Consider the following 56,758-nt stretch of genomic DNA (forward strand, 5'->3'; position numbering starts at 1 on the left):
AGCTACGCCCGCGCTGCCATTCGGTGAGGCGGTGTTTAGGGTTTTCCCAAACGGGCCGCAAGAGGAAATTTTCAGAACCTCGCAAGTATCTGTGGATAAGCATTATTCTGCCGCTGTAAGGAAATCTGCGAGGCGGTCTTTCAGGGCGGCAAGATCCTTGGTCTCGCATTCCCAGATTGTCAGCACCTGCCAGCCCGCCGCCTGCAGCGCGGTCAGATGTTCGGCGTCGCGCTCCGCATTCCGGTGCAGCTTCGGCTCCCAATAGTCGCGGCGCGAGGCCGGGATGCGCCCGGCGCGGCAGTCATGCAGATGCCAGAAACAGCCATGCACAAAGATCACCTTGCGGCGCGGCCCGAACACCAGGTCGGGCTTGCCCGGCAGGTCCTTGCGGTGCAGGCGGTAGCGGTAGCCCATGCCATGCACCATCCGCCGCACCAGCATTTCCGGCTTGGTGTGCTTGGCGCGGATCTTGGCCATATTGGCGCTGCGCCGTTCCGGTGTCAGGGTGTCGGCCATTCCACGTGGTGCCTGGATTGTTCCACCATGCGGGCATGGTAGCTGTTTTCAATCCGGCAGGAAATGAAGGCGCTGGCCGGGCAGGGCGGCAGCCCCAGCGCTTTGATCAGCTGGGCATCCTTCTGGCCTTCCAGCAGCACGATCCGCTCGCGCGCCAGCATGTCGCGGGTGCCATGGCCGCCGTCGGCGCGGATGCGGCGCATGAAATCCTTCTGCTGCGCCACCGCCTCAACCACGTCGCGGGGAACCGGGCGGCCCTGGATCAGCCGGAACAGCCGCGCCATACGCTCGTTGCCGGTCTCGCCCGCAAAGATCTGCTCCACCGCCGCCTCATCCGCGGTGCGCCAGAAATTGGCGGGGTAGGGCTGGTCCTTCAGCAGCCACAGGATATGGCGGAACCCCTCGGCTGAAATGCTGCGCTTGGCATCCTTGTTCTGGCCTTGGGTCAGGTATTCCGGCCGGGCGATGATCAGCCCCAGATAGCAGCGCGCCCGCACTTCATCCGCTGCGACCAGCAGGCAGGCGCAATCAATCGCCTCGGTGGGGATCATCCAGTTGCCGCCCATCGTGTGCTTGATGTCGACATCCTGGCCCAGGATTTCTGTGTCCAGCCGCCCCTTGCGCAGCTTCAGCAGCGCCCGCAGCTCGATCTCGACCCGGGTGCCGATATAGGTCTTTTCGGTCTTCTCCAGCTCTTCATAAGCGCGCCGCCCGGTCTTGGGCGTCATGATCACATCGTCGATGCATTGGCGCAGCATCTGCGGCACATCGTATTCCAGCGCCAGCGCTCCGCCGGCACGGGTGGTGATCTCCTCCGCCAGCGGAAAGAGGACGCCAAAATCCGGATGGCCGGGGAGCACAAGGCTGTCGGGAAGTTTCTGTTTCATGAATGTCCACGCCCGGCCGCAAGGCCGGGCAGCGCCCGTCCCGCCCCCCATGGGACGGGCGCGACGCTTCCACCGCGCCGGGCCGGGCGCTGCCCTTGGCTCTGAGATAAGAGAGAGGCTTTATGCCCGCACAGCATGCAGCTTCGGCTTGGCAATCGCCGCCTTCAACTCACGCGCCACCGCCTCTGCCACCGGCGGCGGGAAGGCGTTGCCGACCTGGCGGTAGGCATTGGTCTTGGCGCCGGTGAAATGCCATGCGTCCGGGAAGCCCTGAATGCGCGCCACCATCCGCACCGTTAGGCGCGGCATGTCGTTGTGGAACGGATCCGGGGCTTCATTTGCGATGGTGCGCCCCTCAACCCCCAGCGCCGCCCAGGCGCGCCGCGCGCGGGTCGGCCCCAAATCGGGCCCCCCGTGTTTCTTGGAGCCGCCGACGATGGTCGGCGCAATCTCATCCGCCTTGGCGGCCCAATCATCCGCCCCGCGCCAGCCGCGCTCCTTCATCAGGTCGATCAGGGTTGCACCAACGGTCGGCGGGTTGTGCGGCAGCGGTTCGGGCCAGTTGAACTGGCCGGCAAATTCCTTGCGCAGGGCAACGATCGCCACCCGCGGCCGCAGTTGCGGCACACCGAAATCGGAGGCATTCAGCAGGCGCCAGTCGGTTTCATAGCCCAGCTTCGACAGCTGCTTTTTCAGCTTCTCGCGGTAGTCATGGAACACCGCATCCAGAAAGCCGCGCACGTTCTCGATCATCACCGCGCGGGGGCGGGTCGAATCCACAATCTCGATCGCATCATCGAACAGGTTGCGCTCGTCCTTCTCGCCCAGCTGCTTGCCGGCGACGGAAAACGGCGGGCAGGGCAGCCCGCCGGCCAACAGGTCGATGCCCTTGTAGTCGCCCGCGACGTCCTTGAACTTGCGCACGTCCTCTTCCAGCACGTTCCACGCGGGGCGGTTGTGGCGCAGGGTCGCGCAGCAGTGCTTGTCGATCTCAACCAGCGCCGTGTGGTCAAAGCCCGCCGCCTCGAGACCGAGGGCCTGGCCGCCCGCACCTGCGCATAGTTCTACCGATGTCAGCATTCTGCTCTGCCTGTCCGTTTCTGTTCTTGCTCTGTTCCTATGCGGTAAAGCGATTCCGCACAAGGTTTTCTGCACCCGGCCAGACTATGCGGAAATGCTGAAAAGCGAAAGGCCGCCCCGAAGGCGGCCTGTCCGTTTTCCCGATGGAGCGGGCGATGAGATTCGAACTCACGACCCTTACCTTGGCAAGGTAATGCTCTACCCCTGAGCTACGCCCGCGCTGCCATCCGGTGAGCGGTGAAATAGGGTCTCCACCCGCCCGCTGCAAGTGGAAAATCGGCGGCGGGTGAAAAAAATCTGCCCGGGCCGCGACGGAAAGGCAGAGGATGTGCGTTTGACAGTCAAACAAGAGGAACTTCAGGGGAGATTGAGCCCGTGCCTTGCAAGGATTACCTGCGGATCGCCAGCCTGGGTGTTGCGATTGCCCTGGGTCTGCTGGTGCACAGCGGTGAGCACCGCAGCGCACCGCAAGCGGACAGCTGGGCCGGCCCGATTGAGCAGCTCAAGCCGGTTCCAGTCGAAACCAGGACACTTCCGGCAACCGCTGTGTTGAACGCCTGATCCTGAAACGCTCGTTTCGTGATGCCGGTCCGGTGATTGAAAAGCCCGTAAGGCGGGCTTTCTCCGCCAGCGGCCTGTTTACCAGTCCTGAGGCACAGGGGTTGCTGACAGGACTTGTTCAAGCTGCGCCCGGCTGTCTGCATCCAGATGCGGTATCATCACCCGTGTGGTGAAGTTGCCGTACAGTTTCCCGTCAAGGAACACGCTCCAGTCGCGCAGGTTTGCCCGGTCAAATTCAACGGTGTCGCCGAAATGCTTGCCCGGCAGGTCATTCGGTTCATTCGCCAGCTTGCCGGTCATGCCGCCGCCGCTGGCAACGGTGAATTGGTCCACCCAGATGTTTCTCATGGCCATAGCTGGTCTCCAGCGCCACTTTGACCAATGCCCCGTCAGCTGCATTGCCCTGGCTGTCCAGAACATGGCTGAGAAAGGCATCCATCGAGCTTAGCGCCGAGCCGATGGCGGCGTTCATTTCCGTGTCCTCAGTCTCGAACTGGATGACGGGGTCCCCGGCAAATGCTGCGGCAGGGGAAAGTGCAACGAAAGCGGCGAAAATCAGAGGCCTGATCCTTTGAAACTCCACAAAAGAAAAAGCTGCGGCCAAGGGCTGGCCGCAGCTTCAACTTTAGCGCTTTCCGGCCGGCTTATTCCAGCTCGACCAGCAGATCCTTGGCGTCGATCTGGCCGCCGGCCTGAACGTGCACGGCCTTCACAACCGCGTCGCGCTCTGCGTGGATGCCGGTTTCCATCTTCATCGCTTCGATGGTCAGCAGCATGTCGCCTTCGTGCACCTGCTGGCCCACCTGCACCGCGACAGAGGCCACAACACCCGGCATCGGCGCGCCGACGTGGTTCGGGTTGCCTGCTTCCGCCTTGGCGCGGACTTCGGTCGAGGCCTTGACCAGACGGTTCGGCACCCGGATCACGCGGGGCTGGCCGTTCAGCTCGAAGAAGACCTTCACTTCGCCCTTCTCGTCGGTCTCGGAAATCGCCTGCAGGCGGATTTCCAGGGTCTTGCCCGGATCGATCTCGGCGGTGATCTCCTCACCTGGCTCCATGCCATAGAAGAAAGTCTTGGTTGGCAGGGTGCGCACCGGGCCGTACTGGCGGTGGCGGCCCATGTAGTCGAGGAACACCTTCGGATACATCAGGTAGCCGTTCAGGTCCTCGTCATCGACCTTGAAGCCTTCCAGCTCCTTCGACAGCTCCGCGCGGACCGCTTCCAGATTCACCGGCTCCAGATGCTTGCCCGGGCGTTCGGTGTTGGGCGCTTCGCCCTTCAGAACCTTGGACACGATACCTTCCGGGAAGCCGCCCGGGGGCTGGCCCAAGTTGCCGCGCATCATGTCGACCACCGAGTCGGGGAAGGCCACGTCGGTTTCCGGGTTTTCGACCTCATCGCGGGTCAGGCCCTGGGAGACCATCATCAGCGCCATGTCGCCAACCACCTTGGACGAGGGGGTCACTTTCACGATATCGCCGAACATCTGGTTCACGTCGGCATAGGTCTGCGCCACGTCAGCCCATTTCTCTTCCAGCCCCAGGCTGCGCGCCTGCGCCTTCAGGTTGGTGAACTGGCCGCCCGGCATCTCGTGCAGGTAGACCTCGGAGGCCGGGGCCTGCAGGCCGCTTTCGAACGCCGCATACTGCGCCCGCACCTGTTCCCAGTAGCCGGAGATCTCGCGCACCTTGGCGATATCGATGCCGGTGTCGCGGTCGGTGTTGCGCAGCGCCTCGACGATGGAGCCCAGGCAGGGCTGCGAGGTGCCGCCGGAGAAGGCGTCCATCGCCGCATCCACCGCATCCACGCCGGCATCCGCCGCAGCCAGGATGGTGGCACCGGCCACACCGGAGGTGTCGTGGGTGTGGAAGTGGACCGGCAGGCCGACCTCTTCCTTCAGCGCCTTGACCAACTGGCGGGCAGCGGCAGGCTTCAACAGGCCTGCCATGTCCTTCAGGCCCAGGATGTGGGCGCCGGCGGCTTCCAGCTCTTTCGCCATGCCGACATAGTACTTGAGGTCGTACTTGGCGCGGTTCGGGTCCAGGATATCGCCGGTATAGCAGATGGTGCCTTCGCAGACCTTGCCGCTCTCGACCACTGCGTCCATGGCAACGCGCATGTTCTCGACCCAGTTCAGCGAGTCGAATACGCGGAACACGTCGACGCCGGTGGTTGCCGCCTGGCGCACGAACTCCTGCACCACATTGTCCGGATAGTTGGTGTAGCCGACGCCGTTGGAGGCGCGCAGCAGCATCTGGGTCATCAGGTTCGGCATCCGCTCGCGCAGGTCGCGCAGGCGCTGCCAGGGGCATTCCTGCAAAAAGCGGTAGGCCACATCAAAGGTCGCACCGCCCCAGCACTCGACCGAGAATAGCTGACTCAGGTTCTGCGCATAGGCCGGCGCCACCTTGATCATGTCGATCGAGCGCATCCGGGTCGCCAGCAGGGACTGGTGGCCGTCGCGCATGGTGGTGTCGGTCAGCAAGAGCTGGCGCTGCGACTTCATCCAATCGGCCACCGCCTGGGCGCCCTTCTGCTCCAGCAGGTTGCGGGTGCCATAGGGCAGGTTGCCCACTTCCGCCTTCGGTGCGCGCGGCTCCTTCAGGTCGGCGGCGGGGGCGGCCCGGCCTTCGGTCTCCGGGTGGCCGTTCACGGTGATGTCCGCGATATAGGTCAGCACCTTGGTGCCGCGGTCGCGGCGCTTCTTGAACTGGAACAGGTCCGGTGTCTCGTCGATGAACTTGGTGGTGTATTCATTCGACAGGAAGGTCGGGTGCTTCAGCAGGTTTTCGACAAACGCGATGTTGGTGGAAACACCGCGGACCCGGAATTCGCGCAGCGCGCGGTCCATGCGGGCAATCGCCTTTTCCGGGGTCGGCGCCCAGGCGGTCACCTTGGTCAGCAGCGAGTCATAGTAGCGGGTGATCACGCCGCCCGCGTATGCGGTGCCGCCGTCCAGGCGGATGCCCATGCCGGTGGCGGAACGGTAGGCGGTGATGCGGCCGTAGTCCGGGATGAAATTGTTCAGCGGATCTTCGGTGGTGACGCGGGTCTGCAGCGCGTGGCCGTTCAGGCGGATATCGTCCTGGCTGGCCTTGCCGGTGGCCTCGGCAATGGTCTTGCCTTCGGCGATCAGGATCTGCGCCTGCACGATGTCGATGCCGGTGACCTCTTCGGTCACGGTATGCTCCACCTGCACCCGCGGGTTCACTTCGATGAAGTAGAACTTGCCGTCGTTCATATCCATCAGGAATTCGACGGTGCCCGCGCATTCATAGTTCACGTGCTGGCAGATCTTGCGGCCCAGGTCGCACAGTTCCGCGCGCTGTTCTTCGCTCAGGTACGGGGCAGGGGCGCGCTCAACCACTTTCTGGTTGCGGCGCTGAACCGAGCAGTCCCGTTCGTACAGGTGATAGATCTCGCCGTGCTTGTCGCCCAGGATCTGCACCTCGACGTGGCGGGCGCGGGTGATCATCTTCTCCAGATAGCCCTCGCCGTTGCCGAATGCGGCTTCCGCCTCGCGGCGGCCTTCCAGCACTTTCTCTTCCAGCTCCTTCTCGGCATGGATCGGACGCATGCCGCGGCCGCCGCCGCCCCAGGAGGCTTTCAGCATCAGCGGGTAGCCGATCTCGGCCGCTTCCTTGCGGATCGCGTCCATGTCGTCGCCCAGCACCTCGGTTGCCGGAATCACCGGCACGCCGGCGGCAATTGCCACCTTGCGGGCAGAGGCCTTGTCGCCAAGGGCGCGCATGGTTTCGGCCTTGGGGCCGATGAAGGTGATGCCATTGCGGGCGCAAGCGTCCACGAAATCCGGGTTCTCGGACAGCAGGCCGTACCCGGGGTGGATCGCATCGGCGCCGCTTTCCTTGGCCACCCGGATGATCTCGTCGATCGACAGGTAAGCCGCAACCGGGCCCATGCCTTCGCCGATGCGGTAGGCCTCGTCCGCCTTGAACCGGTGCAGGCCGAGCTTGTCTTCCTCGGCATAGACGGCGACGGTGCGCTTGCCCATCTCGTTGGCTGCGCGCATCACGCGGATCGCGATCTCGCCACGGTTGGCAATCAGGATTTTTTTGAAGTCGGTCATTTCACCCTCGGGGTCCGTGCAAGTTGGTGCAGTGTTAGGCGGATATTAGCGGCTGGTATAGACGTAGTTCTGGGTATTTCCGGCATGATTGCGCTCTCAAGCGGCCTGTTTTTCCATTCCTGATCCGCGTTTTGCCCATTCCGGCTGTCAGGCGGGTCCAGCCGCCCAATCTGCTAACATTTACAGATTCCGCCAAAATTTTGCATCTGCAGCATGGTTTTGTAACTATTTTTTCCGCGCCGCAGCGAAAATATGACGTTGCGGATGCGTCATTTTGGCGCAATTTTCCCGGTTTTGCACGAAATGCGCCGGCCGGCAGTGCAGTCAGGCCAATTTCCGCAGCTGCAGGCTGCGCGCCTCCGTCAGGCTGGACAGGCCCAGCTGGCCCATATTGGCTTCCAGATCCTTGGTCAGAATGCTGATCAGATGCGCCGGACCGGCCTCTCCCAAGGCGGCCAGCGCATAGTGGAAGGCGCGCCCCAGCATGATGAAATCCGCCCCCAGCGCCAGCGCCCGCAGGATGTCCAGCCCGCCCTCGATGCCGCTGTCGAAAATGACAGGAACGGTAACGGCCTCGCGCACCTCCGGCAGCAGGCTGATGGCGGGCGGGCAGCCGTCGAACTGTCGGCCGCCGTGGTTGGACAGCCAGATCGCGTCGGCGCCCGCCTCTTGCAGCCGCCGCGCATCTTCGGCCCGCTGCACGCCCTTGATGATGAACGGCCCGTCCCAGTTGCGCCGCAACCAGTCGACATAGGCCCAGTCGGGCGAGGTCCGCAGCAGATAGCCGATATGCGCGGTTGGCGGCAGGTTAGCCTGATCGCCGCTGATGTATTTATCCAGCGTCCGCATGTGCGGCATCCCGGCCCGGGCCATTCCCAGTGCCCAGGCGGGCCGCAGCGCGATCTGTGCCAAGAGCCGCGGGGTCAGCCGGGGCGGCTGCGTCAGGCCGGAGCGGGTCTGCCGTTCCCGGCGCGAGGCGACCGGCACATCCACCGTCAGCACCAGGGTGCGGAACCCCGCATCCCGCGCCCGCGCCAGCAGGTCGCTGCGGATGCCCTCATCCTTGGGCGGGTAGAGCTGAAACCAAGCATCCTTGCCCAGATGCGGCGCCAGATCCTCCGGCATCTGGCTGGCCACGGTGGACAGGCAATAGGGGATGCCCGCGGCGGCGGCGCTGCGGGCCAGGATGCCCTCGGCATCGGGCCAGATCAGGCCGGACATGCCGACGGGCGCCACGCCAAAAGGGCAGGCGTATGCGGCCCCCAGAAGCTCAATCGACAGATCCGTCTCCAGCGGCCCGTGCAGCACCGACGGCAGCATGCCGATCCTGTCCAGCCCGGTGCGGTTCTGCGCCTTGGCGGCCTCAGTGCCGGTGCCGCTGTCCAGATACTCCCAGACGAACTTCGGCAGCCGCTGTCTGGCGCGGTCTTTCAGATCGCTAAGGCCCGGGTAATTCTGATGCAAATCCATGCAGCTATTGGTACGCGGCCGTCAGGAGAGTGCAAGAAAAAGCGCCGGAACCGGCCAGCGGCCCCGGCTTCTTGCGGCGCCTAGGCCGCTGCGTCCTTGTCCTGAGCGCTGCCGGCGGCGGCGATCTGTGCCGGCGGATTGCGCGGTGCCGCCGCCGTTCCCTCGGCAACGCAGACCTGGTTGCGCCCCTTGGCCTTGGCCTCGTACAGCGCCTCGTCGGAGGCGCGCAGCAGATCCTGCGGCATGGTGCCATGCGCTGGGTAATGGGCAACGCCCAGCGAGATGGATATCCGCGGCAGCGCCTTTTCGCCGTAGCGCACCACCACGTCCTCGACGGCCTGCCGCAGCAGCTCCGCCTTGGTGACGGCATCCTCCGGGTGCACGCCCGGCAGCAGCAGCGCAAATTCCTCGCCGCCGGGACGGCAAGCCACCTCTTCGCCGTCACAGGCCTGCTCCAGCGCCGTGCCCACGGCCCGCAGCACCATGTCGCCTGCATCATGGCCGTGATTGTCATTGAATTTCTTGAAGTGGTCGACGTCGATGGACACCACGCTCAGCGGCCGTCCGCGGCTCTGGCTGGCACCCACGAATTTGCGCAGGCACTCGGTCATGTGGCGGCGGTTGAACAGGCCGGTCAGCGGGTCGCGCACGGACTGGTCGTGCAGCTGGTCGCGCATCCGCACGTTGGCAATCGCCATGCTGATCTGCTCCGCGCACATCTGCGCCAGCTGCTTGCAGCCGGAGAAATCACCGGCCCGGCTCGGCCGCGACCGCAGGTGCATCAGGCCGACGGTCTCGCCATGCGCCAGGATCGGGAAGCAGAAATAGGGCCGACCGTCATGCGGTTCCGCGTGGGCGCAGGTGAACTCCACTTCCGAGGCGCCGAACTCATAGGTCCGGCCGCGGCGCAGCCCCCAGCATTCGCCCGGCTGGATGTGGTCCTTGTGGCTGCCGCCGTTCCAGCTGGCACAGCCGTCCAGCACGTCGCGCGAATTGGAAAACACATAGATGCTGCCCTCGGAATCCGGCAGCAGATGGCTCATGAACTCGGACACCATGTCAAACAGCTCACCCAGCGAGCGGCAGGACTGCAGCCATTCGTTCAGCTCGCCCAACAGCTTCACTTCCCGCGCCAGCTGCAGCTGGTTTGCCATGATCTCCTGATCCTTGGCAGACCGCTCCTCAACCTGGCGCAGGCTGCGGCGGTTGGATTTGAAAACAACCGCCGACACGATGGCCATCGCCGTCACTGTCACCAGCGAAATCAGCGCCAGAGACATGCGGACACGGGAAATGAAGGTGTTCCGCACATCGGTAATGTCCGAGTAGAACTCGATCGCCCCGATGAAAATGCCATCGTGCATGACCGGGGAATAGACTTCGGCCACCTCGCGGTTCGGGATGGAGCCGTCGGGATTGACAGCGGTCATCAGCCCGTCCACCTCGGTCGCGGGCTTTTCTTCATGCTTGTAGTAGACGACGCCCTGCGAGACGGCGGTCTGGAAATACTCCTTGGTGTTCCGCTGGCCGATTTCCTCGGCGCGGGTGGACCAGAAAATAGTCCCGTCCGACTCGAACAGTTTCAGCCGGTACACGTCCGAGGTTTTCGGCACCAGGTTCAGATATTCCCGGTCGTGCTCATCCAGTTCGCCGAGCACAAAAGCGTCCTTGCTGTTTGAAAGGTGCAGCAGAACCGCCCGCCGCCAGGTGTCGGCTTGCTTGCGCAGGTCCGCTTCCAGCATCCGGTCCACGATGGGCGAAGGGACGGAATAAACGGCCCAGGCCGACAGCGCAGCCGCTGCCAGCATCAAGGGCAGCAGCAGCAGGGTCTTGAGCTTGGAAAGAAGCTTTCCGGCGGGCCGGTGTGTCATGATGGTCCCCAGTCAAACGGCGTTTGCGTTAATATTGCGCAGCAGGCTTTACAGAACATGAATTTCCCGCCTCCGCTTGTGCTGAATAGGCAAAATGCACGCTAAAAGGTGCCTTGACGGTGCCGCTGATTTTCCTGCGATCCAGGCGAACAGACTGTGAACGTCCTCTTTCCGCCGGACCTGAATCACGCTAGGATCACGGCCATGAGCAGTTTTGACGAAATGGACGCCTTTGAGGGCGCATCGCTGTCGTCCCGCGCCATGGCGGCGCGGCCGATGCCCTATCTGGACACGCTGAACCCGGCCCAGCGGGAGGCGGTGGAATGCCTGGACGGACCGGTCCTGATGCTGGCCGGCGCCGGCACCGGCAAGACCAAGGCGCTGACCACCCGCATCGTGCATCTCCTCAGCACGGGCCGCGCGCGCCCGAACGAGATCCTGTCGGTGACTTTCACCAACAAGGCCGCGCGTGAGATGAAAGAACGGGTCGGCGGCATGCTCGGCCAGGCGGTCGAGGGGATGCCCTGGCTCGGCACCTTCCACTCGATCTGCGTCAAGCTCTTGCGCCGCCATGCGGAACTTATTTGCCTTTCGGAGAAGGCGGTTTCCCACCCAGCGTCGGGTGGTTCAGAAACAAATGCGAGTGGCTTGGATGCTTATGATCATGGTCCTGTGCCAATGCCGCCGCAGCCGGAACCTGTCAGGGGAAATGCCGTTGGGCATGGCGTTCATCTGAAATCCAACTTCACCATTCTGGATACCGATGATCAGATCCGGCTCTTGAAACAGCTGATCCAGGCGGCAGGCATCGACGACAAGCGCTGGCCTGCGCGGATGCTGGCAAACATCATCGACGATTGGAAAAACCGCGCTCTGACACCTGAGAAGGTGCCGGTTGCAGACGCCAGCGCCTACAATCATCGGGGCGTGGAGCTTTACGCTCAGTACCAGCGTCGACTGATCGAGTTGAACGCGGTCGATTTCGGCGACCTGCTCCTGCACATGGTGACGATCTTCCAGAACCACCCGGACGTGCTGGAGCAGTACCAGCGCTGGTTCCGCTACATCATGGTGGACGAATACCAGGATACCAACGTTGCCCAGTACCTCTGGCTGCGGCTGCTGGCCGGCGCGCACAAGAACGTCTGCTGCGTTGGCGACGACGACCAGTCGATCTACGGCTGGCGCGGCGCCGAGGTTGGCAATATCCTGCGGTTCGAGAAGGACTTTCCCGGCGCCATGGTGGTGCGGCTGGAGCAGAACTACCGCTCCACCGGCCATATCCTTGCCGCCGCGTCCAACGTGATCCGCGGCAATGCCGGCCGTCTGGGCAAGGAGCTGTGGACCGATGCCGGCGACGGCGAGAAGGTCCGCCTGATCGGCCATTGGGACGGCGAGGAAGAGGCCCGCTGGATCGGCGAAGAGATTGAATCGATGCAGCGCGGCACCCGTGGACAGTCGCCCATCGGCCTCAACAGCATGGCCATCCTGGTCCGCGCCTCCCACCAGATGCGCGCGTTCGAGGACCGCTTCCTGACCATCGGCCTGCCGTACCGGGTGATCGGCGGCCCGCGGTTCTATGAGCGGATGGAGATCCGCGATGCCATGGCTTATTTCCGCGTCGTGGTCTCCCCCGACGACGACCTGGCGTTCGAACGCATCGTCAACACCCCCAAGCGCGGCCTTGGCGACAAGGCGCAGCAGACCATTCAGACCATCGCGCGCGAGAACGGCGTCTCTCTGGTCGAGGGCGCCCGGCTGGCGGTCGAGAGCGGCCAGATCAAGGGCAAGGGCGGCGGCGCCCTGCGTGAACTGGTCGAGGGCATTGCCCGCTGGGGCCGGATGGCCGGCGACGCGGACATCACCCATATGGAGCTGGCCGAGATCATCCTGGATGAGTCGGGCTACACCGCCATGTGGCAGAACGACAAGAACCCGGACTCGCCCGGCCGTCTGGAAAACCTCAAGGAACTGGTGAAGGCGCTGGAAAGCTTCGAGAACCTGCAGGGCTTCCTCGAACACGTCAGCCTGGTGATGGACAACGACAAGCAGGACGCGGACGAGAAGGTCTCGATCATGACCCTGCACGCCGCCAAGGGCTTGGAGTTCCCCGCCGTTTTTCTGCCGGGCTGGGAGGACGGGCTGTTCCCCTCGCAGCGCTCGATGGACGAAAGCGGCCTCAAGGGGCTCGAAGAGGAACGCCGCCTGGCCTATGTCGGCATCACAAGGGCAGAGGAAATCTGCACCATCTCCTTTGCCGGCAACCGCCGGGTGTTCGGCCAGTGGCAGTCGCAGCTGCCCTCGCGCTTCATTGACGAGCTGCCCGAAGAGCACGTCGAGGTGCTGACCCCGCCGGGCCTATACGGCGGCGGCTATGGCGCCGCAGCACCGGGCGCGGGGCAGGTGCGGTCCACCATCGAAGAAAAGGTGGCGCAGGCCGACGGCTACAACTCTCCCGGCTGGAAACGGATGCAGGCCCGCGCGGGCCAGTACGGCATGTCCCAGCCCAAGGAGAGCAAGCATCAGGTGATCGATCTCACCGCCACCTCCAGCTTTACCCTGGGGGAGCGGGTGTTCCACCAGAAGTTCGGCTATGGCGCCATCACCGGCATCGAGGGCGACAAGCTGGAAATTGATTTCGAGAAGGCGGGCCCCAAGAAGGTGGTGGCCAAATTCGTCACCGCCACAGACGACGTGCCGTTCTGACCGGCGGCGGGGACTGCCCCGCCGCGATCACCGCAGCGCAATCATCGCAATGCCGATGGCAATCAGCACCGCCCAGCCGAGGCGGCTAAGGCCGCGCGGCTCCTTCAGCACCAGCGCCGCCAGGATCACCGACACCGGGATCGACACCTGCCGCACCGCGCTTACCGCCGCCGCCTCGGCGCCCAGCTGAAACACCCTCAGGATCAAGAGGTACGACAGGTAGGACGACAGCCCGGCAAACAGGATGCGCCAGGGGTTCTGCGCCCAGCCCCGCACCACGCCCAGCAGGGGCGCCGACTGCCCCCGGTCCTCCCAGGCGCGCAAGGCCCCCATGGCCGCCGTCACCAGGATATAGGTCCAGAACAGGAACGGCGCGCTGGTGGTGCCCTGCATCGCCGCCGCATCGGAAATCGAATAGGCAGCCGACCCCAGCATCGCCGCCGCCGCCATGGCAAAGGCGCGCGGATCATCCAGCAAGCGCCCCTTGCCCTTCTGGATCATCAGCCCGGCCCAGATGATCAGCCCCATCCCCAGCAGCGCCGCCCCGGTATAGCTGCGGTCCAGCACCAGCCAGCTGAAGGCGGCAATCGCCAGGGGCGAGGAGCGCACGATCGGGTAATAGGCCGACAGGTTTCCCCGCCGCAGCGCCGACAGGGTGCCGTAGTAGTAAACCGTCAGCCCCAGCGCCGAGACCAGAACCAGCGGCCAGATCCCGGCGGGCAGGGCAGGGGTCTGCCCGGCCAGCGCCATGTGCAGGCCTGCAAACACCACCCACGACAGGCACACCCCGGTATAGCAGGACACCGGATGCGCCACGCCCTTCAGCGTCAGGTCCCGCAGCGGGTGGGTGACCGCCGACAGCAGCACCAGCAGGATCCACAGCAGTTCCACTTAGGAGGCAGCCCCCTGGCCCGGCCGGTCCAGATAGGCGTCGAAATGCACCGTCACCTGATCGCCGCTCACCTGCACCACGCCATAGGCCAAGGGCTCGACGCTGTATTCGCTGCCGGCCCGCTCAGGCACCAGCGGGATCTGGTGGTTGGTGCTGGGCAATGACGTGAAGCTGTAGCCGCGCCAGTTCACATAGGTCATCCGGTGCACATGGCCGAAGAAGATGTGGCGGATGTTCCGCCCTTTCTGCAGTGCTGCGTGAAAGCCTTCCGGATCGCGCAGCTTGATGTCGTCGACATAAGGCAGCCCGATATCAAATGGCGGGTGGTGCAGGAACAGGAACACCGGCGCCTCTCCCGCGGCCTCCAGCTCCGCCTCCAGCCAGGCCAGCCGGTCCCCGCACAGCTCCCCGTCATGCACGTCCGGCCCGCCGGTGAGGGTGTCGAGGAACAGGAACCTGGCGCCGCCGGCTGCGTGGCTGTGCTGCACGAACCCGCCGCCGTCGCGCGGATGATCGGCAAAGACGCTCAGGAAATTCTCCCGCACGTCATGATTCCCCAGCATCAGGAAGGCCGGCAGCGGGAGCGCCGCCAGCTGCTCCTGCAGCCAGCTATAGGCCGCGGGATCGCCCTCGTCGGCCAGATCGCCGGAGATCACGCAGAACGCGGCGTCCTGGTGCCATTCGGCAATATCCGCCAGCACCCGCTGCAGATTCGCCGCCGGATCGCCGCCGTTCAGCGGCACGCCGGGCGCCATCAGGTGAATATCGGTGATGTGGATGAACTTCATGACGCGGTCCCGCAAATGCCTGTTGCCATTGCTGGCACTAGACCCCGCGGCGCGCGCTTTGGATAGCGTAAAAACGTCAGCCTCCCGGTCCGGGCGCGGCAATACCCGCCCCCGGAATCAAGAAACGGCGGCGCCCAGGGAGGAGGAGGGGCACCGCCGTTCTGTCAAACACCGGGAGTTAGGGAGGAGGAGTTCCCGGTGATCCAAACCCGGCTTTTGAGGCCGGTATAGGGTGCGGTGGCATCAGGGAGGAGGAGGATGCCACCGCCAAAGACAGGTCCCTCAAGGGAGGAGGAGGAAGGACCTGATCTCTATCAGTTGTTCTCGTAAGCCGCCTGATAGGCGACGCGCTTGATTTCGGACCGGTTCAGGCCCAGGTCTGCCAGGTCGCGGCCGGACAGCGCCGACAGCTCGTTGACGGTCTTGCGGTACAGGCGGTAGCGGACGAACTTGACCAGCAGGGCATCCAGGAAGCCAACCGGGGATGCGACGCTCACCGCGGAGATCTGTTGTGCTGCTGCCATCGTTCTGTTCCTTCGTCTATCGTCTCGTCGTGTGCCGCTGTGGCGTTTCTTGAATGACAATTTAAGGATATGCCGCAGATGCACAATCCCGTGCCTCGTCAATGCTGCTATGCGGCATGTGCATGGGTGACGCTAGGTAGGCCTTTGTAATTGGACAAGATTTTCAGCGGTTCGTTATGCGGCTGTATAATTTCCGGGCACTGCGCTGCGGCCTGCGCATGGCTGGCGGGGCGGCAGCTTGACAGGCCCGGGCCTTTTGCTGCGGCAAACGCGCTGGCCGGGTTCCAAGCGCGGCGGCGCACACATATATATGGGCCGGATTTGACGCAGGAGAGCAGCCATGGGTGTCACGCAACAGCAGATTCACGCAGTATTGGAACGGCTGGCCCTGCCGGACGGCGGCACCCTGGTCTCGCGCGACATGCTGCGGGCGCTGCGCATCGAGGGCAGCAAGGTGAGCTTCGTGATCGAGGCGCCGAGCCCCGAGATCGCCAAGCTGATGGAGCCCTTGCGCAAGGCCGCCGAGGCGGCGGTGCTGTCGCTGGAGGGAGTCGAAACCGTCTCCGCCGCGCTGACCGCCCACGCCCCCCAGCAGCCCGCCCCCAGCCTCAAGGTTGGCGGCCACCCGAAACCGCAGGCCGGGCCGCTGAAACCGGCGGGCGTCAAGCGCATCCTGGCGGTTGCCTCCGGCAAGGGCGGGGTGGGCAAATCCACCGTGTCGTCGAACCTCGCCGTGGCGCTGGCCAAACAAGGCCGCAAGGTGGGCCTTTTGGATGCCGACATCTACGGCCCCTCCCAGCCCCGGATGATGGGCGCCACCGGACGGCCGGCCAGCCCCGACGGCAAGACCATCGAGCCGCTGCACGCCCACGGCGTCACCCTGATGTCGATCGGCTTCATGCTGGAAGAGGGCAAGGCGGTGGTCTGGCGCGGCCCGATGCTGATGGGCGCGCTCCAGCAGATGCTGGGGCAGGTGAACTGGGGCGAGCTGGACGTGCTGATCGTCGACCTGCCGCCCGGCACCGGCGACGTGCAGCTGACGCTCTGCACCAAGGCGGAGCTTTCGGGCGCCATCGTGGTCTCCACCCCGCAGGACGTGGCGCTGCTCGATGCGCGCAAGGCCATGGACATGTTCAAGACGCTGAAGACCCCGGTGCTGGGGCTGATCGAGAACATGTCCTTCTTCACCTGCCCGGACTGCGGCGGCGAGCATCACATCTTCGGCCACGGCGGCGTTGCGGCTGAGGCGGAGGCGCTGGGCCTGCCGCTGCTGGGCGCGCTGCCGATTGACTTGGAAACCCGGCTGGCCGGCGACAGCGGCACGCCGGTTGCTGCGGGGGAGGGGGCGATGGCCCGGGCCTATGCCCGGATCGCCGAAGGGCTGATCGGCGGAGGCATGGCCTGAGACGCGCAGCCGCCCCGCTACTAAAAGTGTCCTGAAAGGCCCGCCGCTCTGGCGGGCCTTTTGCCTGACTGGGGGCAACGGGATGCTGCCGCTTTGGGGTGCGGCGGCAGTGCGCGGCGGCCTTCGGCCCTGTCCCGCGCTGCAATTTGGGCGCCGGTGGGATTGCCTGCCAGAAATGGGACTGCATGGCACCTGCCGCATCCCGCGGGATTTTGCGGGACGGCCGGGAATGCATGGGACGGCTGGGAATTCACGGGACCGGCGGGAATTCATGGGCGGCATGGGAAATCATGGCCCTTTTCCCGTCATTGCCCTCTTGCGGTTGCGAATCACTTGGTGCTGAAACGCTTCCGCGGGGCAATTCCGGTACTGCCGCAGGTCGAAAGCTGAGAACGTAAGGGGAACCCTTTGGAATTCCGGAGCCGCTGCAGCGGAATCGCGGGAAACTATGGGAAAAAAATTGCGGCTGCAACTCATCTCTATATCTAGTGTTTGCGCTGGATTCACTCACAACAAGTTCCGAAATTGGCTCTAAATCCACCGCGAATCCCAGTCAAATCCGTGGAATCATTGTCAAGGCTTCGGCGGTTTCCCGCAAAAAACAGTTGCAGGGCCATCAATTCCCATAGTATCCCTAATTCATCAGATGAGACGAGGGACGGGGCGCCAAACGACCCCAAAACCAAAATCAAAACAAGCAGGTTTCATACAGGCCTTCGCTTTCATCAAACAAGAGATCCGGCGCGCGGGCGAGCAGACATCCCCCCAGGTGGCGCGTGCAGTCGGACATCCCGCAAAGCGGGCCAAGGCGGCGGGTTGATCAGTGGCAGCAGATCAACCCGCCCCTTTTCATTCTGGGGGACGGATCAACGCGAGGGACGCGCGAAAAGGGAACGGTAACTTGGGCCGCAGGTTCAGAGGCGAAAGCCACCACAAGGTGGACAGCAAGGGGCGGGTGTCAATCCCGGCCTCTTTTCGCCGTGTGCTGGAGGCCGCCGACCCGAACTGGCAGCCCGGCCAGAACCCGGAACTGGTGATCGTCTACGGCGACCAGCGCCGCAATTTCCTGGAATGCTATACTATAGAGGCGATCGAGGAGGTCGACGCCAAGATCGACCAGCTCCCGCGCGGCTCGATGCAGCGCAAGATGCTGCAGCGCATGTTCCACGGCCAGTCGTTCCCGACCAACGTGGATGAGACCGGCCGCCTGGTGCTGCCGGCCAAGCTGCGCCAGAAAATCGACCTTGAGGCAGAGGCCTTTTTCATCGCCGCAGGCGACACCTTCCAGATATGGAAGCCGGAAACCTACGAGGCAGAGGAACTGGCCCAGGCCGAAAAATGGATGGAGGACCTGCCCGAGGACTTCGATCCGATGGAATTCCTAGATGGCGCCGGGGGCGCTTGAGACATGACCCAGGACCAAACAGCTGCCAATGGTCCCCACATTCCCGTCCTTCTGCGCCCGCTGCTGCAGGCCGTGGCGCCGGTCACGGGCCGCTGGCTTGACGGCACTTTCGGCGCGGGCGGCTACACCCGCGGCCTGCTGGAAGCCGGCGCCGAGCAGGTCATCGGCGTGGACCGCGACCCGCTGGCCTTTGAACTCGCCAAAACCTGGGCGGGGGAGTACGGCGACCGCCTGATCCTGCAGCCCGGCGTCTTTTCCCGCATGGATGAATACGCCCAGGACCTCGACGGCGTGGTGCTGGACCTTGGCGTCTCCTCGATGCAGCTGGATCTTGCCGAACGCGGCTTCTCCTTTATGAAGGACGGCCCGCTGGATATGCGGATGTCCCAGTCCGGCCCCTCTGCTGCCGACCTGATTGCGGAACTGACCGAGGCGCAGATCGCCGACATTCTGTTCCACTACGGCGAGGAGCGCGCCAGCCGCCGCATCGCCAAAGCCATTGTAAAAGAACGCACAATCGAGCCGATCACCACCACCCTGCGCCTTGCGGGCATCATCGAGAGCTGCCTGCCGCGCCCCAAGCCCGGCCAGTCGCATCCCGCGACCCGCAGCTTCCAGGGCCTGCGCATCGCAGTGAACGCCGAATATGACGAGCTGTTCGAGGGCCTTCTGGCCGCCGAGCGCGCGCTGAAGCCCGGCGGCCTCCTGGCGGTTGTCACCTTCCACTCGGTCGAGGATCGCATGGTCAAACGCTTCTTCCAGCACCGCGCGGGCAAGACCGGCCGCGCCAACCGCTATGCGCCGGAGCAACAGGAAACCCCCGCCCAGTTCGAGCTGGTCACCCGCAAGGCGGTGGGGCCGGACGAGCAGGAGCTGGCCGAAAACCCGCGCTCCCGGTCCGCCCGCCTGCGGGTCGGGCGCCGCACCGATGCCGCACCCGGGCCGATCTCGGCCAAGGAGCTTGGAATGCCGCAGCTGAAAGAGGCGCGCAAATGAAGACTTTGCTGTATGCCGCAACCTGCCTGGCCGTCTTCGGCCTCGCCTTCTGGGCCTACCGCGAAAACTACGCCACCCAGCAGGTGCTGAAGGATACCCGCGCGCTGCAGCGCGAGATCGGCGCCGCCCAGGTGCGCCTCAGCGTGCTGCGCGCCGAATGGGCCTACCTCAACCGCCCGCAGCGGCTGCGCGATCTGGCCGACATCAACTTCGACCGCCTCGGCCTCTTGCCGCTGCGCCCGGATCAGTTCGGCCGCGTGGATGAGGTCTCCTACCCGGCGCCGCCGGAGCTGGAGATCGAAAACGAGATCGAAGTCTCCGGCCTGAACGCAGGGAGCCAGCCATGATCCGCACGCCGCTCCGCCCGCTGGCCCGCATCCTGCACGCCCGTGCCTCTGGCGAGAACCCGGACGTGATCGAAAAGGAAAACATCAGCCTGCGCCATCAGGAGATGCAGGTGCAGGCCCGCCAGCGTGCCGAGGGGCGGCTCTTGGTGCTGGGGTTGTTCTTTGTCTGCGCCTTCGGGGCGATCATCGCCCGCATGGGCATGACCGCGGTATCGGAACCGGCAGAACCCATTGCCAGCGTCCCCGGCGCCGCCATCGCCGCGCAGCGCGCCGATATCGTCGACCGCAACGGCAGCCTGCTGGCCACCAATTTCGAAACCCATTCCCTCTACGCCCAGCCGCCGCAGATGATTGATCCTGTCGGCGCCGCGGAAAAGCTGGTGGAGATCTTCCCCGATCTCGACCGCGAGCGGCTGATCAAGGATTTCACAGGAAAGCGCAAGTTTCTGTGGGTAAAGAAGAAAATCAGCCCGGAGCAGCTCCAGGCGGTGCATGACATCGGCGATCCCGGCCTGATGTTCGGCCCGCGCGAGATGCGCCTGTACCCCAATGGCCGCCTCGCCGCCCATGTCCTGGGCGGCGCCGGATTCGGCAAGGAAGGCGTGAACGCCGCCGAGGTGATCGGCGTCGCCGGTGTCGAACGCCAGTTCGACGATTACCTGCGCGATCCGGCCAATGCAGGCAAACCGCTGCAGCTGTCCCTCGACCTCACCGTGCAGGCGGCGGCAGAGCAGGTGCTTTATGGCGGCATGAAGCTGATGAACGCCAAGGGCGCCACCTCGATCCTGATGGATGCCCACACCGGCGAGGTGATCTCGGTGGTGTCCTTCCCGGATTTTGACCCCAACGACCGGCCGCGGCCGCCGACCTCCGGCTTTGATCCCTCCGACAGCCCGCTGTTCAACCGCTCGGTGCAGGGGGTCTATGAGCTCGGCTCCACCTTCAAGATTTTCACCGCCGCCCAGGCGATGGAACTGGGACTGGTCGGCGCCGACACCGTGATCGACACCCGCGGGCCGCTGCGCTGGGGCCGCTTCGCGATCCGCGATTTCCGCAACTACGGCAACGAGATGTCGGTGACCAAGATCATAGTCAAATCCTCCAACATCGGCACCGCGCGGCTGGCGCAGCAGATCGGGGTGGAGCGGCAGAAAAGCTTCCTCAGCGATCTTGGCATGCTGGAGCCGACCCCGTTTGAAATTTCCGAGGCCAAGGGCGGCAAGCCGCTTTTGCCCGGCAACTGGTCGGAGCTGTCGGCGATGACCATTTCCTACGGCCACGGCATTTCCACCACGCCGATGCATCTGGCGGCGGGCTATGCAGCGATTGCCAACGGCGGCCGCTACGTGGCGCCGACGATTCTGAAACAGGCCGCGCCGCAGCTGGGCGAACGGGTGATGAGCACCGCAACCGCCGCCGCCGCGCGCAAGATGTTGCGCAAGGTGGTGAGCGAAGGCACCGCGTCTTTTGCCGAGGTCGAGGGCTACCAGGTCGGCGGCAAGACCGGCACCGCGGACAAGCCCAAACCCCGCGGCGGCTATTACGAGGATAAGGTGATTGCCACTTTTGCCTCTATTTTCCCGGCACATGACCCGAAATACGTGCTGATCGTGACGCTGGACGAACCATCCATCATTGCCCACGGCGAGGAGCGCCGCACCGCAGGCTGGACTGCCACCCCGGTGGCGGCGGAGATGATCGGCCGCGTCGCGCCGCTCCTGGGCCTGCGTCCGCAAGTTGAACCCGCAGAGGTGACTGGTATAACCCTCACCTCGAACTAACCAAGGGTAGAGGGCCGCCATGAGCAGCAGCAGACCAGACCAGCCCCTGAGCCAATTGGGGCTGACCGCCCGCGGCGGCGCCGACCCGCAGATCCGCGGCCTGGCGGTGGACAGCCGCGAGGTGCGCGAGGGGTTCCTTTTTGCAGCGCTGCCGGGCAGCCAGGTGCATGGCGCCAAGTTCATCCCCGCCGCGCTGGAAAAAGGCGCCGCTGCGATCCTGACCGACGCTGCGGGCGCGGGCATCGCCGCCAAGGTGCTGGACGAAAGCCATGCCGCGCTGGTGGTGGTCGAGGACCCGCGCCAGACGCTGGCCTACGCCGCCGCCCTGTGGTTCGGCGGCCAGCCGCAGACCGTGGTGGCCGTGACCGGCACCAACGGCAAGACCTCGGTCGCCACTTTCGTGCGCCAAATCTGGACCGAGCTGGGCCATGAGGCCGTCAACATGGGCACCACCGGCATCGAGGGCGCCTGGAGCTACCCGCTGGCCCATACCACGCCGGAGCCGATCACCCTGCACCGCGCCCTGGCTGAGGCCGCCGCGGCGGGTGTGACACATGCGGCGATGGAGGCGTCCTCGCACGGGCTCGACCAGCGGCGCCTGGACGGGGTGCAGCTGGCTGCCGCCGGCTTCACCAACTTCACCCAGGACCATCTGGACTATCATGAGACATTCGACGCCTATTTCACCGCCAAGGCGGGCCTGTTCCGCCGGGTGCTGCCGGAGGAGGGCGTCGCCGTCATCAACATGAACGACCCCCGCGGCGCCGAGATGCGCGCGGTCGCCGCCGCCCGCGGGCAGGAGGTGATTTCTGTGGGCCGCGGCCTGGGCGATCTGAACCTGATGGGGATGCGCTATGACGGCACCGGGCAGGACGTGCGCTTCTCCTGGCATGACAAGCCCTATCAGGTGCGCTTGAACCTCATTGGCGGCTTCCAGGCGGAAAACGTGCTCTTGGCCTGCGGGCTGGTGATTGCCGGCGGCGAGGACCCGGAGCGGGTGTTTGAAACCCTGCCGCATCTGACCACCGTGCGCGGCCGGATGCAGCTGGCGGCGTCGCGCGACAATGGCTCTGCCGTGTTTGTCGATTACGCCCATACACCGGATGCGGTTGCCAGCGCCATCAAGGCATTGCGCCCGCATGTGCTGGGCCGGCTGATTGCCATCGTCGGCGCCGGCGGCGACCGCGACACCACCAAGCGGCCGCTGATGGGGCAGGCGGCGCACGAGAACGCCGATGTGGTGATCGTCACCGACGACAACCCCCGCAGCGAGGATCCGGCCATCATCCGCGCCGCGGTGAAGGGCGGCGCGCCGGACTGTATCGAGATCGGCGACCGGGCTGAGGCGATCCTGCGCGGCGCTGACATGCTGCAGGCGGGCGATGCGCTGATCGTCTGCGGCAAGGGCCATGAGACCGGCCAGACCGTGGGCGACACGGTGCTGCCGTTTGACGATGTGGAGCAGGCCAGCATTGCCGTGGCCGCGCTGGACGGGAGGATCGCATGACGCTCTGGACCGCACATGAGGCCGCCGCCGCCACCGGCGGGCGGGCGCAGGGGGACTGGGCTGTCTCCGGCCTGTCGATCGACACCCGCACCATCGAACCCGGCGATCTGTTCGTGGCGCTGAAGGCCGCGCGCGACGGCCATGACTTCGTGGCGCAGGCGCTGGAGAAGGGCGCAGGCGCGGCGCTGGTCTCCCGCATTCCGGAAGGGCTGCCTGAGGATGCGCCGCTTTTGATCGTCGAGGACGTGCAGGCGGGGCTGGAGGCCTTGGGCCGGGCATCGCGCGCCCGGACGAACGCCAAGGTTGTTGCCGTCACCGGCTCGGTCGGCAAGACCTCGACCAAGGAAATGCTGGCGCGGATGCTGTCGGATCAGGGCCGCACCCATGCCGCCGTTGCCAGCTACAACAACCATTGGGGCGTGCCGCTGACGCTGGCGCGGATGCCGCGTGACACCGAATTTGCAGTGATCGAGATCGGCATGAACCACCCCGGAGAAATTGCACCGCTGGCAAAACAGGCGCGCCCGCATGTGGCGATGGTGACGACGGTGGCCGCGGTGCATCTGGAGGCGTTTGAAAACGTCGAGGGCATCGCCCGCGAAAAAGCCGCGATCATGGAAGGGCTGGAGTCCGGCGGCGTGGCAGTGCTGAACGCCGATATCGCGGAGGCCCATGTGCTGCGCGGCGTGGCCGCTGGTCTGGGGGCAACCGCCCGCTGGTTTGGCGAAAGCGCCGCAGACTACACCCTGCACTCTGCCGGGATCGAGGGCGAGGAGACCGTCGCCCGTGCCACCGCCAATGGCCGCGAGGTTGAGCTGCATATTCAATCGCTTGGCGCCCATTTCGCGATGAATGCGCTGGGCGCGCTGGCCTGTGTCGAAGCCTTGGGGGCTGATCCGGCTAAAGCCGTGGAAAGCCTTGCCCTGTGGTCGCCGGTCAAGGGCCGCGGCGTGCGCGAAACGGTCCGGCTGGTGAGCGGCGCCATTACCCTGCTGGACGACAGCTACAACGCCAATCCGACCTCGATGGCGGCGGCGCTGGCGGTGCTGGCGGCCACGCCGGGGCAGGGGCGCAGGATCGCCTATGTCGGTGACATGAAGGAGCTTGGCCCGCAGGAGGTGGAGCTTCACGCTGGGCTGGCCGGTCTGGCCGCGGTTGAGGGCATCGACAAGATCCACTGCATCGGTCCGCTGATGCAGGCGCTGCATAACGCTTTGCCGGAGGAGAAACGCGGCGGCTGGTATCAGACCAGCGCTGAGGCGGTGCCGGGCCTGGCAGAGAAAATCGAAGGCGGCGACATCGTGCTGGCCAAGGGCTCTCTCAGCATGGCGCTGGCCAGGATTGTTGACGGCATCCGCGAAATGGGCCACTCCGGCCCCACAAAAGAAAACGCGTAAAACACGAGGGAAGGGCCCAGATGCTCTATTGGCTGACCGCTTTGTCGGACGGAGGGGATTTTTTCAACCTCTTCCGCTATATCACCTTCCGCGCAGGCGGCGCCTTCATGACCGCGCTGATCTTCGGCTTCCTGTTCGGCAAGCCGCTGATCAACGTGCTGCGCCGCAAGCAGGGCAAGGGCCAGCCGATCCGCGATGACGGGCCGGAGGGGCATTTCTCCAAGGCGGGCACCCCGACCATGGGCGGCCTCCTGGTGGTGGGCGCGCTGCTGACCGCGACGCTGATGTGGGCGCGCTGGGACAATCCCTTTGTCTGGCTGGTGCTGTTCGTGACGCTGGCCTATGGCCTGATCGGCTTTGCCGATGATTACGCCAAGGTCTCCAAGCAGACCACCGCGGGCGTGCCGGGCAAGCTGCGGCTGGCACTGGGGATCATGATCGCGGTCACTGCGGCGCTGTGGGCTGCGGCCTATCACCCGGTGCCGCTGCAGAACCAGCTGGCGCTGCCGGTGTTCAAGGACACGCTGATCAATCTCGGGATCTTCTATGTTCCGTTCTCGATCTGCGTGGTGGTGGGGGCTGCCAATGCGGTGAACCTGACCGACGGGCTGGATGGCCTTGCGATCATGCCGGTGATGATTGCGGCCGGCACCCTGGGCGTCATCGCCTATGCGGTGGGCCGCGTCGACTTCACCGAATATCTGGACGTGCATTACGTGCCCGGCACCGGCGAGATCCTGATCTTCTGCGCGGCGCTGTTCGGCGCGGGCCTTGGGTTCCTGTGGTACAACGCGCCGCCCGCTGCGGTGTTCATGGGCGACACCGGCTCGCTCGCCCTGGGCGGCGCGCTGGGTGCCATCGCCATTGCCACCAAGCACGAGCTGGTGCTGGCCATCGTCGGCGGCCTGTTCGTGGTTGAGGCGCTGTCGGTGATCATTCAGGTCCTGTACTTTAAGCGCACCGGGCGGCGGGTGTTCCTGATGGCGCCGATCCATCACCACTACGAGAAAAAGGGCTGGGCCGAGCCGCAGATCGTGATCCGCTTCTGGATCATCTCGCTGATCCTGGCGATGATCGGCCTGGCGACGCTGAAGGTGCGTTAAACCACACCGTTTGGCTGCCGCGCAATGTCTTTGGCGGGGCGGTTTCCGTCAACTCTGGTTTATGGAACCGCCCGGGGCTGCTGCTTCGGGCGGTTTGTCTTTAGAAGAAGGCGGCGCCGCCGGAGGGGCGGAGCATCGGATGGCCGTTGTCAGCGGCCATGTCCGTCTATCGGCCTGTGCGGACCCGCCCTGCACCCAATGAGGAGGTGGTCTGAGGGGGCCGGTCTCCTGGTCTTCTCGTTGCAACGCTTGGAGACTAACCCGGCCGGGTGAAGATGTGGTGAGGGCAGCGTACGGCGGGTACGCAACAGCCATGCAGGCAAGCCGGTTTTCAGAACACCGACCAATCCATCTCGCGCGCCAGCAGCTCCATCGCCTCGGTGCCCAGCTTGGAGTTTCCATTGTGGTCCAGCCCCGGCGACCAGACCGCAATGCTGGCCTTGCCCGGCACGATGGCCAGAATGCCGCCGCCAACCCCGCTTTTGGCGGGCAGGCCGACGCGGTAGGCGAACTCGCCCGAACCGTCGTAATGGCCGCAGGTCAGCATCAGCGCATTCAGCCGCCGCACCCGGTCCTGCGACACCAGCGCCGGTTTGGCGCCGCCGCCGACCAGGAACCGGCCCGCCTTGGCCAGCTGCACCGTGGTCAGTTCGGTGGCGCACTGGTGGAAATAGGTGCCCAGCGTTTTCTCCGGCGGGTTCTTGAGGTTGCCGAAGGACGCCAGGAAATTCGCATGGGCAAAGTTGCGGTGCCCGTGACGGGTCTCCGAGCTGGCCACCGCCTTGTTGATGTGGATGTCCTCGTCCTCTGCCGCGGCGCGGATGAAGGCGAGGATTTCCGCCAGCGCCTCCTTGGGCGCGCGGCCGGCCAGCAGCTCATCCGTGGTGACGATGGCGCCTGCGTTGACGAAGGGGTTGCGGGGGCGGCCGCGCTCATGCTCCAGCTGGACGATGGAATTGAACGCTGTGCCCGAGGGCTCGCGCCCGACACGGCTCCACAGCTGATCGCCCGCGCGGCCAAGCGCGATGGCCAGGGTGAACACCTTTGTGATGCTTTGCGCGGAGAACCGGGTCAGCGCGTCGCCCGCGTGGAACAGGCTGCCATCCGCCGTGGCCACCGCGATGGCGAACTGGTCCGGGTCGACCTGGCCCAGCTCCGGAATATAGCCGGCGACGGCGCCGCGGTCGGTGCGGCTCTGCATTTCAGCACTGATCCGGTTGAGCAAAACCTGCAATTCCGCGGCCACGGGGGATCCTTCCTTCTTGATTTGCCCGGAATCTCCGGCATGGGCCGGCGCTTGTCAATCTGACGGCTCTGGCAAAGCCTGAGCGGATCGGTTAGCGGTTCTGGCAACAGGTCTATGGGAGGGCAGGTGATGATCCCGGTCAAAGGATATGAGGGCGCCAAGGTGGCGGTGCTGGGGCTGGGGCGCTCTGGCCTGGCGACGGCGCGGGCCCTGCGCGCAGGCGATGCGGAGCCCTTGTGCTGGGACGACAACCCGGCAGCGCGCGAGGCGGCGGAGGCGGAAGGCTTCACCTGCCGCGATCTGCACAAAGCCGGCGCTTTTGACGATGTGGCAGCGCTGATCACCTCGCCCGGCATTCCGCATCTTTATCCCAAGCCCAACCCGGTGATCCGCGCCGCGATCGAGGCCGGGGTGCCGGTGGACAATGACATCGGGCTGTTCTTCCGCTCCTTTGCCGATGCCGAGTGGCAGATGTATGACCAGCCGCCGCGGGTGGTGGCGGTCACCGGGTCCAACGGCAAATCGACCACGGTGGCGCTGCTGCATCACATCCTGCAGGAAGCCGGCCGCGAGAGCCAGCTGGCGGGCAATATCGGCCGCGGCGTGCTGGATATCGACCCGCCGGGCGAGGGCGGCGTGGTGGTGCTGGAGCTGTCGAGCTACCAGACCGAACTGGCGCGCGCGCTGACGCCGGATGTGGCGGTGTTCACCAACCTGTCGCCCGATCACCTGGACCGGCACGGCGGCATGGGCGGCTATTTCGCCGCCAAGCGCCGCCTGTTTGCCGAGGGCGGGCCGGACCGCGCCGTCATTGGCATTGACGAGGACGAGGGGCTGTTTCTGGCAGGCCAGCTGTCGGAGGGCGCGGGCGACGACCGGGTGATCCGGATTTCCGCCGCGCGCAAGCTGACCGGGCCAGGCTGGCAGGTCTTTGCGCGCAAAGGTTTTTTGAGCGAGTACCGCAAGGGGCGGCAGGCGGCCTCCATCGACCTGCGGGAGATGATGGGCCTGCCGGGCGCGCATAACCACCAGAACGCCTGCGCGGCCTATGCGGCGGCGCGCACCCTGGGGCTGGCACCGCGGCTGATTGGCGAGGCGATGGCCAGCTTCCCCGGCCTGCCGCACCGCAGCCAGACCATCGCAGAGGCAGATGGCGTGCGCTATGTGAATGACAGCAAGGCCACCAACCTGGACAGCGCGGTGAAGGCGCTGAGCGCGTTCAAAAACATCCGCTGGATCTGCGGCGGGCTGGAAAAGGACGGCGGGCTGGACGCCCTGCAGGGGCAGACTGCCAATGTGCGCAAGGCCTATGTGATCGGCCGCGAGGCGGCAGGGTTTGCGCTGCAGCTGGATGTGGAGGCCGAGGTCTGCACCACCATGGCAGCCGCCGTGGAGCGCGCCATGGCGGAGGCTGAGGACGGCGACACGGTGCTGCTGGCGCCGGCCGCCGCGAGCTTTGATCAGTACGACAACTTCGAGCAGCGCGGCGATGACTTCGTGGCCGAGGTGAAGGCGCGGCTGGAAACCTAGGCTCGGGTCAAAGACCGATGTCGCGCAGCAGGTGCTCTGGCAGGTGGCTCAGCCGCCTGCGGGCCAGCTGCTGCCCGGCGGCCTGGCCGGCCGGGGCGTCCTTGTGCCGCTGCGAGGCAAAAAAACTGCTGATAACGTGCCAGATGTTCATCTGTGAAAGCATTTCAGCCATGGGCTTGATCCTTGTTCTGTCTGAACAAGATGTGGCCGCTTGCCGCGTCAATGACCAATTGAATCTCAGCGGCCCTGGTATAAGCTGTGTTGATGGATCGCTCTGTAAACCCCCTGCCGCCGCTGCCGGCGGTGCGCGTCTTTGAGGCAGCAGCCCGGCTGGGCAGTTTCAGCCGCGCGGCTGAGGAGCTGGCGATGACGCAGGCGGCGGTCAGCTATCAGATCAAGCTGCTGGAGGACCGGGCGGGCCGGCCGCTGTTCAAAAGGCTGCCGCGCGGGGTAGCCCCGACCGCGGCGGGCAAGGCGCTGCAGCGGTATGCCGGCGAGGCGCTGGACCTGCTGCGCCAGGGCTGGGCGGACTTGCGCGGCAGCGGCGGCGAGGAGCTGGTGATCAGCACCATCACCAGCTTTGCCGCCTTCATTCTGGGTCCCCGGCTGGGGCTGTTCCAGGTGGCGCATCCCGGCATCACCACCCGGGTCGATGTCAATCCGCGGGTGGCGGACCTGCTGGCGGGGGAGGCCAGCGTGGCCATCCGGGCCGGCCGCGGCAAGTGGCCGGGGCTGGCGGCCGACCTCTTGATCCGCGGCAGCTACACGCCGCTGCTGACACCGGCGCTGATGGAAGCCTATGGCCCCATCAAAGAACCGGCGGACCTGCTGCGGGTGCCGCTGGTCGATGCCGGCGACCCGGCCTGGGCACTGTGGTTCCGCGCCGCCGGCGTTGTGCCGCCGAAGCAGGCGGAGCAGCACAGCCTGGGCACCCAGATGCTGGAAGTGCAGGCGGCGCTGGCCGGCCATGGCGCCTGCCTGATGACACCGGCCTATGCCCGCGGCCTGATTGCCAGCGGTGCGCTGGTGCAGCCGTTCGAACTGGTGACGGAAGATGATATTTCAGTCTGGCTGGTCTGCCCGGAAGCGCGCCGGGATGCGCCGGCTATAGCAGCCTTCCGCAGCTGGCTGCTGGCAGAGGTGGCCGAACTGGCCGGGTAATGTCTGGCAGGAGAGGGCGGGGCGGCTTCAGGCTCACCCAAGCGGAACATCCGCCTCTGATCCGCCTTTGCATGGTCTTTGCCTGCCAGAGCTGCCGCGCGCGCCCAAGCGAAACAGCGGTATCCGCCTGCGGCGGAGCCTCCGCGATTTCCCTTGAGCCCGCCCGTCATCTCCGGCCGCCTGTGCCCAAGCGAAGGCGGCTCCGAAGCGGAAAACCTTGAGGCTCAGCCCTTGGCGGCGATGGCGGTGCCGGCGGCAAAGCCGGAGGACCAGGCCCATTGGAAATTGTAGCCGCCGAGCCAGCCGGTGACATCCACCGCCTCGCCGATGGCATAGAGACCGGGGGCCGCTTTGGCCTCCATCGTCTTGGAGGAGAGGCCGTCGGTGCAGATGCCGCCCAGGGTGACTTCGGCGGTGCGGTAGCCCTCGGTGCCGGCGGGCAGCAGATGCCAGTTCTGCAGCGCTTCGCTTAAGCCTTGCAGCGCGGCGTCGGACTGGTCCGCCAGGCGGCCCTTGAGGCCGAGTTGCGGGGCAAGGAAATCCACCAGCTTGCCCGGCAGGTGGCGGCTGAGTTCAGTGGTCAGGTCGCGGCGGCCCTCGGCCTGGCGCTGCTCGCGCAGGAGATTGTAGAGCGGTATGTCCGGGATCAGGTTCACCGAGATCTCCTCGCCCTCGCGCCAGTAGGAGGAGAGCTGCAAAACCGAGGGTCCCGAGAGGCCGCGGTGGGTGAACAGCAGCGCCTCGTCAAAGGAGGTGCGGGCGTTTGAGAGCCGTGCGGGAACCGAAACCCCGGCCAGCGGCTGGAAGCGGCCGTCGGGGAAGGTGAAGGGCACCAGGCCTGCGCGGGTCTCGGTGACTTCAAGCCCGAACTGGCGGGCGAGGTCATAGGCGAGGCCCGTCGCGCCCATCTTGGGGATCGACTTGCCGCCGGTGGCCAGCACCAGGTTGCGGCAGGCGACACTCTGCGCCTTGCCCTCGCGCAGCAGCTGGACACGGTAGCCGCCGGCAGTCTGCTCAACGCTTTCGACGGAGGTTTGCAGCCACAGGTCCGCGCCGGCCGCCCGCATCTCCTCCACCAGCATGGCGATGATCTGCTTGGCGGAGCCGTCGCAGAACAGCTGGCCCAGGGTCTTTTCGTGCCAGGCGATGCCGTGGCGGTCCACCAGTTCGATGAAATCCCACTGGGTGTAGCGCGCCAGCGCCGACTTGCAGAAATGCGGGTTGGCGGAGAGGTAGTTCTTCGCCTCGGCATACATGTTGGTGAAGTTGCAGCGGCCGCCGCCGGAGATGCGGATCTTCTCGCCCGGCGCCTTGGCGTGGTCGATCACCAAGGCGCTGCCGCCGGCATGGCGGGCGCACATCATGCCAGCCGCGCCGGCGCCGAGAATCAGAGTGTTTACCTGCATGGGCCGCATCGACCACGGAACCGGAAGCGGCGCAAGGGGGATGCCGGACGGCGGAGATTTGCGGATTGCCGCCGCCGCGCGGGCAGCTTCTTGCTGTCAAGACCGCCTCAGCGCGGGGCGGTGGTTTTCCGCCGAACTGTGTTCTTTTTCTGGCGCCGCGGCTCACGTTTCGTTACAGTTTCTGTGAGACCCCGAAAAATGGGGCGGAACGAGGCATATAGTGGCGGTATTCCCATGACTGAGATGGTCTATGGCGCGGTTCCCGTGCAGGCTGGTGAGCCGATTCTTCCCAAGTGGTGGCGGACGCTGGATAAATGGACGATGTCCTGCATCCTGATGCTGTTCGTGATCGGATTGCTGCTGGGGCTGGCGGCCTCGGTGCCGCTGGCCGAGAGGAACGGGTTCGGCAATTTCCACTATGTGCAGCGCCAGGCGGTGTTCGGGCTGACGGCGCTGGCCGCGATGCTGATGACCTCGGTGATGTCGCCCACGCTGGTGCGGCGGCTGGCGGTGGTCGGCTTTGCCGTGGCCTTTGTCGCGCTGGCCTTCCTGCCGATTTTCGGCACCGATTTCGGCAAGGGCGCGGTGCGCTGGTATTCGCTTGGTTTTGCCTCGCTGCAGCCCTCGGAGTTCCTGAAGCCGGGCTTCATCGTGGTGGCCGCCTGGATGATCGCCGCCAGCCAGCAGATCAATGGCCCGCCGGGCACGCTGATGTCCTTTGCGCTGTGCATGATGGTGGTGATGATGCTGGTTTTGCAGCCGGATTTCGGCCAGGCCAGTCTGATCCTGTTCGGCTGGGGGGTGATGTATTTCGTGGCCGGCGCGCCGATGCTGCTGCTGGTCTGCATGGCCGCGGTGGTCGTTATGGGCGGCGTGTTTGCCTATAACAGCTCCGAGCATTTTGCCCGCCGCATCGACGGCTTTCTGAACCCTGACATCGATCCGACCACCCAGCTGGGCTATGCCACCAACGCGATCCGCGAGGGCGGGCTGTTCGGGGTCGGCGTCGGCGAGGGGCAGGTGAAATGGTCGCTGCCGGATGCCCATACCGATTTCATCGTCGCCGTTGCGGCAGAGGAATACGGGCTGGTGCTGGTGGCGGTGCTGATCGCGCTTTACGCCTCCATCGTGGTCCGCTCGCTGTTCCGGCTGATGCGCGAGCGCGATACTTTCATCCGCCTCGCGGGCACCGGCCTCGTGTGCATGTTCGGCGTGCAGGCGATGATCAACATGGGGGTTGCGGTGCGGCTCTTGCCCGCCAAAGGCATGACCTTGCCGTTTGTCAGCTACGGCGGATCCTCGCTGATTGCCACCGGCATCGCAGTCGGTATGCTCCTGGCCTTTACCCGGACGCGCCCGCAGGGCGGGATTGCCGACTACCTGAACGGCCGCGGCCGCTGACGAGATTTGGGAAAGAGACCAGCTGCGATGGCACAGAAAATGCTTTTGATGGCTGCCGGCGGAACCGGCGGCCATATGTTTCCTGCACAGGCGCTGGCCGAGATGATGCTGGCGCGCGGCTGGCGGGTGAAGCTGTCGACGGATGCGCGCGGCGCGCGCTATACCGCGTCGTTTCCGAGCGCGGTTGAAATTTCGCAGGTGTCCTCCGCCACCTTTGCCCGCGGCGGGCTGCTGGCCAAGGCGCTGGTGGGTCCGAAGATTGCCGGCGGCGTGCTGTCGATGGCAATGCAGATGCGCCGCGACCGGCCGGATGCGGTGATCGGCTTTGGCGGCTACCCGTCGATCCCGGCGCTGGGGGCGGCAACGCTGCTGAAGCTGCCGCGGATGATCCATGAGCAGAACGGCGTCCTGGGGCGGGTGAACCAGGTCTTTGCCACCCGCGTGGCGGGCGTCGCCTGCGGCACCTGGCCCACCACGCTGCCGGACGGCGTGCCGCATGAGCATGTCGGCAACCCGGTGCGCAGCGCGGTGAAGGAGCGGGCAGGCGCCGGCTATATCCCGCCGGGGGATTACCCGATGTCACTGCTGGTCATGGGCGGCAGCCAGGGCGCGCGGATCCTCAGCGATGTGGTGCCTGCCGCGGTGGCGGCGCTGCCGGAGGGCATCCGCAGGCACCTGCGCGTCTCGCATCAGGCGCGCGAAGAGGACTTGGCGCGGGTCAGTGCCTTCTACGCCGAGCACGGCATAAATGCCGATGTGCAGACCTTCTTCACCGATGTGCCCGCCCGCATGTCGGAGGCGCAGCTGGTGATCTCGCGCTCGGGCGCGTCCTCGGTCGCCGACATCTCGATCATCGGGCGGCCGTCGATCCTGATCCCCTTTGCCGCCGCCGCAGGCGACCACCAGACCGCCAACGCCCGCGGGCTGGTTGACGCCAATGCCGCCGTGATGATCCCGGAAAGCGCCCTTGATATCCCGGTGCTGGCAGAGCATATGGGCGCAATTCTGAGTAACCCGCAGGCTGCCGCGCAGATGGCAACCGCCGCACTGAGCGCCGGGGTTCCCGATGCCGCCGAACGACTGGCGGCACTGGTGGAGCAACTGGCCGAGGAAGGATAAACGTTATGAACCCAGCAACCAAACTGCCCGGTGATGTCGGCCCGATCCATTTCGTGGGTATCGGGGGCATCGGCATGTCGGGCATCGCCGAGGTGCTCTTGAACCTCGGGTACATGGTGCAGGGCTCGGATCTGAAATCCTCCAAGATCACCCAGCGGCTGGAGAAGCTGGGCGCGCGCGTTTTCACCGGCCAGAAGGCGGAGAACCTGGAGGAGGCCGCGGTTGTGGTGATCTCCTCGGCGATCAAGCCGGGCAACCCGGAGCTGGACGAGGCCCGCCTGCGCGGCCTGCCGGTGGTGCGCCGGGCCGACATGCTGGCGGAGCTGATGCGGCTCAAGTCCAACGTCGCCATCGCCGGCACCCACGGCAAGACGACCACCACCACCATGATGGCAGAGCTGATGGTGGCCGGCGGCTTCGACCCGACCATCGTCAACGGCGGCATCATTCACGCCTATGGCTCGAACGCGCGGATGGGGCAGGGCGAATGGATGGTGGTCGAGGCGGATGAGAGCGACGGCTCCTTCAACCGGCTGCCCGCAACCATCGCCGTGGTGACCAATATCGACCCGGAGCATATGGAGCACTGGGGCGATTTCGACACGCTGCGCGACGGCTTCCTGGAATTTGTCTCCAACATCCCGTTCTACGGCATCGCCGTCTGCTGCACCGACCACCCCGAGGTGCAGGCGCTGGTGGGCCGGATTTCCGACCGCCGGGTGGTGACCTATGGCTTCAACGCGCAGGCCGATGTGCGGGCGGTGAACCTGACCTACAAGGCCGGCGTGGCGCATTTCGACGTGGTGCTGCAGGCCGAGGACCGGGTGATCGAGGGCTGCACCCTGCCGATGCCGGGAGACCATAATGTCTCCAATGCGCTGTCCGCGGTTGCGGTGGCGCGGCACCTGGGCATGAACAGCACCGAGATCCGCGAGGCGCTGGCGGCCTTTGGCGGGGTGAACCGGCGGTTCACCAAGGTGGGCGAAGTGAACGGCGTCACCATCATCGACGACTACGGCCACCACCCGGTGGAGATCGCCGCAGTGCTGAAAGCGGCGCGCCAGGCCTGCGAGGGCCGGGTGATCGCGGTGCATCAGCCGCACCGCTATTCGCGCCTGTCGAACCTGTTCGACGACTTCTGCGCCTGCTTCAACGAGGCCGACGTGGTGGCGATTGCCGAGGTCTTTGCCGCCGGCGAGGAGCCGATCGAAGGCGCCAGCCGCGATGATCTGGTCGAGGGCCTGATCCGCCACGGCCACCGCCACGCCCGCGCCATTCTGAGCGAGGACGACCTGGAACGCCTGGTGCGCGAGCAGGCGCGGCCCGGCGACATGGTGGTCTGCCTGGGCGCCGGCACCATCAGCACCTGGGCCAACGGCCTGCCTGAACGGCTCCTGAGTTGATTTTGCCAGCGGCGGCCATATCCTGCGCCGGATTGGCGGGTGCTTGTGGTTTTGCCGGGAGCAGAACGGGGGACGGGATATGAATGCGCCGCTGAAGCGCCGAATAGGGCTGGGGCTGCTGACGGCCTATGGCGTCGGGGTAATGGTTGGCGCGGGCATCTACGTGCTGGTTGGCGCGGTTGCTGCCGATGCTGGCATTTGGGCGCCGGTCTCCTTCCTGATTGCTGGAATAATCGCGGCACCGACGGCACTGAGCTATGCCGAGTTTTCAACACGGCTGCCGGAGGCAGCGGGCGAGGCCGCTTTTGTCGGCCAGGGGCTGTCCTCGCAAGCGCTGGCTGTGATCGTCGGCTTTGCTATCTCGGCGGCGGGCGCTGTGTCGGCAGGCGCGGTCCTGCGCGGCGGGGTTGGGTATCTGACGCAGGTTCTGCCGGTCGGAAGCGAGCTGGCGATGATCTGCCTGGGCGCGGCGCTGGTGGCGGTGGCAGTGCTGGGGGTGCTGGAGAGCCTGGCCCTGGCGGCGGTTTTCACGGCGGTTGAGGTGCTGGGGCTTGCGCTTGTGGTCTGGGCCGGGGCGGGCAGCGCCCCTGCGCAGGACTGGATTGCCGCGGAACCCGTGGCCTTGACCGGGATAGGCCTGGGGGCGGTGCTGGCTTTCTTTGCTTTTATCGGCTTTGAGGACATCGTGAATATGGCCGAAGAGGTCGAGCGCCCGCTGGTGACCCTGCCGCGGGCGATCCTGATTTCGCTGGCCATTACATCGGTTGTCTACGGGCTGGTGTCCTGGGCCGCCGTGCGGACGGTGCCGCTGGCACAGCTGGGAGCGTCCGAAAGCCCGCTGGCATTAGTCTGGCAGACTGCGCGCGGCGGTAACGCAGAGTTTCTGTCCGCAATTGCGGTTTTTGCGGCTTTGAACGGGGTGCTGGCGCAGATTGTCATGGCTTCCCGCGTGCTTTTCGGGCTAGGGCGGAGAACGCCGGCGCTGGCGGTGTTTCACACGGCAAGCCCGCGGTTTGGCACGCCGGTGCTGGCCACATTGCTGGTTGGGGCGGCGGTCATTCTTTGTGCGCTGTTTGTGCCTGTAGCCAGGCTTGCAGGGGTCACCTCAGCAATACTGCTGTCAGTATTTGTTCTGGTGAACCTTGCTTTGATCATTGAAAAAAGGCGTGCGCCGCAAGCCGGTTTCCGTATCCCAATGGCGGTGCCCGTGCTGGGAACGGTCTTGTCTGCCGGAGCGCTCGCCATAGCCGTTTGGGGGCTGCTGTGACCTTATCCCTGACCCTTGCCGCCGTCTGGGCGCTGTCCGCCAATATCCTGGCGATGATCCCCAGCCGCGACAACCACTGGCGGCGTGCCTATGTGCTGATTGCACTGGGCATCCCGCTCTTGGGCTATGTCACTTATGAAAACGGCCCCTGGTGGGGGCTGGCGGTGCTGCTGGCGGGGATGTCGGTGCTGCGCTGGCCGGTGCTGTATTTCGGGCGCTGGCTGAAACGTGCGCTCGGGCTGTAAATCTCCGCAAAACTGCCGCTCTTGGGAAAAGCTTAACCTTTTCTTCCGGCCGTCCTGATAATCAGACGGGAATATCTCGTGTTCCCGTTTGACGCCGGCGCGTTTCCGCTGGCGGTGGAGGCTGCCTTTGGCTGCTGTTTCGGCGATTTGGCTGGTTTTCGGCATGGTTTGGCTGGCCGCGTTCTACGTTCTGGCGCGGGCAAAGCGGCGCGGCACGGCGGCGGCTGGCGCCCTTGTCTGGCTGACGGCGCTTGTCTGGCTGGCCGCGCGGCTGCTGTTTGAGGCGGAGACCGGCCGCCGTGGCCTGTTATCCCTTTATCTTGGCGGCCACCTCGTCTACGGACTATGTTCGCTTGCAGGCTGGAACATGGGACGGAAACGAAAATGGCGGCGCAGAGTGAAATTATTCTTCCGGCGGTGCGCGGGCGGCTTACCCGGCAGAAACCGCTTGCAGAGCTGACCTGGCTGCGCGTCGGCGGCCCGGCGGAGCATCTCTTCCAGCCCGCTGACATTCAGGACCTCGCGGACTTCCTGCGCCAGCTGGACCCGGACGTGCAGGTGTTCCCGATGGGTGTGGGCTCCAACCTGATCGTGCGCGACGGCGGACTGCGCGCGGTGGTGATCCGGCTGGGCCGGGGCTTCAACGGCATTGAGGCGGACGGCGGCACCGTTACCGCGGGCGCGGCGGCGCTGGACGCGCATGTGGCCAAGAAAGCCGCGGATGCGGGCATCGACCTCACCTTTCTGCGCACCATTCCCGGCTCCATCGGCGGGGCGGTGCGGATGAACGCGGGCTGCTACGGCAGCTACACCGCGGATGTCTTTGTGTCGGCGACCATCGTGACCCGCCAGGGGGAGATCCGCGAGATTACCGCGCAGGAACTGGACTTTCAGTATCGCCAGACCGCCTTGCCGGAGGGTGCGGTGCTGGTCTCCGCCACCCTGCGCGGACCCAAGGGCGACCCGGCGGAGCTGCACGCAAGGATGGAAGCGCAGCTGCAGAAACGCGATGAGACCCAGCCGGTCAGGGACCGTTCGGCCGGTTCCACCTTCCGCAACCCGGCGGGGTTCTCCTCCACCGGCCGGGCCGACGACGTGCACGACCTGAAGGCCTGGAAGGTGATCGACAACGCCGGCATGCGCGGCGCCCGCCGCGGCGGCGCCCAGATGAGCGAGAAGCATTCCAACTTCCTGATCAACACCGGTGGCGCAACTGCCGCAGATCTGGAGGGGCTGGGCGAAGATGTGCGGAAAAAGGTTTACGAGGATTCCGGCATCACGCTAGAGTGGGAAATCATGCGGATTGGTGATCCGCTTCCCGAATAACTGAAAAACCGGCGCGTTTTTAAGGGGGTATCCCCGCTGCACGGGCCGGGCAGCTGCCAAAGCTGGCCCTTGGGGAGCGGTCAATCTTAACCGTGGTAAAGATCCCGTTAACGTGCCGGTAAGATTTTCGGCGCTAGGGTGCGGAAGAGGCGGCAATGGACTGCCGGTTACAGGGGCGCACAGCCCCGCAGGCATCAGCCGGGACGCTCCGGCGCAAAGACATAAGAACGGCCCGCAACGGGTCCCAAGAAACAGGGGCGCAAAGCCCCGCGTATATTGAGGCGCTTCGTGGTGAGTAAGTCGAGCAGGGCACTCCCGAAAGTCGCGGTGCTGATGGGCGGACCGTCAGCCGAACGCGAGGTATCGCTGTCCAGCGGCCGTGAATGCGCGGCAGCGCTGCGCGGCGAGGGGTTCGAGGTTGTTGAGGTGGATGCAGGCGCGGACCTGCACGCGCGCCTGTTGGACATCAAGCCGGATGTGGTGTTCAACGCGCTGCACGGGCGCTGGGGCGAGGACGGCTGCGTCCAGGGCGTGCTGGAATGGCTGCAGATCCCCTATACCCATTCCGGTGTGCTGGCCTCGGCGCTGGCAATGGACAAGCAGCGCTCCAAGGAGGTCTACCGCTCTGCCGGGCTGCCGGTTGTGGACAGCGGCCTGTTTGCCAAGGAAGACGTGAGCGCCGGCCATGTGATGGCGCCGCCCTATGTGGTTAAGCCCAACAACGAGGGCTCCAGCGTCGGCATCTATATCGTGCATGAGGCTGCCAACGGCCCGCCGCAGCTGGCGCCGGAAATGCCCGCCGAGGTGATGGTGGAAACCTACGCGCCGGGGCGTGAGCTGACCACCACCGTGGTCGGGGACAAGGCGCTGACGGTGACCGATATCCTGACCGACGGCTGGTATGACTACGACGCCAAGTACAAGCCCGGCGGCTCGCGCCATGTGCTGCCCGCAGACGTGCCGCGGGAAATCTTCGACCTGTGCCTGGAATACGCGCTGAAGGCGCATGACGCGCTTGGCTGCCGCGGTGTCAGCCGCACCGACTTCCGCTGGGATGAAGCGCGCGGCGCCAGCGGCCTGGTGCTCCTGGAGACCAACACCCAGCCCGGCATGACGCCGACCTCGCTGGCGCCGGAGCAGGCGGCCCATTGCGGCATGACATTCGGCGAACTCTGCGCCTGGATGGTGGAGGACGCCTCATGCAACCGCTGAAGGGCTGGTTCCGCAAGCCGGAGGAGGGGCGGTGCGACCCGGCGCCGTCGCGGCTGAAATACCGGCTGCAGCGCTGGATGCTGACGCCGGGCATCCGTTTCGGCCTGCGCTTCGGGGTGCCGTTCTGCCTGGTCTTCGCGGCCGGCGCGGCCTATCTGGCCGACGAGGGGCGCCGCGACACGCTGCAGGCGATGGTCAACGATGCCCGCGCCGCGATTCAGGAACGCCCGGAATTCATGGTCAATGTGATGGCGGTGGACGGGGCCGGCACCAGTGTGGCGCAGGACATCCGCGAGGTGGTGCCGGTGGATTTCCCGGTCAGCTCCTTCGATCTGGACCTGGAGCAGATCCGCGACGTGATCACCGGGCTGGACCCGGTCAAGACCGCCAGCGTCAGGATCCGCCCCGGCGGCATCCTGCAGGTGGACGTCGAGGAGCGCCAGCCAGCGCTGATCTGGCGCAGCCGCGAAGGGCTGGCGCTGCTGGATGAGAACGGCATTCACGTGGCCGAGCTGGGCCGCCGCAGCCTGCATCCGGACCTGCCGCTGATCGCAGGCAAGGGGGCGGCCAAGCACGCCGCAGAGGCGCTGCGGCTGTTTGCGGCGGCAAAGCCGCTGGGGCCGCGGCTGCGCGGACTGGTGCGGGTCGGCGAGCGGCGCTGGGACGTGGTTCTGGACCGCAAGCAGCGCATCATGCTGCCGGCCGGGAACCCGGTGCGGGCGCTGGAGCGGGTGCTGGCGGTAAGCGAAGTGCAGGATTTGCTGGAACGCGATGTTGCGGCGGTGGACGTGCGTCTGGCTGGGCGCCCGACCGTGCGGATGACCGAAAACTCAGTGGAAAACTGGTGGCGGATCCGGCAGCTGAATGGGGGCGGGCAGTAACATGACAGATCTCTATCAATCGCAGCGGGCGATGCGGCAGATGCGCCGCCAGGCGATGCAGCGCGGCGTGGTCGCGATCCTGGACGTGGGCAGTTCCAAGATTGCCTGCCTGGTGCTGCGGTTCGACGGCACCGGGCGGCTCAGCGAGGACGGCTCGATCGGGGCCCTGGCCGGGCAGTCCGGGTTCCGGGTGATCGGCGCCGCCACCACGCGGTCGCGCGGGGTGCAGTTCGGCGAGATCACCGCCATGCAGGAGACCGAGCGCGCGATCCGCACCGCGGTGCAGGCGGCGCAGAAGATGGCAGAGGTGCGGGTCGACCATGTGATCGCCTGTTTCTCCGGCGCCAATCCGCGCTCTTACGGGCTGGATGCCAAGCTGGACCTTGAGGGGCAGGTGGTGTCCGAGCATGAGGTGGCGCAGGTGCTGGCCTCCTGCGAGGTGCCGGAATACGGCGCGGGCCGCGAGGTGCTGCACGCGCAGCCGGTGAACTTCGCGCTCGACAACCGCTCCGGCCTGGGCGATCCGCGCGGCCAGATGGGCCAGACGCTGGCGGTCGACATGCACATGCTGACGGTGGACGCGATTGCGGTGCAAAACCTGGTGCGCTGCATCCAGCGCTGCGACCTGGAGCTGGCGGGGATTGCGTCCTCGGCCTATGCCTCCGGCTTCTCGGCGCTGGTCGAGGATGAGCAGGAGCTGGGCGCCGCCTGCATCGACATGGGCGGCGGCACCACCTCGATCTCGATCTTCATGAAGAAGCACATGATCTATGCCGACGCGGTGCGGCTGGGCGGCGACCACATCACCAGCGACATCTCTATGGGGCTGGGGGTGCCGCTGGCGAACGCCGAGCGGATCAAGACCTTCAACGGCGGCGTGCACGCCACCGGCGCCGACGACCGCGAGATCATCGACATCGGCGGCGACACCGGCGACTGGGAGCACGACCGCCGCACCGTCAGCCGGGCCGAGCTGATCGGCATCATGCGGCCGCGGGTCGAGGAGATCCTGGAGGAGGTGCGCGCACGGCTGGATGCGGCCGGGTTCGAATACCTGCCCAGCCAGCAGATCGTGCTGACCGGCGGCTCCAGTCAGATCATGGGGCTGGACGGGCTGGCCAGCCGCATCCTCGGCCAGCAGGTGCGCCTGGGCCGCCCGCTGCGCGTCCACGGCCTGCCGCAGTCGGCGACCGGGCCGGGCTTTGCCTCGGCTGTCGGGCTGTGCCTGTTTGCCGCCCACCCGCAGGATGAGTGGTGGGACTTCGAGATGCCCGCAGGCCGCCACCCGGCCGGCACCCTGGGCCGCGCGGTGCGCTGGTTCCGGGACAACTGGTAAAGCCGGGAGCAGGGCTGCAAATCAATTCACCCGGAACGGGCAAAGAGGGCGTGACAGCGTCTTAATGACCCGTTAGGTTGTTCTTAACGTCCGCAAAAATGCGGCGAGTCAGCAGGCCGGGCAGTGGCCAGCCAAATTTCGGAACCAGACCTCCTCTGCAAAGCATTTTGCGGCCGGAGAGGTTTTGTTGTGTGTGGCTTGTGCTTGATCCGCAATATCTGCTAGGGACGGCGAAATACCGCGGTTTTAGCCTTAGAATGAGGCCTTATTTTGTGGCTCGTCGCGCTTTTTGGGATGACGAAACACCCTCTCCGCGGTAAGATTATGGTGAATAGGACAGGAATAAGCCCTTTGCGGGAAGGGCAGGTAACACAGGCGGTATGAGCATGACGTTGAACCTTTCGATGCCCGGGAATGAAGAGTTGAAGCCGAAGATCACCGTGTTCGGTGTCGGCGGCGCCGGCGGCAATGCCGTGAACAACATGATCGCCAAGGAACTGGACGGCGTCGAATTCGTCGTGGCCAATACCGACGCGCAGGCGCTGCAGCAGAGCTCGGCCAAGAGCCGCATCCAGCTGGGCGTGAAAGTCACCGAAGGCCTGGGCGCAGGCGCCCGCCCGCAGGTGGGCTCTGCCGCGGCTGAGGAAAGCATTGAACAGATCGTCGATCACCTGGCGGGCGCGCATATGTGCTTCATCACTGCCGGCATGGGCGGCGGCACCGGCACCGGTGCGGCGCCGATCATCGCGCAGGCGGCCCGTGAGCTCGGCGTGCTGACCGTCGGCGTTGTCACCAAGCCGTTCCAGTTCGAGGGCCTGAAGCGGATGCGTCAGGCCGAAGCGGGCGTTGAAAGCCTGCAAAAGGTGGTCGACACCCTGATCATCATCCCGAACCAGAACCTGTTCCGCCTGGCCAACGAGAAGACCACCTTCACCGAGGCGTTCTCGATGGCGGATGACGTGCTGTACCAGGGCGTCAAGGGCGTCACCGACCTGATGGTCCGCCCCGGCCTGATCAACCTCGACTTTGCCGACGTCCGCGCGGTGATGGACGAGATGGGCAAGGCGATGATGGGCACCGGCGAGGGCGAGGGCGAGGACCGCGCGGTGCAGGCCGCCGAGAAGGCGATTGCCAACCCGCTGCTGGACGAGATCAGCCTGAAGGGTGCCCGCGGCGTGCTGATCAACATCACCGGCAGCCACGACCTGACCCTGTTCGAGCTGGACGAGGCCGCCAACCGCATCCGCGAGGAAGTGGACCCGGACGCCAACATCATCGTCGGCTCCACCCTGGACACCGGCATGGAAGGCCGGATGCGGGTGTCGGTCGTTGCCACCGGCATCGACGCCGTGGATGTGAACTCCGAAGTCCCGGTGCCGCGCCGCCCGATGTCGGCGCCGCTGCGCCAGACCGTCAGCGTCGAGGAAAACCGCGCCGCGCCGCTGGAGCTGGAAACCCCGGTGGAGCAGCCGGCAGTTGCCGCGTCGGCGCCGGCCGCGGCCGAGCCTGCCCCGGTTATGGAAGAGCCCTCCCTGTTCGAGGAAATGAATGTGCAGCAGGCTGCTGAACAGGAGGAAGAGGTCTTTGAAGAGGTGGAGCAGCTGAACGACGACGGCCTGCCGCCCCCTGCTTACCAGCCGAAGGTTCCGGAATTCCGCCCGCAGGCGGATGCCGGCGAAACTCCGCAGGCCGCCTTTGTCGCGCCCAAGGCGCCGGCCCCCGGCACCCCGTCGCCGCAAGCGCTGGAGCGCCTGCAGGCCGCCGCCCAGCGGGCGCAGCAGCCGCAGGCTCCTCAGCAGCAGCCGGTGCGCCCGGTTGCCCCTGCCGCCCAGGCCCCGCAGCAGCAATCCCAGCAGCCCCAGCAGGGCCAGCAGCAGCCCGAGGGCCAGCGCCGTTTCGGCCTCAATTCGCTGATCCACCGGATGACCGGCAGCGCCGATGCGCCCGCGGGCAAGCAGCAGCCCCAGGCAGTGCGCCAGCAGCCCGCAATGCACGCGCAGGCGCCGGCAGCCCAGCCGCAACCGGTGCAGCAGCAGCAGCAGGATCCTGACCAGGAACGCATCGAAATCCCCGCTTTCCTGCGCCGCCAGGCCAACTGACACATCACATATCGACAGGAAAAAGCCGCCTTCGGGCGGCTTTTTTCATTTTATTATCAGCGTATTGAGTGGTTCTGAGCGGTGTTTTGCTTATCTGTTACGGTCATGTTTCAAACCGTTACAAAGATTGAGTTGTAGGAATTTTTGCAAAACCTTAACTCTCGTCCGCAACACGGCCCCCTGAGGCCGGACATAGTGGAAAGAGGCGCAAAGTGCAGAATACGCTCAAAGCATCGGTGGCATTCGAAGGGGTCGGACTGCACTCCGGCAAACCTGCGCGCATGGTCTTGATCCCGGCTCCGGCGGGGCATGGCATCGTGTTCAAGCGCACCGATATCGCCTTGGGCAATACCGTGGTTCCGGCACGCTGGGATCTGGTTGAGCGCAGCCCGCTCTGCACCCGCCTGGTCAACGCGGCCGGCGTCAGCGTCTCCACTGTCGAACACATCATGGCGGCCCTGGCAGGCTGCGGCGTGCACAACGCGCTGATCGAGATCGACGGCCCGGAAGTTCCGATTTTGGACGGCTCCTCGGCCCCGTTCGTGCGCGGCATCATGAGCCAGGGCGTGCAGAGCCTGGGCGTGCCGGTGGTGGCCTATGAAGTGCTGAAGCCGGTGACGGTCGAGAAGGACGGCGCCCGCGCCACCCTGCTGCCCAGCGACCGGCTGACCATCGAATTCCACATCGACTTTGCCGAGGCCGCCATCGGCCGCCAGAGCAAGGAACTGGACATGCGCAACGGCAGCTTTGCGCGCGAGCTGTGCGACAGCCGCACCTTCTGCCGCCAGGCGGATGTCGAAACCATGCAGGCCAACGGCTTGGCCCTGGGCGGTGTGCCCGGCGAGAACGCCGTTGTGTTTGACGGGGAACGGGTCGAGAGCGGTGCGGGCCTGCGCCACTCGGACGAGCCTGTACGCCACAAGATGCTTGATGCGCTGGGTGACCTGGCGCTGGCTGGGGGGCCGGTCTTGGGGCGCTACGTTGGGGAGCGTGCGGGGCACGCGCTGACCAACACTTTGCTGCGGGCCCTGTTTGCGGAGCCGGGTGCGGTCCGGGCCGTCGCCTGCGATGCAGCGATGACCGCACGGCTGCCGGGGCAGGGGCTGATCTGGTCGGAAATCCCGGCCGAACAGCGCCGCGTAGCATAAGGCAGAAAACCAGGAACGAGCGGCAGACTGGCCCGGGACCCCAATTGTCCCGGGTCTTTTCCTGTGGCGGGCGCGCGGAAGCGGCCCGGCACGTCCGGGCAGCCTTGACCGCCGGCGGCTTTCGATGCCATGTGAACGCGGAAATAGCGAAAGGCGTTTTGCGCGCCATTTGAATATGCTAGAGACGGCCTAACCGGGGCGGACACCCGTAAGGCAACGACGGTGAGGTGAGGCATTATGAACGGCATCAGGGCAGGAGCCAAAACCCTCGGCGCGGTCCTTCTGATGGCGGCCCTTGCGGGCTGCGGCGGAGACGGCGGCGCGGTCAAGCGGGGCGAGTCGCTGGAGGCCTTCTCACCGGAGCACATCTATGAGCGCGGCGAGTTCGAGCTGGCCAACCGCCGGGCCAAGGATGCGGCCTATTACTTCTCCGAGATCGAACGCCTGTATCCCTATTCCGAATGGGCCAAGCAGGCGGTGATCATGCAGGCCTTTGCCCATCACACCAGCAAGGATTACGAGAACAGCCGCGCCGCTGCGCAGCGGTTCATTGACTTCTATCCGGCGGATGAAGATGCGGCCTATGCCCAGTATCTGCTGGCGCTGAGCTATTACGACCAGATCGATGAGGTGGGCCGCGACCAGGGCCTGACCTTCCAGGCGCTGCAGGCGCTGCGCACCGTGATCGAGGTCTATCCGGACAGCGAATACGCCAATTCCGCGATCCTGAAGTTCGACCTGGCCTTTGACCACCTGGCGGGCAAGGAAATGGAGATCGGCCGCTATTACCTGCGCCGGGGCCATTACACCTCTGCGATCAACCGCTTCCGGGTGGTGGTGGAGGATTTCCAGACCACCAGCCACACCGCGGAGGCGCTGCACCGGCTGGTCGAGTCCTATCTGTCGCTGGGCCTGACAGCGGAGGCGCAGACCGCCGCCGCCATTCTGGGCCACAACTTCCAGTCCACCGAATGGTACGAGGACAGCTACCGCCTGCTGGGGGCAAACGGGCTCAAGCCCAAGGACCGCGGCAACAACTGGCTGAGCCAGATTTACCGTCAGACGCTGAAAGGGCAGTGGCTGTAACGGCCGCTGCGGCAATGGGGCGGGGCAATGCTGCGCGCGCTTGAGATCCGGGATATCCTGATCATTGATCACCTGGAGCTGAATTTTCAGCCCGGGCTGAATGTGCTGACTGGCGAGACCGGGGCAGGCAAATCCATTCTGCTGGACAGCCTGGGCTTTGTGCTGGGCTGGCGCGGCCGTGCCGAACTGGTGCGCCAGGGCGCCTCCCAGGGCGAGGTGCTGGCGGAGTTCGACCTGGGCCAGGGCCATCCCGCCCATGCGATCCTGGAAGAGGCCGGCCTGCCGGGCGGCGACAGCCTGATCCTGCGCCGGGTGAACACGGCGGAGGGGCGCAAGACCGCCTGGGTCAATGACCGGCGCTGCTCGGGCGAGGTGCTGCGGGCGCTGTCGGAGACGCTGGTGGAGCTGCACGGGCAGCACGACGACCGCGGGCTCTTGAACCCGCGCGGCCACATGGCGCTGCTGGATCAGTATGCCGGGGTGCAGTCGCTGCTGGGGGCGGTGCGCAGCGCATGGAGCGATGCGGCCAAGGCCCGCAAGACAGTGGCGGCCACCCGCGCGGCGCTGGACGCGGTGCGGGCCGAGGAGGAGTTCCTGCGCCATGCGGTTGCCGAGCTGGACAAGCTGGACCCGCAGCCGGGCGAGGACGAGGCGCTGGACACCCGCCGCCGCCAGATGCAGGCGGCCGAGCGCATCCGCGGCGACATCGCCCGCGCCCACGCGCTGCTGAGCGAAGGCGCCGAGAGTGCCATGGGCGAGGCGCAGCGCTGGCTGGAGGGCGTCGCAGGCCGCGAGGACGAGACCGGCCTGGATGAGCCGCTGGCGGCATTGTCGCGGGCGATGATCGAGCTGGGCGATGCCCAGGACGGCGTTGAACGGGTGCTGGGGGCGCTGGACTTCAATCCCGGCGAGCTGGAGGACTGCGAGGAGCGCCTGTTTGCGATCCGCGCCCTGGCGCGCAAGCACGGGGTGGCCGCCGACGAACTGGGCGGCTACGCCGAAACCCTGCGCGCCAAGCTGGCCGCGCTGGATGCGGGCGACCAGGATCTGGCGGACCAGGAGGCTGCGCTGAAGGCGGCAGAGGCCGCCTATGCGCAAGCAGCAGAGCAGCTGAGCGCCGCCCGCCGCGAAAGCGCCGCGGCACTGGATCAGGCGGTGATGGCGGAACTGGCGCCGCTCAAGATGGAACGGGCGGTGTTCGAGACCCGCATCAGCGCCGCCGAGCCGGGGCCGGAGGGCACCGACACGGTGGCCTTCACCGTTGCCACCAACCCGGGCGCGCCCGCAGGGGCGCTGAACAAGATCGCCTCCGGCGGCGAGCTGAGCCGGTTCCTGCTGGCGCTCAAAGTCTGCCTGCGCGGCGACGACGCCAGCAAGACGCTGATTTTCGACGAGATCGACCGCGGCGTCGGCGGCGCCACCGCGGATGCGGTGGGGCGGCGCCTGCGCAGCCTTGCCAGCGGCGGCCAGGTGCTGGTGGTGACCCACTCGCCGCAGGTGGCGGCGCTTGGCGGCCATCACTGGCAGGTGCGCAAGCAGGTGGTCGACGGCATGACACTGTCGCAGGTGGTGCCGCTGGCCGAGGCCGAGCGGGTGGATGAGCTTGCCCGCATGGTCTCAGGCGATACCATCACAGAGGAGGCCCGCGCCGCGGCCCGTGCTTTGCTGGCCGGATAACCTGTCCCGGCAGGACGGCGGGTGAGGGTTCCTTAACCGGCTTGCGGCAATTGTAGGCCATTGAAAACAAAAGGCCCGCTTGCAGCATATGGCAGAAGAAATCCGATCCGCCCTCATCGCCCATCTGATGCAAATGCTGGCTGGCCTGAAGGATATCTGGCGGGTGCTGCGCAACCGCGGCCCCAGCCAGTTCCAGTTCTGGCTGATCGCGCTGCTGATCGGCATTGCCGCGGGCTTTGCGGCGCTGTTCTTCCGCAAGGGGATCACCGCGCTGCAGGCCTGGGTCTATGGCGCGCCGGATCTGGACTACCTGCATTCCTTTGCCCAGGGGCTGCCCTGGTACACGCTGGTGGCTATTGCTGCGGGCGGCGGGCTGGTGGTGGGCATCATCCTGGACCGGTTCACCCCGGACGGGCGGGTGCGCTCGGTTGCCGATGTGATCGAGGGCGCCGCGCTGCATGACGGGCGGGTCGAGCACAAGGCAGGGCTGGCCTCGGCGCTGTCGTCCTTCATCACCCTGTCCACCGGCGGATCCACCGGCCGCGAAGGGCCGGTGGTGCACCTGGCGGGGGTGATTGCCAGCTGGGTCAGCAACCGGATCAACGCCGACGGTGTCACCGGGCGCGACCTCTTGGGCTGCGCGGTGGCGGCGGCGGTCTCGGCCAGTTTCAACGCGCCGATTGCCGGGGCGCTGTTTGCGATGGAGGTGGTGCTGCGGCATTTCTCTGTCAACGCCTTTGCACCGATCGTGGTGGCCTCGGTCGCGGGCACCGTGATCAACCGGCTGGAATACGGCGACGTCACCGAATTCACCCTCAACACCCCCGGTGCGCTGCAGTTTTATGTGGAGCTGCCGGCCTTTCTGATCCTTGGCCTGATCTGCGGCCTGGTGGCGGTGGCGCAGATGCGCTCGATCTTCTTTGCCGAGAAGGTCGGCAACGCGGTGCAGCAGCGCCTGTGCCTGCCGCGCTGGCTGCGCCCGGCGGTGTCGGGTGCCATGCTGGGGGTGATCGCGGTGTGGTTCCCGCATATCATCGGCGTCGGCTACGAGACCACGGTGCTGGCGCTGACCGGCGGGCTGCTCTTGGGGCAGGCGGTGGTCTTCACGGTGGTGAAGACCGCGGCGGTGGCCATCACCATGGGCGGGCGCATGGGCGGCGGGGTGTTCTCGCCGTCGCTGATGATCGGGGCGCTGACCGGTCTGGCCTTCGGCCTCATTGCGACCTCGGTGCTGCCGGATGTGTCCGGCACCCACACGCTTTATGCCTTTGCCGGCATGGGGGCGGTTGCGGCAGCGGTTCTTGGCGCGCCGATCTCCACCACACTGATCGTGTTCGAGCTGACCGGCGACTGGCAGATCGGCCTGGCGGTGATGGTGTCGGTTTCCATGTCCACCGCGCTGGCCTCGCGGCTGGTCGACCGGTCCTTCTTCCTTACCCAGCTGGAGCGGCGCGACATCCATTGCGCCGCCGGTCCGCAGGCCTACCTACTGTCAATGCTGCGCGCCGGGGCGGTGATGCGGCCGATGGGCGACAGCCGCTGCGCTTCGCTGGAGGACTGCCAGGCGCTGGTGGAGCAGGGGCTGTGCATCCGCGCCTCCGCCTCGCTGGAGGCGGCGATGCCGGTTTTCGACCGTGCCGAAATCCCCTATTTGCCGGTGCACCTGGTGGAGGATGGCAAGGAGGAGGTGATCGGCGCGCTGTACCATGTGGACGCGCTGAAGGCCTACAACCGCGCCTTGGCGGCCACCGCCGCGGAAGAGCACAGATAGGCCGGGCCGGGCGGTTGCGGCTGCTGCAATAAGAACCCGCGCGGGTTTAGGGGAAACTTCCCAAGGTTTTCCCCGTAGCTGTGAGATTTCCGCTACAGGTTAAGGATTAATTAATCTGTGCATTGCCCTGCGACAATGTCTTGCTGAACATTGCAGGTGAAATATCGCAATGCACACTCACACGGCAGGCAACAAAATGCGAAACTTCGAAACCGGCCCAGAAGAGGCTGGTGCGAAAACCAAGGCGGACGAGCGGGAAAACGAACGGGCGGCACTGGAAGCGGTGATCAATTACGCGATCCAATGCGCGCGTGAAACGGATATTCTGGGCGCCGGCGACGCGCTGGAGGAAGCCAGGCTGAACCTCAGCCGGGCGGTGCTCGCCTAGAGGCCGGTTCCCGATCCTGATCCGCAGCACATGACACCGGACCCCGCCGCATAGGCGGCAGGCCCGCGCCTGTGCCGCTGGCTGGCGGCGCCGGCAGATGAACAGGCGGCAACGTCAGGCTGCAATGGAAAACACCGGCGCCAGGGCGCCGGTGCATCTGCTCTCCGGATAAATTAAACCATCCGCGTGCTAGGCCCGCGCGGCCGGGCTGCGCCCTGGCCGCTGCCAGATGAATGGCTCAGACCTGCTCAACCTTGACCGAGTCGCTCAGCACAAAGGCCAGGTGGCCCTTGATCTCCGCCACGTCCTCCTTCGGGTCCTCATAGCTCCAGGCGGCGTTTTCGGTCACCGAGGATTTGTTGGCGATCGAGAAATAGCTGGCGTCGCCCTTGTGCGGGCAATGGGTGGTCTTGCTGGTGCGGTCCAGGAACGCCATCGCGATGTCGTCGCGCGGGAAATAGATGACCGGATCCAGATCGCCCTCCGACAGCTCCAGTGCATTGGCGGTTTCCCCCAATACGGCGCCGCCGGAGCGGACAGTCCAGGTGCCTTCGGCCTTGCGGATACGGATATTGGTCATGCGTGTTTTCCCATTCTCTTCGTTCGTGTCGTCTTTGTGTTCAGTCTATGTAACAGCCAGGTGTCACAAGGGGGCGGTCGCGGCATCAAGCCACGCCTTTGCGGCGGGGCTGAGCAGCGGGCCGATCTTGGCTGCAACCTCCAGGTGGTAGCTGTCGAGCCAGTCTCTTTCGTCTGCGGTCAGCATGGAGGCATTCACCAGCCGCCGGTCAACCGGGGCGAAGGTGAGCGTGCGCCAGCACAGCATGTCGCGCTCAGGGTCGCTGGTGTCAAGGGCCGGGGCCGTTTCAACAACCAGAAGGTTCTCGATCCGGATGCCAAAGGCGCCCTCCCGGTAGTATCCGGGCTCATTGGACAGGATCATGCCGGGTTCCAGCGGCACATGGCTGGTGCGTGCCAGCCGCTGCGGGCCTTCATGCACGCTGAGATAGGCGCCGACGCCGTGGCCGAGACCATGGTTGAAGTCCTGGCCTGCCAGCCACAGCGGCATCCGGCCGATGCATTCGATGTCGCGGCCCGCCAGCCCCTTGGGCCAGCGCAGGCGGGACATGGCGATCATGCCCTGCAGCACGCGGGTGAAGGCGGCGCGCTCCTCCTTGCCGGGGGTGCCGATGGCGATGGTGCGGGTGATATCGGTGGTGCCGTCCAGATACTGGCCGCCGCTGTCCATGACCAGCAGGTGGCCGTCCTCCAGCCGTGTATCCGTCTCCTCGGTCACGCGGTAATGCATGACGGCGCCGTTCTCGCCGGTGCCTGCAATGGTTTCAAAGCTGATGTCGCGCAGGGCTGGGTCTTCGCTGCGCAGGGCCTCCAGCTTTTTCACCACATCAATCTCTGTGATCGTGCCGGGCGCCTGGGCGTCGAGCCAGGCCAGCATCTCCACGATGGCGGCGCCGTCGCGCAGGTGCGCCGCGGCGCTGCCCGCGATCTCGGCCCCGTTCTTGCGCGCCTTGGGCAGGGCGCAGGGGTCGCCGGCGGGGACCATGCGGTCGCCCAGCTTGTCGGCCACGATCTGCGGCACGGTGCCGGAGTCCGCTGCGACCGAGCCGTTGAGCGCTGCGGTGGCCTTGAGGAAGTCGTCCGGCGCATGAATGGTGACAAAGCTGTCAAAGTGGCCCTGCAGACCTTCCAGCTTCTCTGCCGCCATGAACAGGTCCACCCGCGCGTCACCGTGCAGGATGGCAAAGCCATGCGCCACCGGGTTGCGGGCCACGTCGGCGCCGCGGATGTTCAGCAGCCACATGATGCTGTCGGGCAGGGTGATGACGGCCGCTGCCTGTCCTGCATCGCGCAGTTCCTTAGCCAGCCGCGCGCATTTGTCTGCGGCGCTTTCGCCTGCGTAGTCCAGCGGGTGGGCAGCAACCGGCTGCATCGGCGGCGCGGGCTGGTCTGCCCAGATCCGGTCCACCAGGTTCTCGCATTGCGCGATGGTGATGCCGCTGCCCTTCAGCTCTTTTTCCAGCGAGGTGATCTGCCCGGCAGCATGCAGCCAGGGGTCGAAGCCGACCTTGCCGCCACTGGGCAGCTGTTCCTTCAGCCAGTCCGCCAGCTGCACGTCAGGCCAGGGAACGGGAGTATATTCCGCGGCGACCTGGCGTTTCACCTGGGTGCGGTAGCGGCCGTCGATGAAGACGCCGGCGATGTCCTGCAGCACTGCGCAGAACCCGGCCGAACCTGTGAATCCGGTGAGCCAGCTGAGGCGCTCGTCATGCGGCGCCACATATTCGCCCTGGTGGGCATCGGCGCGCGGCACCAGGAAGCCGTCCAGCCCTTCCGCCGCCAGTTCCTTGCGCAGCGCCGCCAGCCGGGGCGGCCCCTGTTCCGGGCGGGCAGTCACATCGAAGGTCTGATACATCGGCGTCTCTCCTGCTTAAAAGGGCGGGCGGCAGCAGGGGACACCCCGGGGCCGCGGCAAAGAAAATGCGCGGGCCCGGAGCGCGCGCCCCTTCTTGTCCCAAATCGCCCTGCTGCTGGCAAGGGCGGCGGAGGAGAGAATGTTGCCGACCTGACGGAACAAGCGGGAAGGCTTGGGCGCAGCGGCGGCTCCCGCCCGGCCTGACGGCATCAGAGATGCCCTGCGGCCGGTTGGGCCAAGCGCCGGATGCGAAGCATCCGGCGCCGCCGCGCGCGTCAGCGCGCGGCCATGCCCAAGGCTGAGGGCGGCATCGCAAGATGCTGGCCAAAGGCGCGGGAGCACTACGCTATCTCAGTCGTATACTGATTTGGGTAAAGCGAACCGTCTTACGGGCAGGGCTGGGGCACAAGCCCCTTGGCCAAGAGGTACCGGACGAGCTCATCCGCGCTACTGGTCAATGCAAGGTTTTCAGCAGTGAGACGAGCCATCTCCCGCTGAGCCGAACCAGTTTTACATAGCCCTGATACACTAGAAAGGTGTCTAATTCGGTCTTTCTGCTGTTTAACGCACGAACGGTAGCAGTTGATTGTTTGATTGATCTGCGAACAAGTCTGTTTTTCAGATCGGGGGTGGGAAGGAGTCATGTCGGTTTTCCTAATCCGTTTTGTTTCAGACCATAGGAAATAAAACAGTTCGCCCGCACCCTAACTATGCAGCTGCAGGAACCAGTATGTCATTTAACCCGTTAACTTTCCAGGGCAAAAAATAACCCGCTCTGCAAGAGCGCACTGCGGGTTATCGTTCTTAGTGACAACTTAGCTCGCCCGTTTGATGCCCATGACGCGGGCGCGGGCGCGCGGATCGCTGTCGAACAGGGCGGCCAGCTGCTCTGTCATCGCCCCGGCCAGCTGCTCCACATCGGTGATCGTCACCGCGCGCTGGTAGTAGCGGGTCACGTCATGGCCGATGCCGATCGCCAGCAGCTCCACCTGCTTGCGCTTCTCCACCATCGCAATCACGTCGCGCAGGTGTTTTTCCAGGTAGTTCGCCGGGTTCACCGACAGCGTCGAATCATCCACCGGCGCGCCGTCGGAGATCACCATCAGGATCTTGCGGGCCTCGCGCCGCGCCACCATGCGGCGGTGCGCCCATTCCAGCGCCTCGCCGTCGATGTTTTCCTTCAGCAGGCCCTCTTTCATCATCAGGCCCAGGTTGGTGCGGGTGCGGCGCATCGGGGCGTCGGCGGCCTTGTAGATGATGTGGCGCAGGTCGTTCAGGCGGCCCGGCTGCTGCGGGCGGCCGTCGTTCAGCCAGGCCTCGCGCGCCAGCCCGCCTTTCCAGGCGCGGGTGGTGAAGCCGAGGACTTCGACCTTCACGTTGCAGCGCTCCAGCGTCCGGGCCAGCACGTCGGCGCAGATTGCCGCGATGGAGATCGGGCGGCCGCGCATCGAGCCGGAGTTGTCGAGCAGCAGCGTCACCACGGTGTCGCGGAACTCGGTGTCCTTTTCGACCTTGAAGCTGAGCGGCGTGGTCGGGTTGGCGACAACCCGCGCCAGGCGGCCTGCATCCAGGATGCCTTCCTCGCGGTCAAACTCCCAGGAACGGTTCTGCTGCGCCTGCAGGCGGCGCTGCAGCTTGTTGGCAAGGCGGCTCACGGCGCCCTTCAGCGGCTCCAGCTGCTGGTCGAGATAGGCGCGCAGACGCTCCAGCTCGGCAGGCTCGGCCAGCTCCTCGGCGTTGATTTCCTCGTCATGGGCATCCTGGAACACCTTGTAATCCGGGTCGGCGTCGGAGACCGGCGGCGGGGCAGGCGGCTCCAGCGGCGCCTCGCCATCGGGCATCTCGGTGTCCTCGGCCAGATCGTCGTCGGCCATCTCGTCCATCGAGACCTGGGCCTGGCTTTCGTCCTGCTGCTGCTCCTGGCTCTGCTCGGGCGACGCGTCGGCCTGTTCCTCCTCGCTATCGTCCTGGCCGGTGCTGTCCGGGTCCTGCTGCTCCTCGGCGTTCTCCTCGGCCTCGTCGCCCGCGTCGTCGTCCATATCATCCGGGTCATCGCCCAGCTGGTCGCCATAGCCGAGATCGGAGATCACCTGCCGCGCCAGCTTGGCGAAGGCGGCCTGATCGGCAATGGTTTCGTCCAGGTTCTCCAGCGTGCCGCCGGCCTGGGATTCGATAAAGCCGCGCCACAGCTCCATGATGTTGGAGGCGCCTTCGGGCAGGTCGCGGCCCGTCGCCAGATGGCGGATCAGATACCCCGCGGCAGCAGCCAGCGGCGCCTCGGAGGAGGATTTCATCTGATCATAACCGCGGCGGATCGACTCGTTGCGGATCTTCACGTCGATGTTGGACGCGGTGCCGGGCATGTGGCGGGCGCCCATCGCCTCGCATCGGGCGGTTTCCATCGCCTCATAGAGGTCGCGGGCCATTTCGCCCTGCGGCACGTATTTTGCGTGGGTCGCGTCGTCGTGGAACTTGTGGCGCAGCGCCAGCGCATCCGCGGTGCCGCGGGCCAAGAGCACCTCCTCGCGGGTCATCCGGCGGGAGACCTGCGGCAGCCGCATGGTGTCGCCGGACAGGCCCGAGGGGTCGACCGTGTAGCTGACGGTCAGCTCCGGGTCGTTGGCCATCACCTTGGTGGCCTCGCTCAGGGCCTTCTTGAACGGATCGGCTGGGTTGTCGTTCGGCTTTTTCATGGTCGCACCTTATCCGCTTATCAGCATCGCCTTAGCCTCCGGCAAAGTCCAGTGCGCGTCCTGCGGAGAGGGCAGCGCCCGGCCCGGCGGGGCGGGAAGCAAAGCGCCCGCCCGTTTTGCCGGAGGCAAACCTTCGGTTTGACGGGGGGCGGGTCGGGCGCTGCCCGGCCTTGCGGCCGGGCGGCACATTGCTGTTAGCCCAGCGAAACGCTCGCGGCGCTCTCCGGCAGCTCCTCGTCAAAGCAGCGCTGGTAGAACTCGGCCACGGTCTGGCGCTCCAGCTCGTCGCATTTGTTCAGGAACGACAGGCGGAAGGCATAGCCCACATTGCGGAAGATCTCGGCGTTCTGGGCCCAGTTGATCACCGTCCGCGGCGACATCACGGTCGACAGATCGCCGTTCATGAAAGCGGTGCGCGTCAGGTCGGCAACGGTCACCATCTGGGAGATCTTCTTGCGGCCCTCGGCGGTGTTGTAGTGCGGCGCTTTGGACAGAACGATGGCGCTTTCGGCGTCATGGCTCAGGTAGTTCAGGGTGGAGACCAGCGACCAGCGGTCCATCTGCGCCTGGTTGATCTGCTGGGTGCCATGGTAGAGCCCGGTGGTGTCGCCGAGGCCAACGGTGTTGGCGGTGGCAAACAGGCGGAAGAACGGGTTCGGGGTGATGATCTCGTTCTGGTCCAGCAGGGTCAGCTTGCCGTCATGCTCCAGCACCCGCTGGATCACGAACATCACGTCGGCGCGGCCGGCGTCGTATTCGTCGAACACGATCGCAACCGGGTTGCGCAGCGCCCAGGGCAGGATGCCCTCGTGGAACTCAGTGACCTGCTTGCCGTCGCGCAGCTTGATCGCGTCCTTGCCGATCAGGTCGATACGGGAGATGTGGCTGTCCAGGTTCACCCGGACGGAGGGCCAGTTCAGCCGCGCCGCAACCTGTTCGATGTGGGTCGACTTGCCGGTGCCGTGGTAGCCCTGGATCATCACACGGCGGTTGTGGCTGAAGCCCGCCAGGATCGCCAGCGTGGTTTCCGGGTCGAACTTGTAGGTGTGGTCCATGGCCGGCACCCGCTCGGAGCCCTCGGCAAAGCCCTTGACCGTCATGTCGGTGTCGATCCCGAACACATCGCGCACCGAAATCGTTTCGGTCGGTTTCGCATTCATATCCACAAAGCCGTCGGTCATCGCAGTCGATCCTTATCCCTCTTCCCTGCTGTCAGGGGCCAATTCGCGGGATTGGTGCCTGATCTGACGGGCAAGGGCAAGGGAAAGTCGCGCCGGAATCCAGCTGAAGCAGAGATTGTTCCCGAACTGGACAGGCAGGTCCGGGGCAGGCAGGAGCTGAATGAGCCGCGAAGGAGGAGGCCGCGCCGGTGCCAGGCTGGCGGTTCCAGACGTACTGCGCCCCCGGCCGGGCAGCAGGGGGCGCGAATTACCGGATCATTGTTAGCTATGGGGGGACAAGCTGCGTCCGGTATGTCCCTGCGTAACGGTTCAGTGCCGGGGGCGTCAAAGAAATAAAATCTCTATCATAAATTTTCGGCAAAAGACCGCCCATTGCTGCAGGCGCGGGCAGGCGCTGCGGCAAGGAAAAAGGACGGCTGCCGCCGCCCTGCTGTCCGGAATTTCTACGGCGCTTACTTGAAGCTGCGGCTGTCCTTGATCTGGTCCCAGGCCCAGCGGACTTCCTGCAGCTGCTCCTCCTGGCTGCGGTCGCCGCCGTTCATGTCCGGGTGCAGCACCTTGATCAGCTTCTTGTAGGCCTTGCGGATGTCGGCCTTGGACCAGTCGTCCTTGGCCTCCAGGATCTCGATGGCGCGGCGCTCGGTGGGCGGCAGGCGGCGGCCCGCCTTGGCGGCGCGGCCCGGGTTCTGGGTGGCGTTGGCGCCCAGCACCTGGTGCGGGTCCTCGATGCCCAGCCGCGCCCAGGCGCGGGCCTCGGGGTCGCCCATCGGCTTGGTCTCGCGCTCCCAAACCTTGTCCTTGGAGCGCTGCGCGTTCAGCTCCGCCTCGGTGGTGCCTTCGAAGAAGTTCCAGCTGTTGTTGTACTCGCGCACATGCTCCTGGCAGAACCAGTAGAAGTCATCCAGCACGTCCGGCGCCTTGGGGGCGCGGAACTTGCCGGCTTCCTGGCAGCCTTCCTTGTCGCAGACGCGCTGGGACGTCTCAGACGCACCCGTGGCAGCGCGCCGCCCGCGCGGGTTCTTCTTCTTGGCGGAGCGGACGGACATATCGAAGCCAAAGGGATCGGATTTGGACATGGGCGCACCTTCTAGACGCATCTGTTCGACTCGGAGGCAGCAGTTTAGTCTAAGGGGCGCCAGATTGAAGGGGGCGCAGGCAAAAAATATGGGGATGAGCGGAAAATGAGCATGAAGCAGGAAATGGAAGCGGCGTTGCAGGCGGCCTTTGCCCCGAGCGCGCTGGAAGTGGTCAACGAAAGCCACAAGCACGCGGGCCACGCAGGCGACGACGGCTCGGGCGAGAGCCATTTTGCGGTGATGATCCGCGCCGAGGCCTTTCAGGGCATGAACCGGGTGCAGCAGCACCGCGCGGTGCACAAGGCGCTGGGGGATATCGTGCCGCGCATCCACGCGCTGGCGCTGGAT

Annotated in this window: 48 protein-coding genes and 2 tRNA genes (2 of these 50 only partly in view); 29 read left to right on the forward strand and 21 right to left on the reverse strand. The window is 65.7% G+C overall.

Translation table 11 applies throughout. From position 1 onward, the window contains the following. The 5 genes from LHL23_RS09580 to LHL23_RS09600 form a co-directional block, all read right to left on the reverse strand. Positions 1–12: transfer RNA gene (locus tag LHL23_RS09580), tRNA-Gly, on the reverse strand (it extends 63 nt beyond the left edge of the window). Between the two features lie 90 nt (positions 13–102). Further along, the gene (locus tag LHL23_RS09585) at positions 103–516 is read right to left on the reverse strand and encodes a very short patch repair endonuclease (RefSeq protein ID WP_226429685.1); all 414 of its coding nucleotides are present in this window, start codon (positions 514–516) and stop codon (positions 103–105) included. After that, positions 501–1,403 carry a NaeI family type II restriction endonuclease gene (locus tag LHL23_RS09590; RefSeq protein WP_222481037.1) on the reverse strand — a complete coding sequence of 301 codons (903 nt, stop codon included), beginning with the start codon at positions 1,401–1,403 and terminating at the stop codon, positions 501–503. The genes LHL23_RS09585 and LHL23_RS09590 overlap by 16 nt, the downstream gene beginning before the upstream one ends. A 120-nt stretch (positions 1,404–1,523) precedes the next feature. After that, positions 1,524–2,483: a DNA cytosine methyltransferase gene (locus LHL23_RS09595; protein ID WP_222481039.1), complete on the reverse strand. Its 960-nt coding sequence runs from the start codon at positions 2,481–2,483 to the stop codon at positions 1,524–1,526. A gap of 144 nt (positions 2,484–2,627) precedes the next feature. Next, positions 2,628–2,702 (reverse strand) — tRNA-Gly (locus tag LHL23_RS09600). A gap of 156 nt (positions 2,703–2,858) precedes the next feature. On the opposite strand from LHL23_RS09600, the gene LHL23_RS09605 reads away from it, so the two are divergent. Continuing rightward, positions 2,859–3,044, forward strand: a complete 186-nt coding sequence (locus LHL23_RS09605; RefSeq protein WP_226429686.1) for a hypothetical protein — start codon at positions 2,859–2,861, stop codon at positions 3,042–3,044. A 78-nt stretch (positions 3,045–3,122) separates the two neighbouring features. Here LHL23_RS09605 and LHL23_RS09610 read toward each other — a convergent pair whose 3' ends face one another. The 5 genes from LHL23_RS09610 to LHL23_RS09630 form a co-directional block, all read right to left on the reverse strand. Then, on the reverse strand, positions 3,123–3,344 hold the full coding sequence (locus tag LHL23_RS09610) for a DUF2314 domain-containing protein (RefSeq protein WP_264181193.1): 222 nt from the start codon (positions 3,342–3,344) through the stop codon (positions 3,123–3,125). After that, positions 3,322–3,516: a hypothetical protein gene (locus tag LHL23_RS09615; RefSeq protein WP_226429687.1), complete on the reverse strand. Its 195-nt coding sequence runs from the start codon at positions 3,514–3,516 to the stop codon at positions 3,322–3,324. Before LHL23_RS09615 ends, LHL23_RS09610 begins: the two co-directional genes overlap by 23 nt. A gap of 172 nt (positions 3,517–3,688) precedes the next feature. Continuing rightward, positions 3,689–7,132, reverse strand: coding sequence for a pyruvate carboxylase (locus tag LHL23_RS09620; protein WP_226429688.1), 3,444 nt, complete (start codon positions 7,130–7,132; stop codon positions 3,689–3,691). Positions 7,133–7,456: 324 nt separating this feature from the next. Next, positions 7,457–8,602 (reverse strand): alpha-hydroxy acid oxidase, encoded by a 1,146-nt coding sequence (locus tag LHL23_RS09625; protein ID WP_226429689.1) that lies wholly within the window; start codon positions 8,600–8,602, stop codon positions 7,457–7,459. Between the two features lie 80 nt (positions 8,603–8,682). Next, positions 8,683–10,473 (reverse strand): sensor domain-containing diguanylate cyclase, encoded by a 1,791-nt coding sequence (locus LHL23_RS09630; RefSeq protein WP_226429690.1) that lies wholly within the window; start codon positions 10,471–10,473, stop codon positions 8,683–8,685. Between the two features lie 204 nt (positions 10,474–10,677). Between LHL23_RS09630 and LHL23_RS09635 the strand changes: the two genes are divergently transcribed. Next, entirely contained in the window at positions 10,678–13,179 is a 2,502-nt protein-coding gene (locus LHL23_RS09635) for an ATP-dependent helicase (protein ID WP_226429691.1), read from the forward strand. Positions 13,180–13,206: 27 nt separating this feature from the next. Here the strand turns inward: LHL23_RS09635 and LHL23_RS09640 are convergent, their stop codons facing one another. From LHL23_RS09640 to LHL23_RS09650, 3 genes are all read right to left on the reverse strand, one after another. Next, a complete protein-coding gene (locus tag LHL23_RS09640) occupies positions 13,207–14,070 on the reverse strand; it encodes an EamA family transporter (protein WP_226429692.1) in 864 nt (287 codons plus the stop codon). Continuing rightward, complete coding sequence (locus LHL23_RS09645) at positions 14,071–14,859, reverse strand: phosphodiesterase (protein WP_226429693.1); 789 nt, start codon at positions 14,857–14,859, stop codon at positions 14,071–14,073. It abuts the gene before it with no gap. A 314-nt stretch (positions 14,860–15,173) separates the two neighbouring features. Then, positions 15,174–15,383, reverse strand: a complete 210-nt coding sequence (locus LHL23_RS09650) for a DUF1127 domain-containing protein (protein WP_222481055.1) — start codon at positions 15,381–15,383, stop codon at positions 15,174–15,176. A 340-nt stretch (positions 15,384–15,723) separates the two neighbouring features. On the opposite strand from LHL23_RS09650, the gene LHL23_RS09655 reads away from it, so the two are divergent. The 8 genes from LHL23_RS09655 to mraY all read left to right on the forward strand — a co-directional run bounded on the left by LHL23_RS09655 (position 15,724) and on the right by mraY (position 25,324). Beyond that, positions 15,724–16,788: an Mrp/NBP35 family ATP-binding protein gene (locus LHL23_RS09655; protein WP_222481057.1), complete on the forward strand. Its 1,065-nt coding sequence runs from the start codon at positions 15,724–15,726 to the stop codon at positions 16,786–16,788. Positions 16,789–17,689: 901 nt separating this feature from the next. After that, positions 17,690–18,193 carry a division/cell wall cluster transcriptional repressor MraZ gene (mraZ, locus tag LHL23_RS09660; RefSeq protein WP_222509711.1) on the forward strand — a complete coding sequence of 168 codons (504 nt, stop codon included), beginning with the start codon at positions 17,690–17,692 and terminating at the stop codon, positions 18,191–18,193. A 3-nt stretch (positions 18,194–18,196) separates the two neighbouring features. After that, the gene (gene rsmH, locus LHL23_RS09665) at positions 18,197–19,189 is read left to right on the forward strand and encodes a 16S rRNA (cytosine(1402)-N(4))-methyltransferase RsmH (protein WP_226429694.1); all 993 of its coding nucleotides are present in this window, start codon (positions 18,197–18,199) and stop codon (positions 19,187–19,189) included. Next, on the forward strand, positions 19,186–19,536 hold the full coding sequence (gene ftsL / locus LHL23_RS09670; protein ID WP_226429695.1) for a cell division protein FtsL: 351 nt from the start codon (positions 19,186–19,188) through the stop codon (positions 19,534–19,536). Before rsmH ends, ftsL begins: the two co-directional genes overlap by 4 nt. Next, positions 19,533–21,317 (forward strand): peptidoglycan D,D-transpeptidase FtsI family protein, encoded by a 1,785-nt coding sequence (locus LHL23_RS09675; protein ID WP_226429696.1) that lies wholly within the window; start codon positions 19,533–19,535, stop codon positions 21,315–21,317. Before ftsL ends, LHL23_RS09675 begins: the two co-directional genes overlap by 4 nt. Before the next feature lie 19 nt (positions 21,318–21,336). Next, positions 21,337–22,824, forward strand: coding sequence for a UDP-N-acetylmuramoyl-L-alanyl-D-glutamate--2,6-diaminopimelate ligase (locus LHL23_RS09680; RefSeq protein ID WP_226429697.1), 1,488 nt, complete (start codon positions 21,337–21,339; stop codon positions 22,822–22,824). Beyond that, entirely contained in the window at positions 22,821–24,221 is a 1,401-nt protein-coding gene (locus LHL23_RS09685; RefSeq protein WP_226429698.1) for a UDP-N-acetylmuramoyl-tripeptide--D-alanyl-D-alanine ligase, read from the forward strand. The genes LHL23_RS09680 and LHL23_RS09685 overlap by 4 nt, the downstream gene beginning before the upstream one ends. Before the next feature lie 20 nt (positions 24,222–24,241). Continuing rightward, positions 24,242–25,324, forward strand: coding sequence for a phospho-N-acetylmuramoyl-pentapeptide-transferase (gene mraY / locus LHL23_RS09690; protein ID WP_226429699.1), 1,083 nt, complete (start codon positions 24,242–24,244; stop codon positions 25,322–25,324). Positions 25,325–25,655: 331 nt separating this feature from the next. On the opposite strand, the gene LHL23_RS09695 is transcribed toward mraY, so the two are convergent. Next, the gene (locus LHL23_RS09695) at positions 25,656–26,570 is read right to left on the reverse strand and encodes a glutaminase (RefSeq protein WP_226429700.1); all 915 of its coding nucleotides are present in this window, start codon (positions 26,568–26,570) and stop codon (positions 25,656–25,658) included. A gap of 129 nt (positions 26,571–26,699) precedes the next feature. Between LHL23_RS09695 and murD the strand changes: the two genes are divergently transcribed. Further along, positions 26,700–28,100, forward strand: a complete 1,401-nt coding sequence (murD, locus tag LHL23_RS09700; protein WP_226429701.1) for a UDP-N-acetylmuramoyl-L-alanine--D-glutamate ligase — start codon at positions 26,700–26,702, stop codon at positions 28,098–28,100. A gap of 7 nt (positions 28,101–28,107) precedes the next feature. Here the strand turns inward: murD and LHL23_RS09705 are convergent, their stop codons facing one another. Next, a complete protein-coding gene (locus LHL23_RS09705) occupies positions 28,108–28,272 on the reverse strand; it encodes a hypothetical protein (RefSeq protein WP_222481077.1) in 165 nt (54 codons plus the stop codon). Between the two features lie 92 nt (positions 28,273–28,364). Between LHL23_RS09705 and LHL23_RS09710 the strand changes: the two genes are divergently transcribed. After that, positions 28,365–29,261, forward strand: a complete 897-nt coding sequence (locus tag LHL23_RS09710) for a LysR substrate-binding domain-containing protein (RefSeq protein WP_226429702.1) — start codon at positions 28,365–28,367, stop codon at positions 29,259–29,261. A 224-nt stretch (positions 29,262–29,485) separates the two neighbouring features. On the opposite strand, the gene LHL23_RS09715 is transcribed toward LHL23_RS09710, so the two are convergent. Then, positions 29,486–30,667, reverse strand: a complete 1,182-nt coding sequence (locus tag LHL23_RS09715; protein ID WP_226429703.1) for an NAD(P)/FAD-dependent oxidoreductase — start codon at positions 30,665–30,667, stop codon at positions 29,486–29,488. 234 nt (positions 30,668–30,901) lie between these two features. Here LHL23_RS09715 and ftsW point away from each other — a divergent pair, with 234 nt between their 5' ends. The 16 genes from ftsW to LHL23_RS09795 all read left to right on the forward strand — a co-directional run bounded on the left by ftsW (position 30,902) and on the right by LHL23_RS09795 (position 49,026). After that, a complete protein-coding gene (gene ftsW / locus LHL23_RS09720; RefSeq protein ID WP_222481083.1) occupies positions 30,902–32,068 on the forward strand; it encodes a putative lipid II flippase FtsW in 1,167 nt (388 codons plus the stop codon). A gap of 27 nt (positions 32,069–32,095) precedes the next feature. Continuing rightward, positions 32,096–33,187, forward strand: a complete 1,092-nt coding sequence (locus tag LHL23_RS09725) for a UDP-N-acetylglucosamine--N-acetylmuramyl-(pentapeptide) pyrophosphoryl-undecaprenol N-acetylglucosamine transferase (RefSeq protein ID WP_226429704.1) — start codon at positions 32,096–32,098, stop codon at positions 33,185–33,187. 5 nt (positions 33,188–33,192) lie between these two features. Beyond that, positions 33,193–34,590 (forward strand): UDP-N-acetylmuramate--L-alanine ligase, encoded by a 1,398-nt coding sequence (murC, locus tag LHL23_RS09730; protein WP_222481087.1) that lies wholly within the window; start codon positions 33,193–33,195, stop codon positions 34,588–34,590. A 79-nt stretch (positions 34,591–34,669) separates the two neighbouring features. Next, entirely contained in the window at positions 34,670–35,857 is a 1,188-nt protein-coding gene (locus LHL23_RS09735; RefSeq protein ID WP_226429705.1) for an APC family permease, read from the forward strand. Continuing rightward, positions 35,854–36,102, forward strand: coding sequence for a DUF2484 family protein (locus tag LHL23_RS09740; protein ID WP_222481090.1), 249 nt, complete (start codon positions 35,854–35,856; stop codon positions 36,100–36,102). The genes LHL23_RS09735 and LHL23_RS09740 overlap by 4 nt, the downstream gene beginning before the upstream one ends. Before the next feature lie 127 nt (positions 36,103–36,229). Next, positions 36,230–36,562 (forward strand): hypothetical protein, encoded by a 333-nt coding sequence (locus tag LHL23_RS09745; protein ID WP_222481092.1) that lies wholly within the window; start codon positions 36,230–36,232, stop codon positions 36,560–36,562. Further along, positions 36,487–37,428: a UDP-N-acetylmuramate dehydrogenase gene (gene murB, locus LHL23_RS09750; protein WP_226429706.1), complete on the forward strand. Its 942-nt coding sequence runs from the start codon at positions 36,487–36,489 to the stop codon at positions 37,426–37,428. The genes LHL23_RS09745 and murB overlap by 76 nt, the downstream gene beginning before the upstream one ends. A 333-nt stretch (positions 37,429–37,761) precedes the next feature. After that, positions 37,762–38,640 (forward strand): D-alanine--D-alanine ligase, encoded by an 879-nt coding sequence (locus tag LHL23_RS09755; RefSeq protein WP_409996781.1) that lies wholly within the window; start codon positions 37,762–37,764, stop codon positions 38,638–38,640. Continuing rightward, complete coding sequence (locus LHL23_RS09760; RefSeq protein ID WP_222481098.1) at positions 38,628–39,521, forward strand: cell division protein FtsQ/DivIB; 894 nt, start codon at positions 38,628–38,630, stop codon at positions 39,519–39,521. Before LHL23_RS09755 ends, LHL23_RS09760 begins: the two co-directional genes overlap by 13 nt. A 1-nt stretch (position 39,522) precedes the next feature. After that, positions 39,523–40,857: a cell division protein FtsA gene (gene ftsA / locus LHL23_RS09765; RefSeq protein ID WP_226429707.1), complete on the forward strand. Its 1,335-nt coding sequence runs from the start codon at positions 39,523–39,525 to the stop codon at positions 40,855–40,857. Between the two features lie 386 nt (positions 40,858–41,243). Next, on the forward strand, positions 41,244–42,956 hold the full coding sequence (gene ftsZ / locus LHL23_RS09770; protein ID WP_226429708.1) for a cell division protein FtsZ: 1,713 nt from the start codon (positions 41,244–41,246) through the stop codon (positions 42,954–42,956). A 212-nt stretch (positions 42,957–43,168) separates the two neighbouring features. Then, on the forward strand, positions 43,169–44,104 hold the full coding sequence (gene lpxC, locus LHL23_RS09775; protein WP_222481105.1) for a UDP-3-O-acyl-N-acetylglucosamine deacetylase: 936 nt from the start codon (positions 43,169–43,171) through the stop codon (positions 44,102–44,104). A 237-nt stretch (positions 44,105–44,341) separates the two neighbouring features. Further along, the gene (locus tag LHL23_RS09780; RefSeq protein ID WP_222481107.1) at positions 44,342–45,190 is read left to right on the forward strand and encodes an outer membrane protein assembly factor BamD; all 849 of its coding nucleotides are present in this window, start codon (positions 44,342–44,344) and stop codon (positions 45,188–45,190) included. A gap of 27 nt (positions 45,191–45,217) precedes the next feature. Beyond that, on the forward strand, positions 45,218–46,867 hold the full coding sequence (gene recN, locus LHL23_RS09785) for a DNA repair protein RecN (protein WP_226429709.1): 1,650 nt from the start codon (positions 45,218–45,220) through the stop codon (positions 46,865–46,867). An 88-nt stretch (positions 46,868–46,955) separates the two neighbouring features. Then, complete coding sequence (locus tag LHL23_RS09790; RefSeq protein ID WP_222481112.1) at positions 46,956–48,638, forward strand: chloride channel protein; 1,683 nt, start codon at positions 46,956–46,958, stop codon at positions 48,636–48,638. A gap of 169 nt (positions 48,639–48,807) precedes the next feature. Continuing rightward, positions 48,808–49,026, forward strand: coding sequence for a hypothetical protein (locus tag LHL23_RS09795; RefSeq protein ID WP_226429710.1), 219 nt, complete (start codon positions 48,808–48,810; stop codon positions 49,024–49,026). A gap of 238 nt (positions 49,027–49,264) precedes the next feature. Here LHL23_RS09795 and LHL23_RS09800 read toward each other — a convergent pair whose 3' ends face one another. The 5 genes from LHL23_RS09800 to LHL23_RS09820 all read right to left on the reverse strand — a co-directional run bounded on the left by LHL23_RS09800 (position 49,265) and on the right by LHL23_RS09820 (position 56,410). Beyond that, positions 49,265–49,606, reverse strand: a complete 342-nt coding sequence (locus LHL23_RS09800; RefSeq protein ID WP_226429711.1) for a DUF427 domain-containing protein — start codon at positions 49,604–49,606, stop codon at positions 49,265–49,267. Between the two features lie 63 nt (positions 49,607–49,669). Continuing rightward, positions 49,670–51,460, reverse strand: a complete 1,791-nt coding sequence (locus tag LHL23_RS09805) for an aminopeptidase P family protein (protein WP_226429712.1) — start codon at positions 51,458–51,460, stop codon at positions 49,670–49,672. 815 nt (positions 51,461–52,275) lie between these two features. Further along, positions 52,276–54,153, reverse strand: a complete 1,878-nt coding sequence (cobT, locus tag LHL23_RS09810) for a cobaltochelatase subunit CobT (protein WP_222481118.1) — start codon at positions 54,151–54,153, stop codon at positions 52,276–52,278. A 194-nt stretch (positions 54,154–54,347) separates the two neighbouring features. After that, complete coding sequence (gene cobS, locus LHL23_RS09815) at positions 54,348–55,334, reverse strand: cobaltochelatase subunit CobS (RefSeq protein WP_039179315.1); 987 nt, start codon at positions 55,332–55,334, stop codon at positions 54,348–54,350. A gap of 452 nt (positions 55,335–55,786) precedes the next feature. Further along, entirely contained in the window at positions 55,787–56,410 is a 624-nt protein-coding gene (locus tag LHL23_RS09820; RefSeq protein WP_222481120.1) for a DnaJ domain-containing protein, read from the reverse strand. A gap of 105 nt (positions 56,411–56,515) precedes the next feature. Between LHL23_RS09820 and LHL23_RS09825 the strand changes: the two genes are divergently transcribed. Then, on the forward strand, positions 56,516–56,758 hold the 5' portion of the coding sequence (locus LHL23_RS09825) for a BolA family protein (protein WP_226429713.1). It continues 12 nt past the right edge of the window; the window shows 243 of its 255 coding nt (coding positions 1–243); its start codon is at positions 56,516–56,518; the stop codon falls past the right edge of the window.

This window comes from Leisingera sp. McT4-56, from assembly GCF_020514995.1.
GTDB lineage: Bacteria > Pseudomonadota > Alphaproteobacteria > Rhodobacterales > Rhodobacteraceae > Leisingera > Leisingera aquaemixtae_A.

What these genes read in the sequence shown, in the direction of transcription:
- LHL23_RS09585 (WP_226429685.1), bottom strand. Translation starts at nt 516, where the DNA reads ATGGCCGACACCCTGACACCGGAACGGCGCAGCGCCAATATGGCCAAG.
- LHL23_RS09590 (WP_222481037.1), bottom strand. Translation starts at nt 1,403, where the DNA reads ATGAAACAGAAACTTCCCGACAGCCTTGTGCTCCCCGGCCATCCGGAT.
- LHL23_RS09595 (WP_222481039.1), bottom strand. Translation starts at nt 2,483, where the DNA reads ATGCTGACATCGGTAGAACTATGCGCAGGTGCGGGCGGCCAGGCCCTC.
- LHL23_RS09610 (WP_264181193.1), bottom strand. Translation starts at nt 3,344, where the DNA reads ATGACCGGCAAGCTGGCGAATGAACCGAATGACCTGCCGGGCAAGCAT.
- LHL23_RS09615 (WP_226429687.1), bottom strand. Translation starts at nt 3,516, where the DNA reads ATGAACGCCGCCATCGGCTCGGCGCTAAGCTCGATGGATGCCTTTCTC.
- LHL23_RS09620 (WP_226429688.1), bottom strand. Translation starts at nt 7,132, where the DNA reads ATGACCGACTTCAAAAAAATCCTGATTGCCAACCGTGGCGAGATCGCG.
- LHL23_RS09625 (WP_226429689.1), bottom strand. Translation starts at nt 8,602, where the DNA reads ATGGATTTGCATCAGAATTACCCGGGCCTTAGCGATCTGAAAGACCGC.
- LHL23_RS09630 (WP_226429690.1), bottom strand. Translation starts at nt 10,473, where the DNA reads ATGACACACCGGCCCGCCGGAAAGCTTCTTTCCAAGCTCAAGACCCTG.
- LHL23_RS09635 (WP_226429691.1), top strand. Translation starts at nt 10,678, where the DNA reads ATGAGCAGTTTTGACGAAATGGACGCCTTTGAGGGCGCATCGCTGTCG.
- LHL23_RS09645 (WP_226429693.1), bottom strand. Translation starts at nt 14,859, where the DNA reads ATGAAGTTCATCCACATCACCGATATTCACCTGATGGCGCCCGGCGTG.
- LHL23_RS09650 (WP_222481055.1), bottom strand. Translation starts at nt 15,383, where the DNA reads ATGGCAGCAGCACAACAGATCTCCGCGGTGAGCGTCGCATCCCCGGTT.
- LHL23_RS09655 (WP_222481057.1), top strand. Translation starts at nt 15,724, where the DNA reads ATGGGTGTCACGCAACAGCAGATTCACGCAGTATTGGAACGGCTGGCC.
- rsmH (WP_226429694.1), top strand. Translation starts at nt 18,197, where the DNA reads ATGACCCAGGACCAAACAGCTGCCAATGGTCCCCACATTCCCGTCCTT.
- ftsL (WP_226429695.1), top strand. Translation starts at nt 19,186, where the DNA reads ATGAAGACTTTGCTGTATGCCGCAACCTGCCTGGCCGTCTTCGGCCTC.
- LHL23_RS09675 (WP_226429696.1), top strand. Translation starts at nt 19,533, where the DNA reads ATGATCCGCACGCCGCTCCGCCCGCTGGCCCGCATCCTGCACGCCCGT.
- LHL23_RS09680 (WP_226429697.1), top strand. Translation starts at nt 21,337, where the DNA reads ATGAGCAGCAGCAGACCAGACCAGCCCCTGAGCCAATTGGGGCTGACC.
- LHL23_RS09685 (WP_226429698.1), top strand. Translation starts at nt 22,821, where the DNA reads ATGACGCTCTGGACCGCACATGAGGCCGCCGCCGCCACCGGCGGGCGG.
- mraY (WP_226429699.1), top strand. Translation starts at nt 24,242, where the DNA reads ATGCTCTATTGGCTGACCGCTTTGTCGGACGGAGGGGATTTTTTCAAC.
- murD (WP_226429701.1), top strand. Translation starts at nt 26,700, where the DNA reads ATGATCCCGGTCAAAGGATATGAGGGCGCCAAGGTGGCGGTGCTGGGG.
- LHL23_RS09705 (WP_222481077.1), bottom strand. Translation starts at nt 28,272, where the DNA reads ATGGCTGAAATGCTTTCACAGATGAACATCTGGCACGTTATCAGCAGT.
- LHL23_RS09710 (WP_226429702.1), top strand. Translation starts at nt 28,365, where the DNA reads ATGGATCGCTCTGTAAACCCCCTGCCGCCGCTGCCGGCGGTGCGCGTC.
- LHL23_RS09715 (WP_226429703.1), bottom strand. Translation starts at nt 30,667, where the DNA reads ATGCAGGTAAACACTCTGATTCTCGGCGCCGGCGCGGCTGGCATGATG.
- ftsW (WP_222481083.1), top strand. Translation starts at nt 30,902, where the DNA reads ATGACTGAGATGGTCTATGGCGCGGTTCCCGTGCAGGCTGGTGAGCCG.
- LHL23_RS09725 (WP_226429704.1), top strand. Translation starts at nt 32,096, where the DNA reads ATGGCACAGAAAATGCTTTTGATGGCTGCCGGCGGAACCGGCGGCCAT.
- murC (WP_222481087.1), top strand. Translation starts at nt 33,193, where the DNA reads ATGAACCCAGCAACCAAACTGCCCGGTGATGTCGGCCCGATCCATTTC.
- LHL23_RS09735 (WP_226429705.1), top strand. Translation starts at nt 34,670, where the DNA reads ATGAATGCGCCGCTGAAGCGCCGAATAGGGCTGGGGCTGCTGACGGCC.
- murB (WP_226429706.1), top strand. Translation starts at nt 36,487, where the DNA reads ATGGCGGCGCAGAGTGAAATTATTCTTCCGGCGGTGCGCGGGCGGCTT.
- LHL23_RS09755 (WP_409996781.1), top strand. Translation starts at nt 37,762, where the DNA reads ATGGGCGGACCGTCAGCCGAACGCGAGGTATCGCTGTCCAGCGGCCGT.
- LHL23_RS09760 (WP_222481098.1), top strand. Translation starts at nt 38,628, where the DNA reads ATGCAACCGCTGAAGGGCTGGTTCCGCAAGCCGGAGGAGGGGCGGTGC.
- ftsA (WP_226429707.1), top strand. Translation starts at nt 39,523, where the DNA reads ATGACAGATCTCTATCAATCGCAGCGGGCGATGCGGCAGATGCGCCGC.
- ftsZ (WP_226429708.1), top strand. Translation starts at nt 41,244, where the DNA reads ATGACGTTGAACCTTTCGATGCCCGGGAATGAAGAGTTGAAGCCGAAG.
- LHL23_RS09780 (WP_222481107.1), top strand. Translation starts at nt 44,342, where the DNA reads ATGAACGGCATCAGGGCAGGAGCCAAAACCCTCGGCGCGGTCCTTCTG.
- recN (WP_226429709.1), top strand. Translation starts at nt 45,218, where the DNA reads ATGCTGCGCGCGCTTGAGATCCGGGATATCCTGATCATTGATCACCTG.
- LHL23_RS09790 (WP_222481112.1), top strand. Translation starts at nt 46,956, where the DNA reads ATGGCAGAAGAAATCCGATCCGCCCTCATCGCCCATCTGATGCAAATG.
- LHL23_RS09795 (WP_226429710.1), top strand. Translation starts at nt 48,808, where the DNA reads ATGCACACTCACACGGCAGGCAACAAAATGCGAAACTTCGAAACCGGC.
- LHL23_RS09800 (WP_226429711.1), bottom strand. Translation starts at nt 49,606, where the DNA reads ATGACCAATATCCGTATCCGCAAGGCCGAAGGCACCTGGACTGTCCGC.
- LHL23_RS09805 (WP_226429712.1), bottom strand. Translation starts at nt 51,460, where the DNA reads ATGTATCAGACCTTCGATGTGACTGCCCGCCCGGAACAGGGGCCGCCC.
- cobT (WP_222481118.1), bottom strand. Translation starts at nt 54,153, where the DNA reads ATGAAAAAGCCGAACGACAACCCAGCCGATCCGTTCAAGAAGGCCCTG.
- cobS (WP_039179315.1), bottom strand. Translation starts at nt 55,334, where the DNA reads ATGACCGACGGCTTTGTGGATATGAATGCGAAACCGACCGAAACGATT.
- LHL23_RS09820 (WP_222481120.1), bottom strand. Translation starts at nt 56,410, where the DNA reads ATGTCCAAATCCGATCCCTTTGGCTTCGATATGTCCGTCCGCTCCGCC.